Here is a 56,238-nt window from a genome sequence, read left to right on the forward strand (position 1 = left end):
CTGGGGTTACGACCGGGACAACCTGGACTGGAAGTCGCCCGACCTGCTGGTGCGGATGCTGGTCGACTCGGTCTCCAAGGACGGCAACCTGCTGCTGAACGTCGGCCCCACCGGGCGCGGCGAGTTCGACGAGCGGGCCCTGGCGACCCTGTCGGAGATCGGCCGCTGGACCCGCCGGCACGGCCGGTCGATCTACGGCGCCGGGCCGTCTGCGTTCACCCCGCCGCAGGACGGCCGCTACACCCAGCGCGGAGACCGGCTCTACCTGCACCTGTTCGGGTGGCCGTTCCGGCACGCGCACCTGCCCGGGCTCGCCGGCCGGATCAAGTACGCCCAGCTGCTGCACGACGCGTCGGAGGTGAAGTTCCGGGAGTACGCCCGGGAGGACACCGACAGCAACATCGGCGTGAAGGGCGTGCCCGAGGGGACGGTGACGCTGGAGCTTCCGGTGCAGCGGCCCGACCAGCTCGTCCCCGTGGTGGAGATCTTCCTCAAGTAGCCGCGCGCGGATCCCCGCATCCCATGACCCGCGCCACCAGGCGGGCGTGGGTCCCCGCCAGCCGCCCGCCTAGGCTGGCGGGATGCCGTCCCCGTACGTCGACCTGGACCGGCCGCCCCTTGCGGCGGCCGGTCTGCGGTCGGTGCTCGTGCGTCCCGGCCGGCTGGTCACCGACCTGCGGGTGGTTGCCGAGACCGGGTCCACCAACGCCGACGTCCGGGCGCTCGCCCTCTCCGGCGCGCCGGAAGGGACGCTGGTCGCCACCGACTACCAGAGCGCGGGCCGTGGGCGGCTCCTCCGTGAGTGGACCTCGCCGCCACGGTCCGGGCTGATGTTCTCGCTGCTGCTGCGTCCGGCCGAGGTGCCGCCCCGGCACTGGCCCTGGCTGCCGCTGCTCACCGGATGCGCCGTGGTCGAGGCAGTGGAGTCGGTGGCCGACGTCCGGCCCCGGTTGAAGTGGCCCAACGACGTACTCCTGGACGACCGCAAGCTGTGCGGCATCCTGCTCGAACGCGTGGAGACCCCCACCGGCCCGGCCGCCGTGGTCGGTGTCGGGCTGAACGTGAGTACGACCGCCGCCGAGCTTCCGGGGACCTACGCCACCTCGCTGCGCATGGCCGGCGCCGCCACCACCGACCGGGCCACCCTGCTGGTTGCGGTGGTCCGGACGCTGGAAGCGCTGTACTCCGCGTGGCGGGCCGGCGGCGACCACGGTGACGCCTTCCCGGGCGGGCTCCGGGCCGCCTACCTCGCCCGGTGTGCGACGGTGGGCCGGGACGTGCGGGTCCAGCTCGCGCCCGACCGCCGGCTCGAGGGGCGGGCGGTGGACGTGGACGAGGGGGGCCGGCTCGTGGTGCGTACCACCGACGGTGACCACGCGCTCGGCGCCGGTGACGTGGTGCACGTGCGCTGACCGGTATCGGTCGGGCATGATCGGAGGTCAGTACCCATTCGGGCGGTCCGGTGGGTCCTGGCCCGAGTTCGGCCAGTCCGACCGGCTGGACGGCCCGGCAGATCCGGCGCGCACTGGCAGGTCGGCGAGTGAGGAGCGGTGATGGGCATCCCGTCGAAGATGCTGGGCGACGGCGAGCAGGTCTACCTCAGCATGCGTACCCACTGGAAGATCATGATCGGCCCGGTCGTGTTGTTCTTCCTGACCCTCGGCGCGGCCCTGGTGCTGATCTCACTGGTGCCCGGAGGTGCCTACCAGCCGTACGTCCAGCTGTTCATCGTCGCCGCGGCCGTGGTGGGCGTACTCGTCTACGCCGTCTGGCCGGCGCTCACCTGGCTCTCCTCCACCTATGCCGTCACCGACCGGCGGCTGATCACCCGCACCGGCGTCATCACCCGCACCGGCCGCGACATCCCGCTCACCCGGATCAACGACGTGGCCAGCGAACGCGGCCTCACCGACCGGATCCTCGGCTGCGGCACCCTCGTCGTGTGGTCCGCGGGGGAGCAGGGCCGGGTCACCCTGCCCGACGTGCCGCACGTGGAGACGGTCCAGCGGACGCTGTCCGAACTCGTCTTCGCCCGCGAGGACGACGATGACGAGACCCCCACCCGCCGGCAGCGTTCGCGGTACGACGGCCCCCGGACCCGCACCGACTACGAGCCCTACTGACCGACACCCGGCCGGAGAGGGACTCGTCCTCGCACGGGCGCGGGCGACCCGCTCACTACTCGGCCCCGACCGCAGGACAGACCCTAGGCTTGCCGTCATGTCCTCGACGTCCAAGGGTGTCCAGGTCCGCCGGGTCGACGAAGCGGGCCAGGTGGCCGAGTTGTCCCTCGATCGTCCCGAGGCGCTGAACGCCGTGTCCACTGCCCAGGCCGAGGCGATCACCCGGGCGGCCACGTCGCTCGCGGCGGACCGGCGGGTCCGCGCGGTCGTACTCTCCAGCGCCTGCGAGAAGGCGTTCTGTGTCGGTGCCGACCTGAAGGAACGCAACACCTTCGACGACGAGGATCTCTGGCGCCAGCGGCCGGTGATCCGCCGGCTGTTCGGGAGCGTCCTGGACCTGCCGATGCCGGTGATCGCCGCGGTGCACCGGTACGCGCTGGGCGGCGGGTTCGAGCTGGCCCTGTCCTGCGACCTCATCGTCGCCGACGAGACCGCGGTGTTCGGGCTGCCGGAGGTGTCGGTCGGTCTGGTCCCCGGCGGCGGGGGCACCCAGCTGCTGGCCCGCCGGGTCGGCTGGTCCCGGGCGGGCGACCTGATCCTCACCGGCCGCCGGGTTGATGCCGCCGAGGCGGACCGGCTCGGCGTCGTGGACCGGCTGGTGCCCGCGGGGCGGGCGCGGCAGACGGCCGTCGACCTCGCCACCCAGATCGCCGCCAACTCACCCGTCGGTGTCCGACAGGCGAAGCAGGCGCTGCGCCTCGGCGCCGACTCCGACCTCGCCGCCGGCCTGGCGATCGAGGACGCCGCCTGGCGGGCCACCGCGTTCTCCCCGGACCGGAAGGAGGGCATCGCGGCGTTCAACGAGAAGCGTCCGCCGGTCTGGCCTGGGGAATGAGAGGGGCACCGGGGGAATGGGGACGGCATGAAGGTCTATCGGGGCTGGGGTACCTGGGCGGAGGCATCCCGCGTTCTGTCGCGTTACCTCCCGACCGGCACCACACCGCACCTTCGGCGAGCCGTCCGGTTCGCCGACCACTGGGGCGGCCGCCCCACCAGGTACGAGGTGGCGGAGTTGCTGGTCCGGGAGTTCGGTGTCACCGAACTCGGCATGCTCACCGCCGGGCTTCTGCACCACCTGTCGGAGGACTATCCCTGCACGATGGAGCACATCGAGGAACGCTTCGGTACGCGCGTCGCCGGACTCGTGGATTCCCCGATGGTGCGGCTGGCCGGGAGGTACGCCCTGGTGCAGCGGCTGCACACCTACCCGACGGTGGAGTCGCAGCGGGAGATCTACCACGAGACGTGTGAGCGGTTCATCCCGTTGGCGGTGGCCACCGAGCCGGTGTTCGACGAGTTGTTCTCCTCCTGGCAGCACGCGTACGCCTATCTGCGCCAGCCGGTGGACCACCTCGGCGCGGCGCAGCAGTTGGTGGCGGTGGTGCACCACGACCGGTTCGACCCCTCCGGTCAGCCCGCGGTGGAGCACACCCGCGCGGTGGCCCGCCTCACCCGCGACGGCGGTGGCACACCCGAACAGCAACTCGCGGGGCTTCTCCACGACTGCGTGGAGGACACCGAGCTCAGCCTGGCCCAGTTGGTCGACCTCGGTGTCCCCACCGACGTGGTGGACATGGTGGACGCGCTCACCCGCCGGCCGCGGGAATCGTACGAGGATCACCTCGACCGGCTGGTGGAGACCCCGGCCGCCATTCTGGTCAAACGGGCCGACATCCGGCACAACCTCAGCGCCGCGCGGCTGGCCCGCCTCGACGACGCCGCTCGGGAGGCCGCTCGCCGGCGGTACGCCTACGCGCTGGCGCTGCTCGACCGCGCGAGCGGACCCGGACCCACGTGGGTGCTGCCGAACCCCGGATCCCCTCCCGGCCCCGAGACGGCCGCCGACACCGCCCCGGACGCCCGTTGGCCGGCAGGGAACGCGGGGGTGCCCCGGCAGACCCGCGGCGAGCCGGACCCGGGTCCCGCCGACTCCGACGAGGCGGCCTCGATCGTCCCCGAGTCGGCGCCGGAGGCCTGAGCCGACTGGTGGCCGCCGACGGAGACGCCATCCGCGGCAGCGGCCTCGCCCCGTGCGCCACACTGGTGGGGGAGGTGGCCACGATGCAGGTGCCCAGCCGGGTCTGGTTGCGGGAGGTCGGTCCGCGCGACGGGCTGCAGAACGAACCGCCCGTCCCCACCGCGGGAAAGATCGAGCTGCTCGACGCGCTGTCGAAGACCGGCCTGAGCCGGATCGAGGCGGTCAGCTTCGTCCACCCGAAGGCCATTCCGCAGATGGGTGACGCGGCGGAGGTGTGGGCGGCCGCGGCGAAGAGTCCTCACGTCACCTACTCGGCGCTGGTGCCCAACCCGGTCGGTGCCCGGCGTGCGGTCGAGGCCGGCTTCACCGAGTTGGAGGTGGTGGTCTCCGCCTCCGACACCCACAACCGCGCGAACCTCAACCGCACCACGGCGGAGTCCCTCGCCGAACTCGGTCCGCTGATCGAGTACGCGCACGGCCGGGGCGCCCGGTGCCAGGTCATCGTCGCGACATCCTGGGGTTGCCCGTACGAAGGGGACATCCCGGTCGAGCAGACCGTCGGCGTGGCCCGCGCGGCGCTCGCGGCGGGCGCCGACTCACTGGCGTACGGCGACACCACCGGCATGGCCACCCCCACCCGGGTCGAGGATCTCGTGGGCCGCACCCGGGAGGCGTTCCCGGACACGTCCCTGGCCCTGCACTTCCACAACACCCGCGGCACCGGCCTGGCCAACCTGCTGACCGCGCTGCGGCTCGGTGTGACGGACTTCGACGCCAGCGTCGGCGGCCTGGGCGGTTGCCCGTACGCGCCGGGGGCGAGCGGCAACATCGCGACCGAGGAGGTCGTGCACATGCTGGCGGACATGGGCGTGGAGACCGGTGTCGACCTCGAATTGCTGCTCGACGTCGCCGCGACCGCCGAGCGGCTGGTCGGCCACCAGGTGCCGTCGCAGGTGCTGCGGGCCGGTCCGCGCAGTCGCACCGTCCCGACGCCGGCGAACCTCCGGCCCGGGGACTAGTACCGCGAGGCGGTAGCAGGCCTCCGCAGCAGGCGTCCGCAGCCTCAGTAGCCCTGGTACTGCGATTCCGGCGTGTTCGTAGGCGTCGGCGTCTGCGAGGGCACCGTGCCGAGTGTGGTCACCACCCACCAGGTGTACTTCCGGCCGTCGTAGTCGACCTGCGATCCGTTGCCGCCGACCGACCCGTCCACCCGGTCCGCGCTGTAGCGGTACAACGGCCTTCCGTCCAGCGTGAGCTGACGGGTCCGGTCGGGTCGCCGGACCACGCCGAACGTGCCGTTGACCCCGGCCACCTTGGCGGGCACGGTCACTCCCGCAGGGACGAGCACCGGCGGCCAGGCGCGAGCGCACGCGCCGACACACCGGATGCTGGTGGCGGTGTCCACGGTGTTCCGGTAGAGGGGGCGGCGGCCGGGGCCGACCACCACGTCGCTGACGCCGGACGCCCCGACCCCGTCCGCTTCCATCGTGCCGATCGAGGGCGCGGGAGTGGCGCTCGGCGAGGACGAGGGACTGTCCGACGAAGGCGTGGAACCCTGACACCCGCCGACGAGCGCCGAGGCGGTCACCGTCACCATCGCCGCCGCCGTGATCGCTGCGACCCTTTCCCAGGCCGGCGCGGACCGGGAGCGGCCACGCGCGGTGAGAGGCGTCGACCCCATCACGCAGACCCCCTGAAACCCGGGCGCTCCGTAGGCGGGGCCCGCCAGGTCGCGCCGCTGACGACCTACCCAGGCGTCCACCCGTGCTAACCGGGGCCACTGCCAGGTCCGGGAGGGACCGCCAGACCGGCCTCTGCGTGAGGCCGGATTTCTCCGCGAAAGGGGCGATTCGGGCATCCCTCCCGGCCCCGACGACCTGCGGGCAAACGCCCGGTCCCGCCCTGCTCGGGACGCTCCCACCCGGAACCGGCCCGTTGGACGCCGTCTGCTGGCGGGTGAGCGGAGACCCGCCGTGGTCACGGTCGTACGATCGGCCCCATGACACGAAGCGCGTCTGTGGTGGGCGAGCAGAGTGGGCGGCGCACCCTCAACCGGCCGCCGGGCGAGCCCGGCGCCGACAGCGAGCACATCGGCGTCAGCGGCGCCGTGATGAACGACCAATCCGGCCGGCACGGGCACCAGATCCTGCTCGCCGAGGACGACCCGGCGATCTCCGACCCGCTGGCCCGGGCACTGCGCCGGGAAGGGTACGAGGTGGAGGTCACCGGGGCGGGTGAGCCGGCGCTGGCGATCCTGTCCGGCGGCTCGTTCGACCTCGTGGTCCTCGATCTGGGCCTGCCCGACGTGGACGGTCTGGAGGTCTGCCGGCGGCTGCGGGTGGACGGCAACCGCGTCCCCGTTCTGGTGCTCACCGCCCGTGCCGACGAGGTGGACACGGTGGTCGGCCTGGACGCCGGAGCCGACGACTACGTGACGAAGCCCTTTCGCCTGGCGGAGCTGCTGGCCCGGGTACGCGCGCTGCTGCGGCGGGGCAAGCCGGAGGGCTGGTCGGACGGGCCCGCGGAGGAGGGCGCCGGGGTCCGCATCGACGCCGAGTCCCGCCGAGCCTGGCTCGCGGGGGAGGAACTCCACCTCACGGCGAAGGAGTTCGACCTGCTGCGCGTCCTGGTCCGCGAGACCGGCCGGGTGGTGACCCGGGACCAGCTGATGCGCGAGGTCTGGGAGACCACCTGGTGGTCGTCGACCAAGACGCTGGACATGCACATCTCCTGGCTGCGCAGGAAGCTGGGCGACGACGCGTCCGACCCGAAGTTCATCACCACGGTGCGCGGCGTCGGCTTCCGTTTCGAGCGCGGCTGAGCGGCTGAGCAGGGGCAGGGTCGGATGCGTCGCCGGTTGGTCGTCACCACGGTGGTGATCGCCGTGGTCACGGCCACGTTGTTCGCGTTGCCGATCGCCGCGTTCAGAGGGCACTACTTCGGTGCCGGCTGGACCGAACGTCTGACCCTGGTCGCCTTCGGGGCGATCGCGGTGCTGGTCGCGATCGGCATCGGGGTCTGGCAGGCACGGGGGATCTCCCGGTCGCTGGAGGAACTCGCCGACGCCGCCGAACGCCTGGGTTCGGGCGACCCGCGGCCGCACCGCCGCCGGTACGGCCTGCCCGAACTCGACCGGGTGGCCGGGGCGCTGGAGAAGAGCGCCATCCGGATCACCGACCTGCTGGCCGCCGAACGCCAACTCTCCCAGGACGCCTCACACCAGTTGCGCTCGCCGCTGACCGCGCTGTCCATGCGGCTGGAGGAGATCCTCGCCACCAAGGACCCCGCCGTGGTTCGCGAGGAGGCCGGCATCGCGCTCGGCCAGGTCGAACGCCTGTCCCACGTCGTCGACCGGCTGCTGTCGCAGAGCCGGGACACCCACGTCGCGCAGCGCACGCTGGTCGACGTCGACCACGTCGTACGGCAGCAGGTGGCCGAGTGGCGGCCGGCCTTCGACCGTGAAGGCCGGCGGATCGACGTGACCGGCGAGCCGGGCCTGACGGTGGACGCCACGCCCGGGACGCTGGGACACGTACTGGCGACGTTGCTGGAGAACGCCCTGCATCACGGCGGTGGCACGGTCGTGGTCCGCCGCCGCACGACCGGTCTGCCGCCCAGCGGCTCGGTGGTGGTCGAGGTGTCCGACGCCGGGCCCGGTGTACCCGCGCAGCTTGGTCAACGCGTCTTCGAGCGGGCGGTCAGCGGTCGCAGCGGCACCGGCCTGGGACTCGCCCTGGCCCGCGACCTCGCCGAAGCGGGCGGCGGTCGGCTGGAGATGATCTCCCGCCGCCCGGCGGTGTTCGCGGTCTTCCTTCCACGCGGGGACTCGGACCAGACCGGCAGGCAGACCGGAAAACAGGCCGGAAAGCAGACCGGAAAACAGGCCGGCGTTCAGACCGGCGAGGACAACCGCGGGTCGGGCTCGCCGTCCGCGTTCACCCCGACCGGTGCGCGGAAGACGAAGCGCCGGTAGGACCAGAACCTCATCAGCGTGCCCAGGCCGATCCCGACCAGGTTGGCGACCAGGTTGGACAGCGGGTCGTGCAGGCCGAGTACGTAGTTGGCGACCCCGAGGATCGCCAGGTTCACCACGAGCGCTGCGAAGTTCAGCAGGAAGAACAGAGCGTACTCATGGTGCACGGCCCGGCGCGGACGGTCCTTCCAGGTCCAGTGCCGGTTGCCGAAGTACGCCACCAGGGTGGCGAGGACCACCGAGATCGTCCGGGCCGTCAGCGGCTTGTGCTCCAGCGGGCCGTGGTGGTCCAGCCCGTAGCGCAGCAGGTTGAACCCGCCCAGGTCGACGACGAACGCGACCGCGCCGACCGCGCCGAACTTCGCGAGTTCCTCCGCGAGCCGGCGGACCCGGTACTGGAGCGCGTCGAGCGGTTTCACCCGGGGGAGCGTACCGGCACCACACCGGCCGCCCGGTCCGGGCACGCCCGGCGCCGCCCGGTAGCCTCGCGGACGTGTCCAACCTCGTGGGTGTCCCGACCGTAGGGATGATCGGCGGCGGCCAGTTGGCCCGGATGACGCACCAGGCCGGGATCGCGCTGGGGGTGACGTTCCGGGTGCTCGCGGAGGGCCCGGAGGTGTCCGCCGCCCAGGTTGCCCGGCACGTCACGGTCGGCGACTATCGCGACCTGCGTACCCTTCGGGAGTTCGCGGCCGGCTGCGACGCGGTGACCTTCGACCACGAGCATGTCCCCACCGAGCACCTGCACCAGCTGGTGGACTCCGGAGTGGCCGTACGCCCCGGACCGCACGCGTTGCTGTATGCGCAGGACAAGGGCGCGATGCGCGAACGCCTGACCGCCCTCGGCGTTCCCTGTCCCCGCCACGCCGCCCTCAAGGGGCTGTCGGACCTGGCGGACACCGCCGGCGAGCTCGGCGGCTGGCCGCTGGTGCTGAAGACGACCCGCGGCGGCTACGACGGCAAGGGTGTCTGGGTGGTCGAGGACCTGCGCGCCGCCGAGGAGACGGGCGTCTTCGACGCCGGCATCCCCGTCCTCGCCGAGGAACGCGTCGACTACGCCCGGGAGCTGTCCGCGCTCGTCGCGCGTTCCCCGTCCGGTCAGGCGATCGCCTACCCCGTGGTCGAGTCGGTGCAGCGCGACGGTATCTGCCACGAGGTGATCGCGCCCGCGCCAGGCCTGCCGGAGGAGCTCGCCGTCCGCGCCCAGGGGATCGCGCTGCGGATCGCGGGCGAGTTGGACGTGGTGGGCCTGCTCGCCGTGGAGCTGTTCGAGACCCGCGACGGCCGCATCCTCGTCAACGAGCTGGCCATGCGCCCGCACAACACCGGCCACTGGACCATCGACGGCGCGGTCACCAGCCAGTTCGAGAACCACCTGCGCGCCGTCCTCGACCTGCCGCTCGGCTCCCCGCAGGCCCGGGCCCGCTGGACGGTGATGGTCAACATCCTGGGCGGCGAGTACCCCGACATGCACCGGGGCCTGCTGCACTGCCAGGCCCGCGACCCCGCGCTTCGCGTACATCTGTACGGCAAGGAGGTGCGTCCGGGCCGCAAGATCGGCCACGTGACGACCTTCGGCGACGACCTGGACGACGTACGCGCGCGTGCGCAGCACGCGGCCGCCTATCTCACGGGAGAGATCGATGAGTGAGGGAACACCCGCGGACGTGACGTCCGGCCGGCAGGTACCGGCAGAGGGGGGACCCGTGGTCGGAGTCGTGATGGGCTCGGACTCCGACTGGCCCACGATGGAGGCGGCCACCAAGGCGCTGGAGGAGTTCGGGGTCCCCTACGAGGTGGACGTCGTCTCCGCGCACCGGATGGCGCGGGAGATGCTCGACTACGGCGAGCGGGCCGCCGACCGCGGGCTGCGGGTGCTGATCGCCGGCGCGGGCGGTGCCGCGCACCTGCCGGGGATGCTGGCCAGTGTGACGCCGCTGCCGGTGATCGGCGTACCGGTCGCGTTGAAGCACCTGGACGGGCTGGACTCCCTGCTGTCGATCGTGCAGATGCCCGGCGGGGTGCCGGTCGCCACCGTCGCTGTGGGCAACGCCCGCAACGCCGGGCTGCTCGCCGTGCGGATCCTGGCCGCCGGTGACCCGGACCTGCTGGAGCAGATGAAGGCGTTCCAGGCCGACCTCGCCGACCAGGCGCGGGCCAAGGGCGCGGCGCTGAAGTCCCGCCGCGGGCGCACCGTCGGCTTCCGCTGACCGGTGGTACGACGGCGGCGGCCGGCACGGGTCAGCTGTCGGTCAGGTCGTTCGCGGCGTCGCGCCCGGCGGCCGCGGTCCGCCGGAGGAAGTCCGTGATCAGTTCCAGTTCCTCGTCGCTGTAGCCGGCGCACAACTGGTCCATCGAGGCGTTCATCCCGGCGAGGTGTTGGTACAACTCCGCGTTGCGGGCGCGCAACGGCCGGACGAGTACGGCGCGGCGGTCGACCGCCGCCGGGTCGCGTTCGCGCACGACCCATCCCCCGCGCTGCAGGCGGTCGAGCACGCCCGTCATGGTGGCCGGGTGCAGACCCGCGCGCCGGGCGAGAACTCCCGGGGTGAGCGGGCCGAACCGGTTGAGGAGTTCCAGGCAGTCGTAGTCGACGTCCTTCAGTGCGACCTGGCCGCCGACGTGCCGGTTGAACACCGACAGCGCGCTGTTGAGCTCGCGCAAGGCGTCCTTGACAGCGTTCGCCAACTTCCGGTGGCGCCTCCGCGCGGCCGCGTCCTCCGAAGGTCGTACGGAACTCATATTGCATGCTCCTCAAACCAAGTAGTACGGTTTCCGTATTGTATTTGGTCTCGGCCCAGGAGCGTGCCCATGCACGTCGCGTACTTCGCGGTCACCCTCGCCGCCGTCGCCGCCACCGGCTTCTCGGGGATCGGTGCGCTGGTCCACTTCGCGCCGATCCTTCCCGGGATGGCCCGGGCCCGCGTGCCCGAGTCGTGGCTGACGTTCCCGATCGGCACCCTCAAGACCGCGGGCGCGGTCGGTCTGCTGGCCGGCCTGCTCGGCGTACCGGTGATCGGTACGGCAGCCGCGGCCGGGCTCGTGCTGTTCTTCGCCTGCGCGGTGCACACCCACCTGCTCGCCCGCGACTACTCGGCGCAGTTCGGACTGGCCAACGGCTTTCTCGTGCTGGTCGCCGCTGCGCTGGTGCTGGGACTGGCCGTCTCGTAGGGCTCTCCCTGTTGTACGTTCGAGCGGTCCGGCCGTCCCGGCACGCCGCCCGCCCCGACACCGCGGAGGACCTCCCATGGCACTGAGCTCGCTGGCCCCCGTGACGCTCGGGGAGGGCGTTCGTACCGACGGACCGGCCGAGGGACTGCTGGTCCGCGCCCACACGCTGCACCACGAGGGCACCGGCGTGACCGAGGCCTGGGTCGAGGTCACCAACGGCGGCGACCGCGACGTCGTGGTCGACCGGCTGGACTCGGTGACTCTCGACCTGCCCGAGCCGTCCGCGGGCGGTTACGAGCTGAGCTACTACACCAGCGGCTGGGGCCAGGAGTTCGGCCCTGTCGACGAGCCCCTGCGCACGCCGCGGGTGCTCGAGTCCCTGGCCGGGCGTTCCTCGGCCACCACCCACCCCTGGTGTGCGCTGCACGGCCCGGACGGGGTGGTCGTGGTGAGCGTCGCCTGGTCGGGCAACTGGATCCTGCGGTTCACCGAGGGCGCCGACGGCGGCGTACGCATCACCGGCGGACTGCACGACACCGGCTTCGCCAAGACGCTCGCCCCCGGCCAGAGCGTGCGCGGCCCCCGGGTGGTGGTGGCCACCGGCGCCGACCTCAACGACGCCTCGGTCCAGCTCGCGGAGGTGGGCCGGGTGCAGTGGTACCCACGCAACGAGTTCGCCGAGTCGCTGCCGCTGGAGTGGAACCACTGGTGGAGCTATGAGGACCACAGCATCGACGAGGACGTCTTCCGCGCCAACGCCGACGTGGCCGCCGAGCTCGGATTCGACATCTGCACGCTGGACGCCGGGTGGTTCGGGCCGTCCGACCCCGGCACGCACTGGGTCGACTACCGCGGCGACTGGCACCTGGTCAACGCCCGCCGGTTCCCGTCCGGGTTGCGGGCACTGGCCGATCACGTGCACGGCAAGGGGATGCGGTTCGGGCTGTGGTGTGAGATCGAGGCGCTCGGCCCGAAGGCCGCGCTGGGCAAGGAGCGGCCCGAGCTGGTGGCCCTGCGCGAGGGCGAGCCGCTGGGGTACGTCTGCCTCGGCAGCCCCACCGCCCAGGACTGGGCGTACGACACTCTCACCCGGCTGGTCGAGGAACACGGCGCCGACTGGATCAAGCTCGACTTCAACCTCGACCCCGGCCTCGGCTGTGACCGCACCGACCACGGTCACGGCGCCGGCGACGGCCTTTTCGAGCACTACACCGGCTACTACGCCGTGCTGGAGCGGGTGCGGGCCGAGCATCCGGAGGTGGTTCTGGAGAACTGCTCCTCCGGAGGGCTGCGCATCGACCTGGGCCTGGCCCGCCAGACCCACCTGACGTTCCTGAGCGACCCGGACTGGCCCGAGCACGGGCTGCAGCTGCTGTGGGGCGGGTCGACCATGCTGCACCCGTCCCGGATGCTGCACTGGGGCTGGTCGCAGTGGTGGAAGTCCGATCACCCGCACCAGAACTTCGAGCCGGCCGAGCCCGGGCTCACCGCCGACCAGCTCGACTACTACCGCCGGATCGCCATGGTCGGTGCTTACGGCCTGTCCTGGAAGCTTCCCGAGGCGCCCGAACCCGTGCGGGCGCGGCTGCGGGCGCTGCACGGGGAGTACCGCCGGACGATCGCGCCGTTCGTCGCCGAGGGGGAACTGCGCCGGCTCACCGGGCAGCCGCAGCGCTTCGGCGGCGGGCAGCGGTGGGCCGGGTTCCAGTACACCCTGCCGGTGCCCGCCGACGGTCCGGCCGACGTGACCGGCGACCTGACCGGCGAGGTGGCCGCGAGTGCGCCCGGGGAGGACTCCGGCGACCACCTGCTGCTGCTCTTCCGGCTGTCCGGCGGGGAGCCGACGCGCACGATCCGGCCGCTGGCGCTGGACCCGGAAGCGGAGTACGCCGTGGAGTGGACCGCCCCGGCCGGCGCCGGGCCCACGGCCACCTCTGGCGGCGCCGACACCACGGGCCTCGCCGGCGGCGCCGACACCACGGGCCTCGCCGGCGGCGGCGACCGGCGTACGGGCGCGGACCTGCTGGCGTCCGGCTGGACCGTGTCACTGCCCGAGGAGGGGTCGGCCGTGGTCGTCCTGCGCCGCGTCCGGGGCCAGGGGAGCGGCGGCCGATGACACCTCCGGCGGTCGAGGCGATCGACTTCTTCTACCTGTCGATGCCGCGGATCGAGGACATCGGCGACGGCAGCCAGGACATGCTGCTGGTCCGGGTGCGCGCTGGGGACCACACCGGCTGGGGCGAGTGCGAGGCGTCACCGTTGCCCACCATCGCCGGGCTGGTCTGCCCCATGTCGCACAGCGCGTGCAAGCCGGTCGCCGCGTCGGTGCTCGGGCAGCGGCTGGCCGACCCGGCCGACATCGCCCGGATCAGCCGGGACGTACGCGCCAACAGCCTCGATCTGCTGCAGGCGGCACACGTGCTGTCCGGCATCGAGATCGCGCTGTGGGACCTGCTCGGCCGCCGGTCGGAGGTGCCCGTCCACACGCTGCTCGGCTACCCGCGCGCGTACCCGAAGACGGCGTACGCCTCGGCGCTGTTCGGCGACACCCCGGCGGAGACCGAGGCGAAGGCGGCGAAGGTCCGTGCGGACGGTTTCCGGGCGGCGAAGTTCGGCTGGGGACCCTACGGGCGTGGCGACGTGGCCGCGGACGCCGAGCAGGTACGCGCCGCCCGTGCCGGCCTCGGCCCCGACCTGCACCTGCTGGTGGACGCGGGCACCGTCTGGGGCGAGGACGTCGAGGCCGCCACCGCCCGGCTGCCCGCGCTGGAGGAGTGCGACGTCACCTGGCTGGAGGAGCCGTTCGAGACCGGTGCACTGCGGGCGTACGCCGAACTCGCCCGGCGTTGCCGCGGTGTACGGCTCGCGGGCGGGGAGGGCGCGCATCACCCGCACCTCGCCCAGCACCTCGTCGACTACGGCGGGATCGGGTTCGTCCAGATCGACACCGGCCGGATCGGCGGCATCGGCCCGGCCCGCGAGGTCGCGGCGTACGCCGTCGAGGCCGGGGTGACGTTCGTCAACCACACCTTCACGTCGCCCCTGGCGCTGTCGGCGTCACTGCAGCCGTACGCCGGGCTCGCCGAGCACGTGCTGTGTGAGTTTCCGGTGGAGGCGTCGCCGCTGGCCCGGGCCGCGACGACCACGCCTATGGTGCCCGACGCCGACGGGCAGGTGTGCCTGCCGGACGCACCCGGGCTCGGCCTGGAGGTCAGCCCGGACGCCCTGCGGCCGTACCTCCGCGACGTGGAGATCACCGTCGACGGCACGACTCTCTACCGCACCCCCGACCTCACCACCTGATTCGTGGCTCCCCGCAACGTGCCCGGCTGCGTTGTCGCCGCCGCGCGTAGAACACCCCTACGCGACTCCTCCTCCGCCTTGCCGGCCACGCGCGGATGAGCCACGAACACTCTTGGGTCAGATCCTGATGTCGAGGTCGGGCTCGCCCAGGTCCTCGAGCTCGGTGACGAGGTAGGCGGCCGCCGTCGGCAGCTCCTCGTGGGCGACCCGGCGGCCGCGGAAGACCCACACCCGCGCGCCCGAACGGGACTCGGGCGGGTAGGAGCCCGGGTTGTCTCCGAAGACCTCCAGCCGCTGACCTCCGATGAGGCTGTTGGGGTTGTCCAGCAGCCAGTCCTGCAGGAGCCCGCGGGCGGTCTCCTTGGGGTCGCGGTCAGGAATCTGGGCGAGGTCACCGGTGTCGGTGATCCGCCACGCGTCACCAGTGTGCAGCGCGACTTCGTACGAGTAGTCGTCGGCCATGGTTCACACCCACCCTCGAAGCTTGGAGACGCTGACGCGGATCGGCACGCTGAACTCCTGCGCGAACGTCTCGTCGGTCATGCCCAGCGCCTCGATGCCCTCGGCGTACTTGCGGAAGTACCGCTCCGACTCCTCCTCGGTCGGCGGCTCCGCCGGAGCGCGGGCCTCGCCGGTCAGCACCACCACGTCGTTGCCCGCGCTGTTGCTGTCCAGGTGCAGGCCGACCCGGGGGTTGCGGGCGATGTGCCGCAGCTTCGGCTTGTCCGGCTGGCTGCGGATGAGAAGCTCACCGTCGGTCCACAGGAACCACACCAGGCTGGGCTGGGGCGTGCCGTCGGCACTCACGGTGGTGAGCCAGATGAGCCGGTCGCGTTCGAGACGCTCGGCGACGTGCGCGCCGAACGTCGTGGAGGTGTCGACCACCGTCATGAGGATCTCCCGTTCTTCCCGTCGCGACGGGAAAGCTCGACCGCCGCGCAGCGGTCCATCACCATGACCGTTCCGGTGGCCGTGGTGCGGTTGTAGGCTTCCTCGTCGAGGATGCCGAGCTGGAACCACACCGCCTTGGCGCCGATCGCGACCGCCTCGTCGGCGACGGCGCCGGCGAGCTCGGATCGTACGAACACATCGACGCAGTCGACCGGGAACGGGATGTCGGAGAGCTTGGCATAGCCCTGCTCGCCGTGCACGGTCTCCGCGCGCGGATGCACGGGGACGATGCGCTTGCCATGCTTCTGCAGGGTCTGGGCGACGCGGAAGGCGGCGCGTTCAGCGTTGGTGGACAGGCCGACGACGGCCCAGGTCTCACACTCGGCGAGGATCTCGTCGACGATCTGCGGATCGGTCCAGGGTTGCGTCACGATCCGATCATGCCCGGTCGCGGCGGCTACGGCACGCGACCTGACCGAACGACGTCGCGGCGAACGGGTCAGGAGCGGCCGAGGCCGCGGTAGTGCCACCCGGCCCGGCGCCAGGTCGGGCGGTCCAGGCAGTTCTGACCGTCGATCACGTTGCGGGTCGCGACCGTCTTCGCCAGCACGGCCGGGTCGAGCTCCCGGAACTCCTGCCAGGCGGTCAGGTGCAGGACGACGTGTGCGCCCTGGCAGGCGTCCATCACCGAATCGGCGTAGCGCAAGGTCGGGAACGACCGGCGGGCGTTGTCCATCGCCTTCGGGTCGTAGACACTCACCGCGGCGCCGTGCAGGTGGATCCGGCCGGCGACGTTGAGGGCGGGGGAGTCGCGGATGTCGTCGGTGTTGGGCTTGAACGCCGCACCGAGCACCGCTACCCGCTTGCCGATCCACTGGTTGCCGAGCACGTCGGCGGTCACGTCGACGACCTTCTGGCGCCGGCGCATGTTGATCGCGTCCACCTCGCGCAGGAAGGTCAGTGCCTCCTCCGCGCCGAGCTCGCCGGCTCGGGCCATGAAGGCGCGCAGGTCCTTGGGCAGGCAGCCGCCGCCGTAGCCGAGCCCGGCGTTGAGAAACTGCCGCCCGATCCTCTCGTCGTGGCCGAGCGCGTCGGCGAGCAGCGTCACGTCGGCGCCGGTGGTGTCGCACAGCTCGGCCATGGCGTTGATGTAGGAGATCTTGGTGGCCAGGAAGGAGTTGGCACCGACCTTGACCAGCTCGGCGGTGGCGTAGTCGCAGACGACGACCGGGGACCCCGCGTCGATGACCGGCGCGAACACCTCCCGCAGCACCTTCTCCGCGTACTCGGACCGGACGCCGAACACCAGTCGGTTGGGGCGCAGGGTGTCCTCGACGGCCAGGCCCTCACGGGTGAACTCCGGGCTCCAGGCCAGCTCGACGGGCGCCGCCGGCGCCAGCTCGGCGATCCGGTCGGCCAGCCGGCTCGCGGTGCCCACCGGGACGGTGGACTTGCCGACGATCAGCGCGGGCCGGGTCAGCAGCGGCACCAGGCTCTCGATGGCGGAGTCGACGTACGACATGTCCGCGGCGTACTCTCCGTCACGCTGCGGCGTTCCCACGCACAGGAAGTGCACGTCGCCGAACTCCGCCGCCTCCTCGTAGGAGGTGGTGAAGCGCAGCCGGCCGGACTCGACGTGCTTGCGCAGCAGCGGCTCCAGCTCGGGCTCGAAGAACGGCACGTGCCCGTCGTTGAGAGAGGCGACCTTCGCCGGCTCGAGGTCGACGCCGAGGACTTCGTAGCCCAGCTCGGCCATGCAGGCGGCATGGGTGGCGCCGAGGTAGCCGGTACCGAGAACGGTGATGCGATAGGACACGAGTCGAGCCTCCAGCGTGCGGACGTCCCGGCGATGGTCGGCAGGCTACCGTACCCCGCCCACATCGTCGGATGCGATTCGTAACGAACTCGTCGCACAGTGGTCTGACCCTGGTCGTCGACGACCGCGGAACACCGCGCGGGAGACTTGCGGAAGTGTGTGTTCCTTGCTGGTCGTCCCTGACCGCCGGGCGTATGTTACCTGGCAGTAGTGTCGCCGTCTGCAGGAATCGGATCGCGCCCGCACGCGACCGCCGAACACGGCCCGGCAGAGTCCCGCCCGGCGACCGCTCGAGGAGGTACCCGTGAACGACGTCCCGCTCTTCGCCCCCACCGACGAGCACGAGGCGGTACGCGCCGCCTGCCGGGATCTCTGCCGCGCCAAGGTGGCGCCGCACGCGGCCGACGTCGACCGGTCCGCGTCCTTCCCCCAGGCGGCCTACGACGCCCTGCGGGCCGCCGACTTCCACGCACCGCACATCCCGGAGACCTTCGGCGGCGTCGGCGCCGACGCGCTGGCCACCGCCATCGTGATCGAGGAGGTGGCCCGGGCCTGCGCGTCGAGCTCGCTGATCCCGGCGGTGAACAAGCTCGGGACGATGCCGCTGCTCCTCGCCGGGTCGGAGGAACTGAACAAGCGCTACCTCACCCCGGTCGCGGCAGGTGAGGCGATGTTCTCGTACTGCCTGTCCGAACCCGATGCCGGCAGCGACGCGGCGGCGATGCGCACCCGCGCGGTCCGTGACGGTGACGGCTGGCGGCTGAACGGCGTCAAGCGGTGGATCACCAACGCGGGCGTGTCCGACTACTACACCGTGTTCGCCAGCACCGAGCCCGACCGCGGCGCCCGCGGCATCTCCGCGTTCGTGGTGGAGAAGACCGACGCCGGGGTGAGCTTCGGCGCACCGGAGAAGAAGCTCGGCATCAAGGGCTCGCCCACGTGCGAGGTCTACCTCGACGACGTACGCCTGCCCGGGAGCCGGCTCGTCGGCGTCGAGGGGGAGGGGTTCAAACTGGCGCTGCGCACGCTGGACCACACCCGGGTGACCATCGCCGCGCAGGCCGTAGGGATCGCGCAGGGTGCGCTCGACTACGCGGTGGGCTACGTCAAGGACCGCCGGCAGTTCGGGCAGTCGATCGCGGACTTCCAGGGTGTGCAGTTCATGCTCGCCGACATGGCGACGAAGCTGGAGGCCGCCCGGCAGCTGACCTATGCCGCCGCCGCGCGCTCGGAGCGCTCCGACCCCGACCTGACGTTCTTCGGCGCCGCAGCCAAGTGCTTCGCCTCCGACATGGCGATGGAGGTGACCACCGACGCGGTGCAACTGCTCGGTGGCTACGGCTACGTGCAGGACTACCCCGTCGAGCGGATGATGCGCGACGCGAAGATCACCCAGATCTACGAGGGCACCAATCAGATCCAGCGGGTGGTGCTCGCCCGCCAGGTGCTGAAGTAGCGCACGGACTCGCTGGTCAGCGGTCCAGGCGGTCGAGGGCGCGGCGGCCGGACGACATCAGCCCCTCCGCCCAGACGACGTCCGGGCAGATCCAGCGTTCGGCGCACACCACGCACCGAGCCTGCCGCAGGTGCGGGACCGGCACCACCCGCCAGACCCACCGCACCGTGAGCCGGGACCGGTCGGGCCGGTGGTTGCGTTCGATCTCCCGGGCCAGCGCCTCGACCCACTCCGCGCCGTACTCGCTGGCGAGGGTGACCGAACGGATGAGGGAACGCGGGGACAACTGAGGTGTCCGCGGGGCCATGGGACGTCCTCCACGAGCAGCTTGGGCGAGCTCCCTCCGGGAATTCGGAGCGAGGTTCCCGAGCATGTCGGCGGGGGAGCGGACCAGGCGAGGGTCCACGGCGGACCTACGGAGGACGGGGCGAGGGCCGGTAGGGACCTCGCGGACTCGCCCGCGGGAGAGGCGGTCCCCGGGCGGTCAGTCGTGGGGGATCAGTCGTGGGGGATCAGTCGTGGGGGATCAGTCGTGGGGGATCAGGCTGGGCGGGATCGGTCCGCCGTCGCGGAGCGCATGGAAGAGGTTGAGCGCCCGCTGGCGGTCCCAGCGGACCGCGCTTCCGACCGGTGTGCTCACCGAGGTGCTGGAGACCGGCACGGTGAGCGTCGTACCGCTGCCGGACGACAGCGACCGCATCGCCAGCCCGAACCGCGCCATGTCGACCACCGTCGTGCCCTCGCCGACGGTCAGCGCGTCGCCCGCGGACAGCCCGACCCGGGTGTAGCGGATCGGGTTGACGATCGTGCCGGGGCTCGCGGTCTTCTTCACCACCGCGGACAGGAACTGCCGCTGACGCTCCACCCGGCCGAGGTCGCCCTTCGGGTCGAAGTAGCGGGCACGGACGTAGCCCAGGGCGTTCTTGCCGTCGAGATTCTGGCAGCCGGCCGGCAGGTCGATGTGCGCCTTCTCGTCCTTGATCGCCTTGGGCAGGCACATGTTGACGCCGCCGAGCCCCTCGACCACGCCGACGAAGCCACCGAAGCCGATCTCGACGTAGCTGTCCATCCGCAGGCCGGTGGCGTTCTCCACCGTCTCGGTGAGGAGCTTGGGGCCGCCGATGGAGAAGGCGGCGTTGATCTTGTTCCGGCCGTGTCCGGGGACCGGGACGTAGGAGTCGCGGGGCAGGGACACCAGCGTCGGCGAACCGGCGAGGCTCGGCACGTGCAGGATCATGATCGTGTCCGTGCGCTGACCGGCCGCGCGCCCGGTGCCCAGGGCGTTGCGCTGCTCGGCGGTGAGGCCCTGCCTGCTGTCGGAGCCGACCAGCAGGAAGTTGGTGCCCGAGCCGTTCGCGGGGCGTTCGGCGGCCGGTTCGTACGGCACCTTGGTGACCCGGCTCCAGGCGACGACGGGTACGCCGATCAGGATGATCAGCCAGGCGACGAGCAGGAAGAGGAGAACCCGCCGCAGCCGGATCCCGGACCTTCGGCGAGGTCGCCGGGGCTCGGGCAGCAGCCGGCCACCCGGGCCCCTGGCCGGTGGGGCGGCGCGGCCGCCACCGCGGGGACGACCGGACTGCTCCCGCGGGGTCGACCGGCCGCGGTCGTCGCGGGGATCGGAGTACTCGTCCCGATGGTCGTTGCCGTAGCCGTAGTCGTTGGAGTACTGGTCGCGACCTTCGCCGGCGTGTCCGGCGTACTCACCGCGGCCACCGCCGCGCTGTGAACCCGGCGGGGGACCCGGGGGGTACTGTCCCCGCTCGCGGTCAGGCCGGGAACGGGTGGGCATCGCCCTGGTGGCCTCCTCCGGCGGCGCCTCGCCCCGGCGGGCTCGGGAGCGGTTCTCGCGCGCGGATCGCTCCCGGCCGGCTCCGTCGTAGAGCCAGCCGTACTGTGCGGAATCGCGACCTGCGTCGTCGGGCTGACGCGGTCGTTGCGGGCGGCCGGCGTTCGGCATGGAGGCACCGTACCCGTTCGGCCTGGATCCGGCACATCCGGTCAGATGACGTCCGGCTCGGCGTGGCGATGATGATCACGTCACCCGATGTGTTGGTATGCCGCCATGACGGGGTGGGACCAGCGGCATGGGCCGCGCTCGGGGGATGTCCGCGGCCGGCCGAGCGCCGGGCGGCGTCCTCGTCCCTCCCGCACCCCCGCGTTCTCCCGCGACACCGCCTCGTCCCGCGACACCGCCTCGTCCGGCCGGTTGCGGCCGACGGTGACGCAAAGGTCGCCCGGAGGTGGTGCCGGCGGCCGCGACGACCCTCGCCGGAACGACCGTCGCCGGGACGACCTGCGGCGCGGTGCCCCACGGCGAGACCCCGAGAGCGGCCGGTGGTGCCGGCGGGCGGTCTGCCTGCTGATGATGACGCTGGTGGCGCCCGGCTCGGCGCAGTTGGTGGCGGGCAACCGTGCGGTGGGGAAGGTCGCGCTGCGGGTGGCGGTGGCCATACTCTCCGTCGCCGTACTGCTGGGACTGGTGGGACTGGTCTCCCTGCGCACCCTGGTGTCCCTGATCTCCAACCCCGACGTGCTCCGCTTCGGCCAGATCGTGCTGGTCCTCGTGGCCGTGGGCTGGCTGGCGCTGTTCGTGGACGCCTGGCGGCTCGGGCGCCCGCTCCGGATGCCGCAGAAGCTGCGGCTGACCTCGACCGTCACCATGGTGGCCGCGTCCGTACTCGCGGTGAGCCTGGTGCTCACCTCGGCCCACTACGTCGGGGTGGCCCGCACCTCCATCTCCCGGATCTTCGCGGGCACCACCGCGACCGACCCGACCGCCGGGCGGTACAACCTGCTGCTGCTCGGGGCCGACGCCGGCAAGGACCGGGTGGGCCTGCGCCCGGACAGCATCACGCTGGTGTCCATCGACGAGCGGACCGGCCGGGCCGCGATGTTCAGCTTTCCCCGCAACCTCCAGCGGGTGCCGTTCCCACCCGGCACGGTGATGCACAAGCAGTTCCCGAACGGCTTCGACTGCGGTGACGAGTGCCTGCTGAACGCCGTCTACACCTGGGCAACCGACCACAAGCAGCTGTTCCCCGGCGACTCGAACCCCGGCATCACCGCCACCGAGGACGCGATCCGGCAGTTGACCGGACTGCGGGTCAACTACTACGCACTGATCGACATGGGGGGCTTCGAGCAGCTGGTCGACGCGGTCGGTGGCGTACGGGTGAACGTCAGGGCCGACGTGCCGATCACCGGCCGGGACGGTGCACTGCGCGGCGTCATCAAGGCAGGCGACCAGCGACTGGATGGTTACCACGCGTTGTGGTACTCCCGGTCGCGGGCGACCACCAGCGACTACGACCGGATGGCCCGGCAGCGCTGTGTGATGGCCGCCATGTTGCACCAGCTGGACCCGTCCACCGTGCTGCTGAAGTTCCAGAAGATCGCCGAGGCCGGGGAGCAGATCGTCTCCACCGACATCCCCGCCAGCGAGCTGGACACCATGGTCGACCTCGCGCTGAAGGCGAAGAGGCAGAAGATCGTCTCGGTGCAGTTCGTGCCACCGCTGATCAAGACGGCGCGGCCGGACTTCTCGGTGATCAGGGAGAACGTGAGCGCCGCGATCGAGGCGTCCAGGGCAGCGGCCGGCCCCACTCCCACGGCGAAGTCCGCGGGGAAGCCCGGATCTGGCGCGGACCAGGGATCGGGTTCGGACGCCGGCGGTACGTCGGAGTCCGGCGGAAGCGGCGGCGGTACCAGCGGACGCGGTGGCGGCGGACGCGGTGGCGGCAGCGGCAGCGGCGGATCGGCAGACAACGGGACGCCGGCCGTGCACGAGCTCGGCGAGGTCTGCTCCGCGGGCTGAGCGCGGCGCGACCAAGGGGAGCGGGCAGGGGCGAGGTGGCGCCCCCGCCCCAGGACGGCCGTGGAACGACGGCTCGGTAAGTTGGTCCCCCGCCAGTCCGGCCCGGCGGCTTCGGCTGGACCGGCCGCCTCCCCCGCCCCTCGCCGTCTCCACCGTCTTCGTTCGAAAGGGCCGCCGTGACGGGAACACCCCAGCCCGTAACCGCCGACACCGACTGGCCGGGCGTCTCGGTGGTGATGCCGGTCCGCAACGAGGAGCGCCATCTGCGGACCTCCGTCGGACAGGTCCTGGCCCAGGACTACCCCGGCCGGCTGGAACTGGTGATCGCCGTCGCCCCGTCCCGTGACCGTACGCAGCAGATCGCCGAGGAGATCGTCGCCGCCGACCCCCGCGTCCGATTGGTGCAGAACCCCGTAGGCATCGCGCCGACCGGGCTGAACGCCGCGATCGGGCAGGCGCGGTACGAGGTCGTCGTACGCGTCGACGGACACGGCATCCTGTCGCCGGGCTACATCCGGCGTGCGGTCGAACTCCTCGCCGAGACCGGGGCGGACAACGTGGGCGGGGTGATGGCGGCCGAGGGCGAGCCCGGCTTCGAGGAGGCGGCCGCCAAGGCGTACGTCAGCCCGATCGGGCTCGGTGGCGCCCGCTTCCACGTCGGCGGCGAGGCCGGACCGGTCGACTCGGTTTACCTCGGTGTCTTCCGCCGGGAGACCCTCGAGCGGCTGGGCGGGTTCGACGACACGTTCGTCCGGGCGCAGGACTGGGAGCTCAACCACCGGATCCGCCAGGCGGGCGGAACGGTGTGGTTCAGCCCCGAGCTCCGGGTGACCTACCACCCTCGGTCAAGGCTGTCCGACCTGGTGCGGCAGTTCTACCTCACCGGCAAGTGGCGCCGCGCGATCGGCCGTACCCACCCCGGCACGTTCAACTACCGCTACCTCGCCCCGCCGCTGGCCGTCCTCGGTTGTGCGCTGGGACTCGTGGCCGGGCTGGTCGGCCTGCTCGCCGGCCTGCCGTGGCTGCTGCTCGGCTTCGTACTCCCCGCCGGCTACCTGCTCCTGGTGCTCGCCGCCTCCCTGGTGGAGGGGCGGGGGATGTCCCTGCGCGGCCGGCTGTGGCTGCCCGTGGTGGTGGCCACCATGCACCTGACGTGGGGGACCGGTTTCCTCGTGAGCCCGCGCTCGCTGGGCCGGCGTACGCCCGAGCCCGCGAGGACCTGAGGCGTTCCGAGGATCGGGGAGGGCCCGGGGAGTTGCGGGCTCGGACCCCCGGGTCAGTGGCTGGTGGCCGAGCTGTAGGCCTTGACGACCGACTCCGCGTCGCCGTCCATCTTGATCTGGCCCTTGTCCAGCCAGATCACCCGGCTGCAGGTCTCGGTCACGACGTCCAGGCTGTGGCTGACCAGGAACACCGAGCCGGCCTCGTCGCGCAGCTCGCGGATGCGTTGCTCGCTGCGCTTGCGGAACTCCGCGTCACCGGTGGCCAGCGCTTCGTCGATCATCAGCACGTCGTGGCTCTTCACCGCCGCGATCGCGAACCGGAGCCGCTGCTGCATGCCCGAGGAGTAGGTCTGCATGGGCAGGTCGATGAAGTCGCCGATGCCGGCGAACTCCACGATGTCGTCGTAGCGTTCTCTCGCCTGCTCGGGTGTGAGGCCCATGGCCAGGCAACCGAGGATGACGTTGCGTTCACCGCTCAGACCGGTCATCAGGGCGGCATTGACGCCGAGCAGGGTGGGCTGCCCGTCGGTGAACACCGCGCCCTGGGTGGGCGGCAGCAGGCCCGCGATGGCGCGGAGCAGGGTGCTCTTGCCGGACCCGTTGCGTCCGATCAGCCCGACGGACTCACCGCGGCGTACGGTGAACGTCACCCCGCGGATGGCCTTCACCTCGCGCAGGGCCGGAGAGTTCTGCCGCTTGAGGATCCGCTTGAACGCCGCGGGTGCGTTGCCCTTGCCCGCGGTCGCGCCGTAGACGCGGTAGGTGATGTGCAGGTCGTCCACGATCACGGTCGGCGGGGTGTCCCGCGAGGGGGGCTCGGGGCGCACGGCCCGGCCGTGAGCGTCGGTCAGGTCGCCGGTCAGATGCTCAGCCACGGCCGTACTTCTCCTCGGCTCCCCAGAAGTACCAGAACCCGACCACGAACCCGACGATCGCCCAGGCGACGGCGAGCTGCCAGGCGTGGTGCGGTGCGTCGTGGCGTTCGATGAACGCGTCCCGGACCAGCTCGATGTAGACCGAGGCCGGGTTGGCCATCATGATCTCTCTCATCGTGGGGTTGTGTACTCGCTGCGGGATCAGGAAGAACACGCCGGAGAAGTAGAGCCAGACGCGGGTGATGAACGGCAGCAGCTGGCTGATGTCCGGGACCGTGGCGCCGATCCGGGCCATGGTCAGGCTCAGCCCGATGTTGAACATCGTCTGCAGCGCCAGCGCGGGGACAACCAGCAGCCACGACCAGGTGAGTGGCTCGCCGGTAGCCAGCACGATCAGGCAGAGCACGACCATCGACACCAGCATCTGCTGCAGCTCGACGATCGTGGAGGAGAACGGCAGCGTCGCCCGCGGGAAGTGCAGCGCCCTGATCATGGCGAGGTTTCCGGAGATCGCGCGGGCCCCGGAGGTGACCGAACGCGTGCAGAACGACATCACGAAGACGCCGGTGACCAGGAACGCGGTGAAGTTGTCGATGTTGTGCTTGGTGTTGAACAGCACGCCGAAGATCAGGTAGTAGACCGCGGCGTTCATAAGCGGCGTGAGGACCTGCCAGAGCTGGCCGAGGCGGGCTCCGGAGTACATCGTCACGGTCCGCGAGGTCGCGAACGCGGTGATGAAGTGCCGTCGCTGCCACAGCTGCCGGACGTAGTCACCCAGCGGCGGACGAGCCGAACTGGGCGCCAGGCCGTACTGCGCGGCGAGTTCGGCCGGTGAGGCGGAGGTCGTGGTGGTGGTCACCGATGCCTCCCGGAATGCACCGAACGCATGCCGTCGAGATTACGACATGCCGGGCGGTCGGCCGGGTTCTCCCAGATCGTCATACCAGTGGAGGCCTTCCCAGGCGGGTCATGCGCCACACGGTGCGCCAGGCGATCGGTTTGCGCCTGCCGCACGGGGTGCGGAGGCCTTCCAGCAAGCCGGTCGACCAGGCGCTCAGCCCCGAGAGCGTACGCGTACGAGCCAGGGTCAGTGCCACCCAGGTGGCCAGATAGGCGACCGCGACCGGTTTGGGGAGGTTGCGTTTGGCCAGCCAGACGCGGTTGCGGGCGTTGAGCCGGAAGTACGTCTGGTGCCGGGTCGGCGACGTCGCCGGGTGGCAGAGCACGGAGTCGGCGTCGTAGCGGATCCGCCAGCCGGCGTCCAGGGCACGCCAGGCGAGGTCGGTCTCCTCGTGGGCGTAGAAGAACGCCGCCGGGAACGTTCCCACGTCGTCGAAGACCGCCTGCCGGATGGCCGCGGCGCCGCCCAGGAACGTCGTCACCTCCGACGACTCGCCCGGGTCGCCCACGCGCACCCGCGGCACGTGCCGGCGCTGGGTCACCCCGGACTCGGGGTCGACGATGCGGAACGACACGATGCCCAGCCGGGGGTCCGCGGCGAACAGTTCGCGCAGCCGCTCGGCCGTGGTCGGCCGGGGAAGCCACCCGTCGTCGTCGACGAACATCACGATGTCGGCGTTCGCCGCGGCCAGGCCGGCGTTGCGCCCGCCCGGAATGCCGGCGTTGGCCGGCAGGGTCACCACCTTGACACCGTCCGGCACTTCCGGGGCGGGCACTCCGTTGGCCACCACCACGATCTCGACCGGATCGCCGAGCTGGTCGGAGACGCTGCGGATCGCCCGGTGGAGCTCGGCCGGCCGGTCGCCCATGGTGAGGAAGACGGCGGCGATCCGCAGCGGCGCGTCCGGCGTACTGCTCACGAGAGCCGCCGGGACACCAGGATGCTCACCAGGTGCAGCACGACCTGGATGCCCGCGATCACCGCGACCGCGACCGTCAGCACGTGGGTGGCGAGGAGGTTGCCCAGCAGGGCGTCGGCGATCGCGGCCACCACGATCACCAGGGACAGCTCGATGGCCAGGATGAGCCGGTAGAACTTCAGGACGAGGGCCACCCGCCGGGCCTTGGCCAGCGCCGACCCGCGCGGCTCCACCGCGTCCTCGGTCACCGCCTCCTTGCCGCTGCGGGCACGGGCGATGTCGACCAGGTCGGTCTCGGCCTTGATCAGGACCGCTCCGAGGGCGGCGGCCAGGCCGAGGACGGCGTACCCGGTCGGGTGCACCTGCGCGGCCCGGAACCCCAGGCCGACGAGGACCGCCGCCTCGCACATGTAGTGGCCCACCCGGTCGAGGTAGACGCCGGTGATGCTGGTCCGCCCGGTGTAGCGGGCGACCTCGCCGTCGCTGCAGTCGAGCAGGAGGTAGAGCTGGACCAGCAGGGCGGCGAGGATCGCGCCCGGCAGGCCGGGGATCAGCAGCGCGAAGCCGGCCGCGACACCGGCCACGATCATCAGGCCGGTGAGCTGGTTGGGGGACAGGCCGGTGGCGAGGAACCCGCGGGTGGCGTACAGCGAGATCCGGCGCATGTAGAGCCGGCCCGCCCAGTGCTCGCCGCTGCGGCGTTCGAGCAGGCCCGGCGGTTGCGCCTTGGCGCGCAGCTCAGCGATCGTCGGCAGGTCGGTCATGAGTACGTCCGCTCTCCTCACCTTTCGCGGCTTTCACGCAGTTGCCGGGCGAACTCCCGCACGGCGGCCGCCACCCCTGCCTGGTCGAGGTCGCGGTGTTCCAGGATGGTGAACCTACCCGGGCGGGTCTGCGGCGCCCGGGCCACGGCCGCGGTGAACTCCTCCCAGGTGAAGCCCAGCCCGGCCGGGTCGACGGGGAGTCCGTGCCGCACCAGGCACCGGGTGATCAGTTCGCCACGGGCCCGGCCGTCGGGATCGTCCCACAGTGTGGACGCGAAGGCCGCGCCGACGCCGACCTGCTCACCGTGCGCGCCGGAGCGGGCCGGAAACAGCAGGTCGATGGCGTGGGAGATCTCGTGGCAGGCGCCGCTGCAGGGCCGGCTGGACCCCGCGACCACCATCGCGATGCCGGACAGCACCAGGCCCTCGGCGAGGACGCGGAGGAAGTCGTCGTCGGTCAGCGTCCCCGGGTGGTGCAGGACCGCCTCGGCGGCCGTGCGGGCCAGCGCCACCGCCAGCCCGTCCAGCGGCTCGCCGTGCACGTCGTGGGCGAGCTCCCAGTCGGCGATCGCGGACAGGTTGGAGGCCACCTCACCGATTCCGGCCCGGACCGAGCGGGCCGGCGCCCGGCGTACGACGTCCAGGTCGACCACCACCGCCAACGGCGCGGCGACCCCGTAGGAGCCGCGGCCGGCGTCGTTGTCCAGGATGCTGACCGGCGAGCCGATGCCGTCGTGGGCGAGGTTGGTGGCCACCGCGACCATGGGCAGGCCGACCCGGGCCGCGGCGAACTTCGTGGCGTCCAGCACCTTTCCGCCGCCGATCCCGACGATCGCGTCGTACGACCCGCCGCGGACGCGGGAGGCGAGGTCCAGCGCGGCGTCGACGGTGCCGTCTGACACGGGGAAGAAGTCGGCTTCGGTGAGGTAGGGGCGTACCTGGGCGGCCAGCGCCTCACCCGAGCGCGGCCCGACGGCGATGGCCACCCGGCCGGATGCCGAGATGCGCTGGTCGGCGAGCAGGCCGGCGAGGTCGGCGATGGCGCCCCGGCGTACGTCGACGACGACGGGTGTGGGGATCATGCGGGCGAGCAGTGGCACTAGCGCTCCAGCCCGGGCTCGGCCGTGGTGCCTGGGGCCGGGTCAGGGGTCGGGTCGGGGGCCGGGTCTGGGTCGGTGCCGGCGATGGCCGCCAGTACCTCGGCCGACCGGGCCAGGTCGGCGTGGTCGTCGATCTCGACCCACGGCAGGTCGCCGATCGGGGCGACGTCGACCCGGAAGCCCGCGTCGACGGCCGCCTGGTAACCGTCCTCGTAGTAGAGGGTGGGGTCCTTGCGCCACGTCTCCTCGAGCGCGGCGGTGAGCGGCTCGGCCGCTGCCGGCCCGATCAGGCTCACCCCGATGTACTCCCCGGTGGCGGACCCCGGGTCGAGCTCCTTGGTGATCCGGGTGACGCCGCGGTCGGGCGACCACACCACCTTCATCTCCTCCTCGGCCAGCGGCTTCACCGTGTCCAGGGCGAGCAGCAGGTCGGGGGCGGCACCGGCGCCGGGGCTCACCGCGGCGAGCAGGGCGTGTTCGACCTGGACCGGGTGCACCGTGTCTCCGTTCGCGAGCAGGCAGCCCTGCGGGAAGAGGTGACGCGCGCACCACAGCGAGTAGCAGTTGTTCCAGGTGGTGGCCCGGTCGTTGTGGATGAGGTCCAGGGTGACGCCGTGGGTGCGTTCGAGATGGTCGCGGCGCTCGTGGACGGCCTGCGCGGCATAGCCGACCACCACCGCCACGTCGGTCACCCCGACGCGGGCGAAGTTGGCGAGGATCGTGTCCAGTGGCGTGAGCGGGTAGTCGGCCTCCGCCCGGTGCTCGCCCGCCAGCGGCACCAGCGCCTTGGGGAGGGTGTCGGTGTACGGACGCAGTCGCCGGCCGGTGCCGGCGGCGAGGACCAGGCCGATCATCGGGCGGCTCCAGCGGTGGCTTCGGCGGCCGGTGCCCCGGTCGCGTCACGGTCACGGACCTGCGCCGCCGTGGCGGTGACGCTCTCGGCGACGAACACCACCGCGAGCGCGATCGCGAGGACGGTCAGCCCCACCTGGAACACCGTCGCGCCGCCGAGTGCGAGCAGCGCGATGACCAGCATCCGGCCGTCGTGCCCGCCGGTGACGACGGTGAGCCGGCGGCGGGGATGGGTGCCGTCCTCGCTCAGGCGGTAGATGGTGTCGTAGTGGTGGAACGCGCACGCAGCGACGTAGCCGAACGCCGCCGGCAGTGCGGCCGGGGCGAGGGCGGCGGCGAGGACGATCACCAGGGCGTACTCCGCGGCACGGAACGTCGGCGGGAGCACCCAGTCGGCCCAGCCGTTGAGCGGCTGCCGGCTGGCGAACCCCACGATCAGGACGTACCACAGCACGCCGAGCAGCACCCAGCCCACGCCGACGGCCGGGATCACCGCGAGGGAGAACGTCAGCGCCAGCAGGGCGACGAGCGCGGCCAGCGGTGCCGGCAGCGAGCGGCCCGGCAGGGAGGAGTGCACGATCCAGCCGAGCGGCCCGACGTCGACCAGCGCGCCCAGGGACAGCCCGGCCGACTTCGACCAGGGCCGGCGTACCCGGCGCAGGCTGCGCAGGAAACGGCCGAGGAAGGCGTACGCCGCGGCGATCACGCCGACCGCGAGCAGCACCACGAACACCACCTGCGGAGTGGTGAAGGCGACCAGCAGGCAGATCAGCGCCGACCGCTCGCCCTGGGGAAGGACGATCGCCCGGCGCAGCCAGACCTTCCAGCGGCTTCCGCTGATGCGCGCCTGCACCTGGTCGGCAAGCGCCGGCGCGTCCTCGGCGGGTCCGGCGCTGACCTGCTCGTACGCCGCGTGCATCTGGTGCCGGACGGTCTGGAACGCCATCGCCGCCGCCGCCAGCCACCAGATGTGCGGGTCGCCGTCACGGGCTGCCCCGATCGCCAGCCCGGCGAACAGGGCGTACTCCTTCACCCGGTCGAAGGTGAGGTCCATCCGGGCGCCGAGCCTGCTGAAGGAGACGGTGTAGCGGGCGAGGTCGCCGTCGATGCAGTCCAGCGAGAACGCCGCGTGGAACAGCAGCGCGCCCAGCACGTAGCCCGCCCTCGTGCCGGTGGCGACCGTCGCCGCGGCGCCGAGGGCGACGATCAGGGACAGGATCGTGACGTGGTTGGGGCCGAGCCCGAGCCGGGCGAACCACCGGGCGGCGTACCCGGAGTAGCTGCGGACGAAGAACGTCGTGAACGCGGTGTCCCCGGCCTTGACCGCGCTCTTCAGCCGGAACGCCTCCTCGTCGACGGCGCGGGCCCGCGCCTCCAGGGCCGCCCGCTCCTGCGGGGACTCGGCGATGCCGGCCACCAGCGGGGCGGGGTCGGTCCTCGCCACGGTGACGTTCGCGGCGAGCGCGTCGGCGACCCGGGCGATGTCCACGGGCGAGTCGTCCAGCGGCGAGGACTTCGGGGGCGCGGACGGCGGGGACGTGACGTCCGCGCGCGGCGCCGCCGTCGCTGCGGTCGTCGCGGTGACGGCGTTCAGGGCGTCGACCAGGTGGTGGCGGGCCGACGGTGCCACGGCGAGCGTTCCGGGCCCGGCGAGCACCTCCGGCCGCGAGTCGCACACGGCCCGTCGCAGTGCGTGCAGGTGGCCCACGAACCGGCTGTCGACGAGTGCGACCCGTCCGCGTGGCGCGGAGGCCACCGCCGCCGGCAGGTGTGCGAACGCGTCCACCTCGACCACGTCGTAACCCAGCGCACGCAGGTGGCGCGCGACGGGCAGGGGCCCCGGTCCGGCGGAGACGACGGGTCCGACGAGGAACGCGGTCGGCAGCGGGATCACCCCTGTCTGGTGGAGTCGGCTCATCCTAGAGCGTCGGCGTCGGCCGGCCGTAGTGCCCGCCAGTGCCCGTCTGTCCCCGTGGGTGCACGTGGGCGCGCGGGGGTGGACCGCCGCCGCCCACTGGTCGGCGGGCGCGTCCGGCTCCGGCCCGCCGCACCCACCGTGGGCGCGGCGCCCTGACGGTAGCCGCCCCGGCGGGTTCGCGCACCACCCACCACCGCTGCCGCTGGGACCGGTAGGGGGCAGTTCGGCGGCCGTTGCCGTCCGTACGGGCGGCAGGTGCAGATCGTTCCCGCAGGTCGCCGTGCACCGGACCACCGGCCGGCCGTTCATTGGAGGGAGATCATTAAAGGGAAAATTTGCACACGAAATCTGCAGAGTTACTGTCATCGCGTCGTGACAGTCCGTACGATCACCAGCACGAACCGAGATGGCAGGTGGTTGCCCGGGCCGGGCGGGCCGCCTCCGCGATCCATCGACACAAAGCGGGTCCCCGCAGACCTGCTGCGAAGGAGAGAAGAGGGAGGTCGATGTCGATGGCGACGTCATTCGTGACGTCGACGGCGGTGTCCCCGCACCGGAGCGAGGCACCGGTTTTCGTACCCGGCTACGGATGGGTGGAGTGGTCGAAGGAACTCCTCGACGCCCAGGCGAGGTATCTCCTGTTGCTCCACCAACCCGACCAGACCTGGACGAAGCTCCGCCTCGTGGGATCCCGCCGCGTGGACGGGCCGCGTTGCCTCTACTGCGCCCAGGAGTGGACCTGTGCCGAGGCCGCCTGGGCGAGTTCCCGGTTGTCCCCGTTCGGGCGCCTGTGGCGCCACCCGCGCGAACGCGGTGGCAGACACCGTGCACCCGGGCCGGCCAGGGTGAGCGGCGTCGGGACCGGCCGCCGCGTCATCTGGGACCACCCAGCCTGAACCCGCACCGTGAACCGTTTCACCGAGGCCCGCATCACCTGAGGACGGCGGGATCGTCCGGGTCGCCCGTGGGGGGCGAAGGGGGTGGCTCCGGGCGGTTCCCGATCATTCTCCGGCGCAGGACACCGCGCATCGGCGTACCTCGCCGACCTTCGCACTAGGGTGCAGCCATGACCTGGCTCGTCACCGGAGGCGCCGGCTTCATCGGCGCGCACGTCGTCCATGCTCTTCATGCCGCCGGAGAACAGATCGTGGTGCTCGACGATCTGTCCACCGGGGTGCCCGCCCGGATCGCCGACCTCGACGACGTTCCGCTCGTCCGGGGTTCGGTGCAGGCGACCAGCCTGGTTGCCAAACTGTTGCGGGAGTACGAGATCAGCGGTGTCGTGCACGTGGCCGCGAAGAAGCAGCCTGGGGAGTCGGTCGACAACCCGCTGCTCTACTACCGCGAGAACGTCGGCGGCCTCGAGTCGCTGCTGCGGGCGATGACCGACGTCGGCGTTGACGCGCTGGTCTTCTCCTCCAGCGCCTCCACCTACGGCGACCAGGAAACCGACGTCCTGACCGAGGACGCGACGTGCCGGCCGGTCTCTCCGTACGGCGAGACCAAGCTCGTCGGGGAGTGGATGATCGCGGACGTGGCCCGGAGCACCGGACTGCGGTACGTCTGCCTGCGCTACTTCAACGCCGCCGGTGCCGCCGCTCCCGAGCTCGCCGACACCGGCGCGTTCAACCTCATCCCGATGGTGTTCGAACGCCTGACCTCCGGCCTGCCGCCGAAGATCTTCGGCGACGACTACCCGACCCCGGACGGCACCACCATCCGCGACTACATCCACGTCGGCGACATCGCCTCGGCGCACGTCGCCGCGGCCCGGCACCTCACCGCGGGCCACGAGGTGCGCAAGGTCCTCAACGTAGGTACGGGCAGGGGATCGTCCACCCGCGAGATCGTGGAGACCATCCTCGACGTCTCCGGCCACACCGACCTCAAGCCCGAGGTGCTCGCCCGCCGGCCCGGAGACCCGGCGGTGTCGATCGCGGGCGCGGACCGGATCCGCGAGGTGCTCGGCTGGTCGGCCGAACACGACATGCGGTCCACGGTCGCGGCGGCCTGGCAAGGATGGCTGTTCCACCATCCGGAGGCCGGTCGCGAGAACGGGAAGGCGGCCGGGGGTGCGGAGGCAGGAGCCCGGGATGAGTGAGGCCGGTACGAGTGAAGCCGGTACGAGTGAGGCCGGTACGAGTGAGGCCGGTACGAGTGAGGCCGGTACGAGTGAGGCCGGTACGAGTGAGGCCGGTACGAGTGAGGCCGGTACGTGTGAGCAGGGCCGGGTCCTGTGGAGCCCGCCGGCCGACGTACTCGGCCGGACCAGGATCGGCGACTACCTGCGGTGGCTCGAACGCGAACGCTCGCTGCGGTTCGCCGACTACGCGTCCCTGTGGCGGTGGTCGGTGGACGACCTGCCGGCGTTCTGGGCCAGCGTGTGGGACTACTTCCAGGTGCGCGGCCGGCGCGGCGGCACCGTCCTCGCCGACGACGCCATGCCCGGTGCGCGGTGGTTCCCCGGCGCCCGGCTGAACTACGCCGAGCAGATGCTGGCCGACCTTCCCGCCGAGGGGCCGGTGGTGGTGGCGCGGTCGCAGACCCGGGAGCCGGTCGAGCTGACCGCGGCGCAGCTGAGGGCGGAGGTGGCCCGGGCGCGGGCCGGGCTCGCCCGGCTCGGCGTGGGGCCGGGCGACCGCGTCGCGGCGTACCTCCCGAACATCCCGGAGACCCTCGTCCTGCTGCTGGCCACCGCCAGCCTGGGCGCGGTGTTCTCCTCCTGCGCTCCGGAGTTCGGCACCCGCAGCGTGGTCGACCGGTGGAGCCAGATCGAGCCGAAGGTGCTGGTGGCGGTGGACGGCTACCGCTACGGCGCGAAGGACATCGACCGGACCGACGAGCTGGCCGCCGTCCGCGCGGCACTGCCTTCGCTGGAGCACGTGGTCGTGGTGCCCTACCTGTCCGAGGACGCGGCGCGGCGGATTCCGGAGGCGTCCGGCTGGGCGGATCTGCTGGCCGGGCCCGACCCGGGCGAGCCGGAGTTCGAGCCGGTGGCGTTCGACCATCCGCTGTACCTCCTGTACTCCTCGGGCACCACCGGGCTGCCCAAGCCCATCGTGCACGGGCACGGCGGCATCCTGCTCGAGCACCTGAAGACGCTCGCCCTCCACTTCGACCTGGGGCCGGGCGACCGGTTCTTCTGGTTCTCCACCACCGGCTGGATGATGTGGAACGTCGTGGTGTCCGGCCTGCTCGTCGGTGCCACCGTCGTCCTGGTCGACGGCAACCCCGCGCAGCCCGACCTCGGCTACCTGTGGCGGCTGGCCGACGAGTGTGGTGTGACGTTCTTCGGGACGAGCGCGCCGTTCCTGATGAGCTGCCGCCGGGCCGGGCTGCGTCCGGCCGAGGTGGCCGACCTGTCCCGGATCCGCGTCCTGGGGTCGACGGGCGCGCCGCTGCCGCCCGAGGGTTTCGGCTGGGTGTACGAGAACGTCAACCCCACCTTGCTGCTGCAGTCGTTCTCCGGCGGGACCGACCTGTGCACGGGGTTCGTGGGCGGCTCGCCGCTGCTTCCGGTGTACGCGGGCGAGCTGTCCTGCGCGTGCCTGGGCGCGGCGGTGGCGGCGTACGACCCGGCCGGCCACCCGGTCGTCGGGCAGCTGGGCGAGCTGGTGCTGGAGCGGCCGATGCCGTCCATGCCGGTGGGGTTCTGGGGCGACCAGGACGGCTCCCGCTACCGCGCCGCGTACTTCGCCGACTTCCCCGGTGTGTGGCGGCACGGCGACTGGGTGGAGATCACGCCGCGGGGCACCTGTGTGATCACCGGGCGCTCCGACGCGACCCTGAAGCGGGGCGGGGTACGCATGGGCACCGCGGAGTTCTACTCCGTGGTCGACGGGTTCCCCGAGATCGCCGACAGTCTGGTCGTCCACCTGGAAAACCCGCGGCCCGGCCGCGCAGGTGCGGACGCCTCCGGCGGGAGGGCCGCAGCGGACGCGGGTGAGGAGCTGCTGCTGTTCGTCGTCCTCGCCGAGGGGACCGACCTGGACGACGACCTTCGCCGCCGGCTGGCCGCCGACCTGCGCCGCCAGCTGTCTCCCCGGCACGTGCCGGACGAGATCGTCGCGGTGCGCGCGATCCCGCGGACGCTGTCCGGCAAGAAGCTGGAGGTGCCGGTCAAGCGGATCCTGGAGGGCCGGCCGGTGGAGGAGGCGGCGAGTACGGGTGCGTTGTCGGACCCGGGCGCCCTTGCGGCGTTCGAGGCGTACGCCCGGAACCGGCACGGGGCATCCGAGTAGCTCCCCGCTCTCGCGGCCGTGCGCCGATCGAATCCGTCACCGGCCGGCCGCGCGGAGCCGGGTGACGGTGACCTTCTCCACCTCACAGCGCCGGTCGACCTGGGCGAGGTCGGGGTTGCGGACCAGGATCACCGAGCCCCGCTGCGTCAGCGGGGCCAGCAGTGCGTCCAGGCAGCCGTACGGATCGGCCGGGTTGGCGTCGGTGAGCAGCCGCCCGCCCGGCTCCAGGCCGATCTCCGCAGCACGCCGCCCGGCGGCCGCGACGAGTTCCTCGCCGGTGAGGGTGGCGTCGGGGGCGACCAGGGCGGGAGAGTGCGGATCGACCGGGACGTACGCCGTGAACTGGTCGGCGTACCCCGGCACCTCCGCGCCGTAGTCCAGCACCCCCGCGGGCAGCGGCTCGGTGAACGGCCCGCCCAGCGGGCGCAGCGCGAGCGCCACCGTGTCCCCGGCACCGGCGGCGGGTCCGGTCGTCAGCTCGGCCAGCCGGTCCGGCCCGGTGACCACGAGGTCGGCGCCGGCTCCCTCGTCCACCGTGACGGTGAGCCCGGCCGACCACGCGGCGAGCATCCACACCGCGCCCTGCCAGTGCGGCGGCAGCATGATCGCCACCCGGCCGCCGGGGTCGACCCCCAGGCCGTCCTGGAGGAGGTTCGCGGTCTTGGCGACCCAGTTGTCCAACGTCGCGAGGGACAGCTCCACGCGTTCGCCGGTCGCGTCGTCGTAGAAGGTGAGGAACGGCGTCGCCGGGTCGGCCGCCAGGGCCGCGGCCAGCACGCGCGCGGGAGTGTTCGGAGTCGCCACCCGCCGAGCCTAGGGCATGGCCAGTGGAGGCCCGCGGATCATCTGCTGCCACGCTTCGCGACCAATCCGCCACGCCGGGGCGCGTGATCCGCCACGGTGGGCACGAGTCTCCCGTAGGCTCGCGGTCATGCGGTATGCGGTCATCAACGCGGGGGGCGCGGGCACAAGGTTGTGGCCGCTCTCGCGCGCAAGCTTCCCGAAGCAGCTGCTGAGCGTCCGGGGCGGCAAGAGCCTGCTCCGGCTCGCCTACGAGCGGCTGGAGGGCTTCGTCCCCGACGAGCGGATCTTCGTCTGCGCCGGCACCACGCACCAGCAGGTGATCATGGAGCACCTGCCGGAGCTTCCGGAGGAGAACTTCCTCGGTGAACCGGTCGCCCGCGACACCGCCAACGCGATCGGCCTGGCCTGCGCGGTGATCGTCGAGCGGGATCCGGACGCGGTGGCCGCGTTCGTCACGGCCGACCACGTGATCGAACCCGTGGAGTCCTTCCGCGAGGCGCTGGGCACCGCGTTCGCCACGGTCGAGGCCCACCCGCAGATGCTGGCGACGTTCGGCGTACCGCCCACGTCGGCACACACCGGTCTCGGTTACATCGAACGCGCCGAGCCGCTGCCGGACGCGCCCGGGAGCGCCGGTCCCGGCGGTGGGCCCGCGGTGTTCGGCGTCACGGCCTTCACCGAGAAGCCGGACGCGGCGACCGCGCAGGCCTACGTCGCCGGCGGCCGTCACCTCTGGAACTCCGGCATGTTCGTGTGGCGGGCCGACACCCTGCTCACCCAGCTTCACCGGCACCTGCCGGGCGCCTACGACGGCGTGACCCGGATCGCCAAGGCGTGGGACACCCCCGAACGCACGACCGTGGCGGAGAAGGCCTACGCCGAGCTGCCCAAGATCAGCATCGACTACGCCGTGATGGAGCCCGCGGCGCGAGGCGAGGACGAGGCCCGCGTCGTGGTGGTCCCGATGTCGGTCGACTGGATCGACGTCGGCGCCTGGCCGGCCCTGGCGCGCACGCTCGCCAACGACCCGGCCCACAACGCCAGCAACGCCGTCACGGTGCTGGTCGACTCCGAGGGCAACATCGTGGTCAGTGACGACCCCGAGCACCTGGTGGCGACCGTCGGACTGCGCGACACGATCGTCGTGCACACCCCGGACGTCACGATGGTGTGCCCGAAGAACGACGCCGAGCGGGTGAAGGACCTCGTGGCCCGGGTCCGCCAGACCCACGGCGACCGGTACGCCTGAGGCTGCCGGCCCGCGGCTCAGGGGCCCTGGGGCTCAGGAGAGTCGGTGGCGGGGAACTTCCTCATGAACCGCGCGATCGCCTGCCCACTCACCTTCGCCGCGTACTGACGTCGCCCTGCGGCCGTCGACCAGTGGGTGAAGGCGAGGTGCTTGCCGGCGGGAAAGGCGCCCTCGCCCCTCTTCCACGGGGCGACGACGAGCTTCCTGGCGTTGTCGAACTCGGTGGACTCGTACCGCCTGGCGATGTTGCGCAGGGCGGCCAACTGCGCGGGATCGTCCGCGATCGTGTCGTCGTACCACACGACAGTGTAGCCGTGTTCGAGATTGTGCACGAGCGTCTCGATGGCGGGGCGGTCCCTGGCGTCGTAGAACTTCCGCGAAAAGCTCGCCGGCTGCGCCCAGTGCGGTCCGGCGGACGGCGGAACCGTGCGGTAGGCGATCACCTCGCCGGTCGGCCGGTGGTCGTTGATGCCGGCGGAACTGTCGTTCTGTACGGCACTCAGCCCGGCCTGCGCGGCGGGCACCCCGAGCGCGGGGAAGGCCTTGGCGTCCCGGCGGTCCATCCAGTTCCCGACGGGTACCCAGGCCGCCGCGCCGACGACCACCAGGCCGACCAGTACGCAGACCGCGACAAGGGTGAGCCTCCTGCGACGCTCGGTGCGCTCGTGCTCCTCACGCGCCTGCTCGATCTGCAGCAGCCTCGTCGTGTCCTGCTTCTTCTTCGCCACGGCCGTCCCTCGCTCGTGCGCCCGGTCACGTGGCGCTCGGTTCGTCCTGGGAGTGTACGAAAGATCACCGGCGAAGCGACCGGACCTTCCGGTGCGGCCGGTACGCCGTCGAGGCCGGGCGTCCAGCAGACTGGACCCCATGTCCGCGCCGACCGTCGAACGCACCCGCACGGTGGTGACCGAAGCTCCGGTCGACCCGGTGGTGACGTTGCGCAGCCTGCGGCGCGGAGGCGGCGACCCCGTGCACCGCACCGCTCCCGACGGCTCGATCTGGCGCGGCACCCGGACCCCCGACGGCGTGGCCACCGTGGTGATCTCGGCCCGGCCCGCCGACGGTGCGATCGAGGGACGCGCGTGGGGGCCAGGCGCAGACTGGATCCTCGACCACCTGCCCGGGCTGGTGGGCGCGGAGGACGACCCGGCCGGCTTCGAGCCCGGCCTCGCGCTGCTGGAACGCCTGCACCGCCGGTTCGCCGGCTGGCGGGTGTGCCGTACCGGCCTGGTGATGGAGTCCCTGACGCCCGCGATCCTGGAACAGAAGGTCACCTCCACCGAGGCGTGGCGGTCCTGGCGCGAACTCGTGTGGCGGTTCGGTGAGCGGGCGCCCGGCCCGGCGCCGTTCCCGCTGTGGGTGCAGCCGGACGCCCGTACGCTCGCCGGCCTGCCGTCGTGGGAGTGGCACCGCGCGGGCGTCGGTCCGCAGCGGGCGCAGACCCTGGTCCGCTGCGCCCGGCTGGCCACCGCCCTGGAGCGTACGGTCGGGCTGGACTTCGCCGAGGTCGAACGCCGGCTGCGCAGCGTTCCGGGCGTAGGGGTGTGGACCGCGGCCGAGGTGATGCAGCGGGCGCACGGGAACGCCGACGCGGTGTCGGTGGGCGACTTCCACGTCGCCAAGTCGGTCGGCTGGGCACTCGCCGCCGAGCCGTACGACGACGAGACCATGCTGGCAGTGCTGGAACGCTGGCGCGGTCATCGGTACCGCGTCACCCGGCTGATCGAACTCGCCGGAATCACTGCACCGCGCCGCGGCCCGCGGTTCGCCCCGCGCGACTACCGAGCGTTCTGAGCGGCGCGCTCGGCAGCTTTCCGGGCACCGTTCTCGGCGGGGTTCTGCGCAGCGTTCCGGCCGGTGCCGATCGCCAGCGCCCCGACCGGTTCGGCGCCCGCGGGCAGTACATGGCGTACCGCTTCCCCGGCGGCCTCGGCAGGGACCCACTGGCAGGCCAGCCCCTCGACCACGCAGGAACGCACCAGTCGCTCGCGCAGTCCACCCGCACCGAGCAGGACGTCGGTGCGGCCGGCTTCACCGTCGGCACGGACATGGACGATGACCAGGACGGGCACCGAGGAGGGCAGGCCGAGCGCGTCCAGGATCGGTTTGAGAACCCGCGCCTCGGTCACCTCGACCGCACCCCACCGCCCGGGGGTCCCCGGCTCGGCCGTCATACCTGCGGGCTCAGCCGTGGTGTCGGCCAGGCCGGACAGCGCCCGGCGTACCTGGTCGGCGTCCACCGCCACGTCGGCGAGCGGCTCGGTGGCGACCGGGAGCCGAAGTGCCTCCCGCCTGGCTTCCCGTGCGCCGAGCCGGAACATGTCGTCCTCGGCGGACCGGACCAGCGCGCGCACGCCCGGCCCGTCCTCGTCGGTGACGAGCGCCGCGAGCCCGCGCACGACGGCCACCGGGACCTGTGCGCTCTTGCCCTTGACGAGTTCGGCCGCACCGGCGATCTCGTCCGCGTGCGCCGGGGCTGTGACGACGAGTTCGTTGCCGTACGCGTCGACCCGGCCGCGGTGCTCCTCGACCACGCGTACGCCGGCGGCGCCGATGGCGAGGTCGGTCTGGCCGAGCCGCCAGGGCCGGCCGAAGGTGTCGGTGACGACCACGCCGACCCGCACGCCGAGGCGTTCGGTCACCCCGCGACGGAGCCGGCGTGCGGACTCGTCGGAGTCCAGCGGGAGCAGCAGGAGGCGGCCGGGCTCGACGTTGGACGCGTCCACGCCGGCGGCGGCCATCACGAACCCGTGCCGGGTCTGGACGATCTGGGTGGGTCCGCGTTCGGCGACCACCCGGACGGTCTCGGAGCGGATCGCGGCGAACCGGTCGTCGCCCGCGACCACGCGGCCCTCGGACTTGCTGACGATCTTGCTGGACACCACCAGCACGTCGCCGTCGCGGACGTCGGTGGCGTGGTCGGCCACCAGCGCGGCGAGGTCGTCGCCCTCCCTGACCTCGGGGATCCCGAGGACGGGGATGACGAGGATCGAGCCGGTACGCGGGTCGTCGCTCACCGGCGAACCTCCTCGGCGAGTTCCAGGGCGACCCCGGCCATCGCGGCGGTGGTCGCGACGTCGGTCATCATCAACGGCACGGCGCGCGCGGCGATGCCCGCCTCCCGGATCCGGCCCACCGACTCGGCGTCGCGTTCGTCGACCAGCCACCCGTCCAGCAGCCCGCCGTCGCCGCGGGCACCGAAGTGCAGCGCGACACCGGCCGCGGAGGTGTCGACGCCGATGGACGGGAGAAGCTTGTCCGCCATCCCGCGTACCGGTGCGCCGCCCACGATCGGGGACAGCCCGACCACCGGCGCGGAGGCGGAGCGGACCGCGTCACGGACGCCGGGCACGGAGAGGATCGGCCCGACGCTCACCACCGGGTTGGACGGGGGCAGCAGGAGAAGGTCGGCGCCGGTGATCGCCTCGAGTACGCCGGGAGCGGGGGTCGCCTCACCGACGCCCTCGACGTCGACCGTGACCACGGGCAGGGACGCGTGGTGACGGACCCAGTACTCCTGGAAGTGCAGCCGGCGCCGGCCGTCGGGGGAGTCCGGGTCCTCCACGACGACGTGGGTCTCCACCCGGTCGTCGGTCATCGGGATGAGGCGTACCGGCAGCCGCCAGCGAGCGGTGAGCGCGGCGGTCGCCTCCGAGAGCGTCCGGCCCTCGGCCAGCATCGCCGTTCGGACCAGGTGGGTCCCGATGTCGCGGTCCCCGAGCCCGAACCACGACGGCACCGAGTCGTACGCCCGGATCTCCTCCAGGGCGTTCCAGGACTCGTCCGCGCGGCCCCAGCCCCGGGCCTCGTCGTTGCCGCCGCCCAGGGTGTACATGACCGTGTCCAGGTCGGGGGAGACGCGCAGGCCGTAGAGAGTGAGGTCGTCACCGGTGTTGCCGATGACCGTGACTTCGGCGTCGGGGGAGTGGGCGAGCAGGCCGCGCAGGAAGCGCGCTGCGCCGATCCCGCCGGCGAGAACCGTGATCCGCACGCCACCAGTGTGCCCCCTCCGCATGGCCGGGCTCTCGCCGCGTCTGTCCACAGGCCGGTCGGGACGGATCGGGCGATCTGCGCCATAGTGGTGCCGGTCGCCGGGGGGCCCGCCGCGACCAGCCGCCCAACGGATCGACTTTGGGCCCACCACGTGGGTCCCCACGTCGGGCCACCGTGTGGGAGGCTGCAGCCCGACATCACACCCAGATTTGGGGGTAGCACGTGGTTACCGAGACGACCAAGCCGCAGCGTGAGCTGTTCGCGTGGGTGCTGCTGGGCGCCGGCATCCTGGTCGGCCTGGTGGCGGTGTCGCGACTCGGCATCGACAGCGGCTCCGGCTTCGCGCTGACGGCGTTCGCCTACCAGGGCCGATTCGTACAGCCGGTGCTCGTGGCCCTCCTTGTGCTCGCGGTGGTCCTCGTGACCCACCTCGGCGAGCCCACGCCGAAGGCGCGCGTCATCACCCTGGTCGCGCTGGCGGTGCTGACGATCCTGACCCTGCTGGGGCTGGTGACCTGGCTCGGCGGGATGGCCGCCGACGTTCGCCTGCCCAGCGGCGTGGGCGCCTTCGGCATCGACGGCAAGCTGGCCACCGCGGTGCAGCAGCTCGCCTACCTCGCGATCGCCGGCGCCGCCCTCTTCTTCGTGTTCACCACGCTGAAGGCGCTGCCGCAGCCGGTGGGCAGCCTGGCCGACAGTCTGGGCGGCAGTCTGGGCGGCGGCAAGCGGGAGGGCCGCAAGGACAAGCGCGGGCAGGACAAGTCCGGTGGACTCCTCGGCCGGTTCGGCGGCGAGCAGCAGGGCAGCGGACACGACCAGCGTGACGAGCAGCAGCAGGGTCAGTACGCCCAGTCGGCGTACGCGCAGGGCGGCTACGACCAAGGCGGGTACGACCAGGGCGGGTACGACCAGGCCGGGTACTACGCCCAGGGCCAGGACCAGTACGCCCAGCAGGGCTACGACCAGTACGCCCAGCAGGGCTACGACCAGTACGGCGGACAGGGCTACGCCCAGCAGGGCCAGTACGGCGAGTACGCCCAGCAGGGCTACGACCAGTACGGCGGACAGGGCTACGCCCAGCAGGGCCAGTACGGCGAGTACGCCCAGCAGGGCCAGTACGACCAGCAGCCGTACGGCCGGCCCGACCAGGGTCACTACCCGCAGCCCGCTCAGTACGGTCAGCCCGACCAGGGCCAGCACGGCCAGCAGGGCTACGGCCAGCACGGCCAGTACGGCCAGGGTGAGTACGACCAGGGTCAGGACGACCAGCGGAATGCCTACGGTCAGCAGGGCCGGTACGACCAGCCGGGGCACGCCCCACAGGAGGGGCCGTTCGACCACGGCCGGCAGGAGCAGTACGGCCGGCCGGAGTACGGCCAGGGCGACGCCGGGCAGCAGTACGCCGCCTACTCCTCGTTCGGTCCGGACGCCGGCCGGGACTCCGGGGCGAACGAACACGGTGGGCCCTACCACAACCAGCCCGGCGACCGCGAGCCGCAGCACGACCAGGGCCGGCCCGACCACGATCGTCCCGCGGGCCGCGCTGCGCGGCGCGATCCGGACAGCACGCAGTTCTTCGGCCGCGACTACCCCGAGCCGGTCGACGCGCCGGATGCCCGGCCGTCCGAGCCAGCTGCCCCGGCGTCCGGGGCGGACGACGAGGACGACGACCACACCCGGGTCGTCCACATGGGAAACCTCGACGGGCCTGACAGTGAGCCGGGGCTGGACGAGGGCCGACCCGGCCAGGGCCGCGGTGACGAGGGCCGTGGTGACCAGGGCAGGGCTCGTGAGGAACAGCAGAGCTGGTGGTCGCAGCCGCCACGCTGAGGCGTGAAGCGCGAGGCGCCACCGCGGGCGAGACGATCGGGCCCGGCCAGAACCCAGCTTCTGGCCGGGCCCGATCGCGTTGTCGGCGATTCAGATCCCTTGTGTGGTTGGGATTCTCTCCCATACCGGCTCCGATCGCCTTGCCCCGTTGAGGTTTCCGCCATGCTCCGGGTGGCTATGTCCGCTTATAGCAGACCTCAAGTTGACGTAGCGGGATTTCCAGCATGTAATTTCAGCTGTGTCATTCCCGCCGTTCCGGGGAAGTACCAGAACGGTGTGACACGGAAGCACCGCTCGGAGTTTGGTGCGGGGACGGACGGCGACGTCGACCCGGTCTGCGCCGCGAGCAACCCGAGTAACTGGTCGGCAACGGGGATTTTTCTCACGGGGACGTGGGTCGAGGAGGCGAGGACCGTGGCAGAGCCCAGCCTGCTGCACGGCAGCGCCGAGGAAGAGCTCAGCTGGCAGGAACGCGCGCTGTGCGCGCAGACCGACCCGGAGGCGTTCTTTCCGGAAAAAGGTGGATCCACCCGCGAAGCGAAGCGGGTGTGCATGGTGTGCGAGGTCAGATCGGCGTGCCTGACCTATGCACTGGAACACGACGAACGCTTCGGTATCTGGGGCGGCCTCTCCGAGCGGGAGCGCCGTCGGATGAAGAAGCGCGCGGTCTGAGCGACAGATCCCGGGCCGCCTCGGCGCGGGACCGTGGGCCGGACGCCTGCGGTCCCGTGCTGTCCAACCCGGCGTCGGGGGGCTTCCCCGACGCGTCTGCCCTGAGGTGAGCGCCCGACCTGTCCCAGCCTGAGGCCGTTCGTCGGAAGCGTCGCGTAGTGTGTGGGCTTGCACCGAGCCCCCCACCTGTGAGGTTCCGCTTTCCGCATGAGCGAGCGTTCAGGAGCCGAGGCGTCGTCGCGCCCGATCGTCACCGCCGTCGTCGTGTCCCACAACGGCGCGCCGTGGCTGCATGAGCTGATCGCCGGGATCCAGGCCCAGACCCGCCCGCCGGACCGCGTGGTGACCGTCGACACCGGCAGCCTCGACGACTCCCGCGACCTGCTGGTAGGCAAGCTCGGCGGCCCGGTCATCGACGCCCCGGCACGGACCGGCTTCGGCGCCGCCGTCGACCGCGCGGTTCAGGCACTGCCTCCCGCCGAGCCGGGCGAGTGGCTGTGGCTGCTGCACGACGACTGCGCTCCCGATCCGGGCGCGCTGGAGGCGCTGCTGCGCCAGGCCGAGTCCGCTCCGGGAGCCGCGGTCCTCGGTCCCAAGCTGCGCGACTGGCCCAACGGCCGGCGGTTGCTCGAGGTCGGAGTGACCATCGCCGGCAGCGGAGCCCGCGAGACCGGCCTGGAGTTCGGCGAGTACGACCAGGGCCAGCACGACGGCGTACGCGAGGTCCTCGCGGTCAGCACCGCCGGCATGTTCGTCCGGCGCGACGTGTTCGAGCACCTCGGCGGCTTCGATCCCCAGCTGCGCCTCTTCCGTGACGACGTCGACTTCGGCTGGCGCGTCGTCCGCGCGGGCCACCAGGTGCTGACCTGCCCCGACGCGGTGGTGCACCACGCGGAGGCGGGTCACCGCCGGTACCGCCTACTGGACGCCGTGCCTCATCGGCCGCGGCTGACCGACCGCCGCAACGCGCTCTACACCCTCCTGGTCAACTCCGCGGCCTGGCGGGTTCCCTTCCTCCTCGTCCGGCTGGCCGTGGGCTCGCTGCTGCGGGTGCTCGGCCTGCTGGTCGCGAAGTGGCCCGACGCGGCGTACGACGAGTTCCGTGCTTTCGCCGGTGCCTACTCCCGGCCCGACCTGATCCTGCGGGCACGACGCCGACGGGCCCGGACGGCCCGGGTCGGCAGTGGCGCCGTCCGCCGGCTGCTTCCGCCCCCGTGGATCGGGCTGCAACACGCCTTCGACGGGCTGATGGCGCTGGTCTCGGCCCGCTCCGGCACGCACGTCGGCACCGGCCGGCGATCACGTCGGGTGATCGAGACCGGCCCGGTCGCGGAGGAAACCGAGGAACTCGACGACGACACCCCGGGCGTCTGGCGGTGGCTGGTCGCCCGCCCGGCGCTGCTGGTCGTGCTGGCGGTGACCGTGGTGACGCTGGTCGCGTGCCGCAACCTGCTCGGCGGCGGCGAGCTTGGCGGCGGAGCACTGCTGCCGGCCCCCGACGGCGCGGCCGACCTGTGGCGCCGGGCGTACGAAGGCTGGCACCCGGTCGAGCTCGGCAGCGGCCGGCCCGCGCCGCCGTACCTCACCGTCCTGGCCCTGGTCAGCTCGCTCCTCCTCGGCAAGGCCTGGCTGGCTGTCGACGTACTCCTGCTCGGTTCGGTGCCGCTGGCCGCGATCACCTGCTACCTCCTGATGCGGCCGGTGGTGGCGACCCGGCCGCTGCGCCTGTGGGCGACGGCGACGTACGCCCTGCTGCCGGTGGTGACCGGTGCGGTCGCGGCCGGCCGGATCGGCACGTGCGTGGCCATCGTGGTCCTGCCGCTGGTGGCGCTGGCGGTGCTGCGGACCTACGGACCGGGGGTCACCGTCGGCAGCTGGAGCGCCGCCTGGGCCGCCGGCCTGCTGCTCGCCGTCCTCACCGCGTTCGTCCCCCTCGGCTACGTCGCGGCGCTGCTGCTGGGGCTGGTGGCGATCGCGTTGCCCACGCTGCGCAAGCCCGGAAGCGTGGGCCGGATCGTGGTGGCGCTCGCGGTGCCGCCGCTGGCGCTGTTGCCCTGGCTTCCGGTCGTCGCCCGTGATCCCGGTGTCCTGCTGGGTGAGGCCGGGCTGGCGGTGCCGGGGCTGGCCGACTCGCACCTGGCTCCGCTGCGCCTGGCGTTCGGCAGCCCGGGCGGCCCCGGTGGGGCACCGGCGTGGATGTTCGGCCTGCTGTGCGTGGTGGCGCTGGTGGCGCTGCTGCGCCGTGACCGGGCACGTGGCGTCCTCGCGGCCTGGGGACTCAGCCTGGCCGGTCTCGCGCTCGGGCTGGTGCAGAGCAGGCTGACGGTCGTCACCGAGTGGGTGCCCGTCGGGGTCCCGGCCTGGCCCGGTCTGGCCTCGGTACTCATCCTGGCCGGCTGGATCCTCGCGATCGTGCACGGCGCCGACGGCGCCCGCCGCGTCTTCCGGCAGCGGAGCTTCTCCTGGCGTCAGCCGGGCATCGGCGTGGCCGTCGTGGTCGCGGTGACCGCTCCGGTGCTCGTCGCCGGGTGGTGGGTCATCCGGGGCGCGGACGGCCCGATCAACCGGGACGCCGGGCCCGCGGTCCCGGCATACATGCGGGCCGCGCAGAAGTCCGCCGCCCAACCACGGGCCCTGGTCGTCCAGGCCGACGCCGGCGCGGTTCGCTACGCACTGCTACGCGGTGCCGCCGCACGCCTCGGCGATGCCCAGACCGGTGCGCCCGTCCGCACGCTCGACCGCCTGGACACCACCGTCGGCGACCTGCTCGGTGATTCCCAGCGGGAGACCACCGCCGCCCGCCTGGCCGGCTACGACATCGGGTACGTCTACCTCCCGGCCCCCGCCGACGCGGCGTCGGCCGAGCGGCTGGACGCGACCCCCGGTCTCGTCCGGTCCAGCGCGCCGGACGGCGCGGCCGCGTGGAAGGTCGACCTGCCGGTCGGCCGGCTGCGGATCCTCGACCCACGGGGCGCGGCCGGGGCCGGCACCTCCTCGGGAGCCTCGTCGGCCGCGGTCGTCGGAGTCGACCCCGGCGGTGCCGCGGTCACGGTGCCGGACGGTCCGGCAGGCCGGTTGCTGGTGCTCGCCGAGGCCTACGACCGGTCGTGGCGGGCCAGCCTGGCCGGTGAGCACCTCAAGCCGGTGCGCCACGACGGGTGGGCGCAGGCGTTCGAGCTGCCCGCGAGCGGCGGCCGCCTGGTCCTCGACTCCACCCCGAAGCTGCACGGCGAACTCCTCGCGGTCCAGGGGTTCCTGGTGCTGGTGTTCCTGATCCTCGCGCTGCCCACCCGGCCGCGGCGGGATCCGCTGCCGATGGAGCCGGCGGGCGGCCGGCGCGTGGGCGGCTCGTTCGGCACCGACGGCAGGCCCGGCAGGCGCTCGGCCGCGGCCGGCGCACGATCCGGCGCGGCCTCGACGGGCGACACACTGACCGGCAGCACCCTGACCGGCAGCACCTCGACCGGCAGCACCTCGACCGGTCGAGGTGCTGCCGGTCGACCTCGTGAGGGGGTTCGAAACCGATGAGCAACCCCTTCGTCCGGCTCGGCGCCGTCGTGGTCGCCGCGGCCGTGCTGGTCGGCGGCGCGACCCTGGCCGGCCCGGCGCTGACCTCGGCCGACGAGCCGGCCCGGGCGTCCGGCCGGCCCACCCGCGTCCCCGTGGACCGCGCGACACTGGTGTGCCCGGAGTCCCGCTACGTGTCCTCGGAGAGCAGCGCCACCGACGTGGCCGCCGTGTCCGCGCCGGCGCGGATCGACGCACCCGGTGTGGGGGCGGAGGCTGCCCGGCGGGCCGAGGCCGCCCCCGGCCAGCTCGCCGTACTACCCCTCGGCTCGGCCAAGCCGCTGGCCTCGGTCGACCAGCGCGAACGCCTGGCCGCCTACTCCGTCCGCAAGGCCGACACTCCGCCGCTGCTGGTGAGCGCGCAGGGCGCGGTGGCCCCCGGAGCCGCTGCCGGCCAGCTCACCCGGTCCGGGTCGGGCCCGCTGCGTGGCCTGGCGGAGGCGCCGTGCACCCAGCCCGGCACGCAGTTCTGGTTCGTCGGCACCGGCAGCGCGCTGGGCCAGCACGGCCGCCTCTACCTCACCAACACCGACGAGGGCTCGGCCCAGGTGGACCTGCGCCTGTACGACGAGAAGGGACCGGTCGACGCCGACGCCGCCCGCGGGCTCACCGTGGCGCCGGGGCGGCAGACCGTCGTCGAACTCGACAAGCTGGCGCCCACCAGCAAGCGGCTCGCGGTCGCGGTCGTGGCCCAGCGCGGCCGGGTCGCGGCGGCACTGCGCAACGACGCGCAGAACGCCGACACCGCGATGGGTGTCGACTGGATCCCCTCGGCGACATCGCCGGCCAAGCAGGTCGTCGTGCCGGGCGTCGCCCCCGGTGACGGCGACCGCGTCCTCAGCGTGGTGGCCCCGGCAGACTCCACCGCCAGCGTGAACCTCTCCGTGCTCGGCCCCGACGGCACGTTCCGCCCGTCCGGGCTCGGCGACCTGGAGGTCAAGCCCGGCACGGTCGCGGAGATCCCCCTGCAGGACGCTCTCCGCAAGCAGGCGGGTGCGGTCCGGGTGGAGTCCGACGTGCCCGTCACCGCCTCGGTCCGAAGCGTGTTCGGCTCCGGCTCCAAGCCGCACGACGTGGCGTACTCCGCGGCGTCCTCTCCGCTCTCCGGCCCGGCCGTGGTGCCGTCCACCGACGCCGGCAAGGGCAGGTCTGCCAGCCTGCTGCTGTCCAGTCCCTCCCAGCAGGCGGTCAAGGCCTCCGTGCGGTTGTACTCCGACGACGGTCGCGAGGTGGGCTCGACGAAGGTGACGGTTCGGCCCGGCAGCACGGAGGAGACCAGGCTGGAGCCGAAGGAGGTCAGCCGCTACACCGTGGTGGTCACGCCCGACGGCGGCGGCCCGTTGTACGGGAGCAGGCTACGGGTCGAGGACGACCCGGACGGGCCGATGGCCTCGTCGTGGCCGCTGACGTCCGCCGAGGCGACGGTCGTACGCCCGGCTGCGCGGTCCGACATCGGCGCGGGGATCGGAGTCCGGGAGACCGTCGACCCGATGTTCCGGTAGCCGATCGCGCCGCCGCTTCGGCGGGGCCAAGGACAGGTACGCCTCGCCGCCTGCCGGCTATTCCTCGCCGTAGTCCGGGTCGACGTCGGCGGGCCCGAGCCCCAGCAGGTCCGCGACCTGTTCGACCACGACGTCGTGCACGAGTTCGGACAACTCCGACGTCCCGACCGCCCGGAGTTCGATCGGGCGGCGGTAGAGCACGATCCGGGCGGGTTCGTCGCGTTCGGACGACGCCAGCACCGCGCCGAGCGGGATGTCCACCAGCCCGTGGTCCCGGCGCGGGTCCGGAACGTCCTCGACCGCGAACTCCACGCCGTCCAGTTCGGTGGCGAACCGGCGTTCGAGCTCCTCGACCGCATCCAGGACGTACTCGTCGAACCGCTCGGCGCGGCTGCGGGCGATCGGCACGCCGCCCGGCGCCAGCGGACCGCGAACGGCGATCGGGCCGCGCATGCCCCGGCCGTGCCGGTCCCGGCGACGCGCGGGCCGTCCGTTGGGCCCGCCGGCCGCCGGAGCGGTGGACTCGGCCTGGGCAGCCGACAGCGGGGACCCGGGCGGGTCCGTGGGGGGTACCGATCGGCCGGCACCGGCGTCGTCTGGTGCCTCGGGTGCGCTCACGATCCGAGCTTAGGGCGTGTCCCGCGGACACGTCCCGGGGCGCGCACGCAGGCCCGGCTTGCCGTGGCACATGCCCGCCGGGACCCACTTCCGGTCCGGTACGGCGAAAGGTGACCGGAATGCCCGGTCCGGTACCGACCCGCAGGCGGCAACCGACCGCTTTGCCGGTCTGCGACAGGTATGAGCGTGTTAGGTGGTCTGCCGAGACGGCAGGCAGGTACCATCCCACCTCGTGGGCACGCTCAGGAAATGTTCTCGTACGGCGTGCTCGCGCCCTGCCGTGACGACGCTCACCTACGTCTACGCCGACTCCACGGCCGTGCTCGGGCCCCTCGCCACCTACGCAGAGCCGCACTGTTACGACCTGTGTTCCGAGCACGCCGAGCGCCTCACCGTTCCCCGCGGCTGGGAGGTCATCCGGCTCGCTCCCGACCCGGAGTCGTTGCGGCCCTCCGCCGACGATCTCGAGGCCCTGGCCAACGCCGTCCGCGAGGCGGCCCGCCCGCGTGACACCGCTCCGGAGCCGCCGGCCGAGGTGGGCCGGCGGGGCCACCTGCGTGTGCTGCGCAATCCCGACAACACCTGACCCGGCGTGAGGCGGCCCTGCCGGGTCGGTTCGCGCGCACGGTCGGCCGGGGACTTCGCAGCGTGATCGGCGTGCTACGCCTCCGGTGGCGGTTTGGGCAGTTATGGTGGCCAGGTGTCCGACCCGGAGAAGATTTTCAAGGCGTACGACATCCGCGGGGTCGTGCCCGACGACCTCGACGCCGACCTCGTACGCGCGATCGGCGAGGCCTACGTGGAGGTGCTCGACCGACCGGCCGCCGTGGTGGTCGGCCGTGACATGCGGGTGGCCTCACCAAAGCTGGCCGAGGCGTTCGCCGCGGGTGTGACCAGCCGCGGCTGCGATGTCGTCGACATCGGCCTGGCCTCCACCGACGAGCTGTACTTCGCCAGCGGGCACCTGGACCTGCCCGGCGCCATGTTCACCGCGAGCCACAACCCGCCGGACTACGGCGGGATCAAGCTGTGCCGGGCGGGTGCGGCGCCGGTCGGGCAGGAGACCGGGCTGGCCCGGCTGCGGTCGCTGGTGGAGCAGGGCCGGCAGGGTCACCAGGGCGCGGACCGCGACGTCGTACCGGCGGGGAAGGTCGAGCGCCGGGACCTCCTCTCCGCGTATGCCGGCCACCTGCGCGGGCTGGTCGACCTGTCCGGCATCCGGCGGCTCACGGTCGCGGTCGACGCGGGCAACGGCATGGCCGGGCTGACCGTGCCGGCGGTGTTCGAGGGGCTGCCGATCGACCTGGTGCCGATGTACTTCGAGCTGGACGGCACCTTCCCCAACCACGAGGCCAACCCGATCGAGCCGGCCAACCTGGTCGACCTGCAGGCGAAGGTGCGCGAGGTGGGTGCCGACATCGGCCTGGCGTTCGACGGCGACGCCGACCGCTGCTGGGTGATCGACGAGAACGCCCGATCGGTCTCGCCCTCGGCGATCACCGCCCTGATCGCCGTGCGCGAGCTGGCCCGGGAGCCCGGCGCGGCCGTCATTCACAACCTGATCACGTCCCGGGCGGTGCCGCAGATCATCCACGAACACGGCGGCAGACCGGTGCGCGAACGCGTCGGCCACTCCTTCATCAAGGCCACGATGGCGCGCACGGGTGCGGTCTTCGGCGGCGAGCACTCCGCGCACTTCTACTTCCGGGACTTCTGGCGCGCCGACTCTGGGCTGCTCGCCGCGCTGCACACGCTTGCCGCGCTGGGGGAGCAGGACCAACCGCTGTCGAAGCTCCTCGAGGAGTACGACCGGTACGCTGCCTCCGGCGAGATCAACAGCCGGGTCGACGACCAGGCTGCCACGATGGCGCGGGTGAAGGCCGCCTACGCCGATCGGGTGGGCGTGACCGTCGACGAGTTGGATGGGCTTACGGTTGAGCACGCCGACTGGTGGTTCAACCTCCGCCCGTCCAACACCGAGCCGGTGCTCCGGCTCAACGCGGAGGCGGCCGACCAGGCGACGATGGAACGCCTGCGCGACGAGGTCCTCGGCCTCGTCCGCGGCACCGTGAACGCGTGAGGCCGCACCACCGAAGGCCGATCGCCCGAAGACGAAGAGCGGCCGTGCCGGAACGCGGCACCCGAAGGGACCACAGGTGAATCTCAACCCCGCGCTGCTGGAGATCCTGGCCTGCCCGGCCTGTCGTTCCCCGCTGCACCCCGACGACGCCGCTTCGGAACTGGTGTGCACCAACGCCGCCTGCGGGCTGGCCTTCCCCGTGCGTGACGACATCCCGGTGCTGCTGGTCGACGAGGCCCGCCGGCCAGACGCCGGCGCGAGCGGGTCCGCAGGTGAGTCCGGTTCGGACGCCGGCCCCACCGACGGGAACTCCCCGACGGCCACCGACGCTTGAACCACCGTGAGCGCCGAACACTTCGACGACGGCCTCCTCGACGACGAGGCCGTGCTGGCCCGTGCCGACACCGCGCTGCGTGAGCTGGCCGAGGCCGGCGCCCGGGTCCGCCGGGAGGCCGAGGCCGCCAAGGGCGTCGAGGAGGGTCTCCGGGGCGCCGGCCGCCCGCGTGCCGTGGTCGCCGTCGGTGCCGACGCTCGCCTGCTGCGGGCGGTGCTGGAGCCGTGGTGCCCGGTGCCGTTCGTCGCCTGGCCCGGCCCGGGGCTACCCGGCTGGGTGGGTGCGCTTGACCTCGTGGTGGTGCTCGCTCCCCGCGGCGGTGACGCCGAGACTGCCTCTGCGGTGCACGATGCCGTACGTCGGGGGAGCACGGTCATCCTGGCCTGTCCGCGCGAGTCGGCGCTGGCCGAGGCGGGGCAGGGCCGCGACACCACGCTGATCCCCGCGCAGACCGGCGACCCGCTGGCCCTGGCGGTCGTCGTACTTCAGCTTCTGCACGTGGTCGAGCTGGGCCCGGAGGTGTCGGCGGAGTCGGTGGCCCTGGCGCTGGACGAGGTGGCGTCGCGCTGCTCGCCGCACGCCGACCTGGCCGCCAATCCCGCCAAGGACCTTGCCCTCGTACTCGCCGACGCGCTGCCGCTCATCTGGGGCGGTTCGGTACTCGCGGCCCGCGCCGCCCGCCGGGTGGTGGAGACCCTGCGCCGGGCCTCCAACCGGCCGGCGCTGGCGGCCGACGCCGACCACCTGATGCCGGTCCTGGAGGGCGCGGCGCCACGGGACCTGTTCGCCGACCCGTTCAGCGACCCGTTCGCCGAAGGGGGCACGGCCGCGCTGCGCCCGGCGCTGTTCGTCCTCGACGACGGAGCCGAACAGCCCTCGATCCGGGAGGCTCGGGGCCGGCTGCTCGCCGCGGCCGAGTCCCGCGGTCTGCACGTACGCACCCTGCGCTGGAACGAAGGACCGGAGGTGGCGAGGTACGCCGCCCTCCAGTCGCTCGGCACCTACGCCGCCGTCTATCTCGCGGTCGGCCTGGGCCGCTACTCCCCATCCACCTGAGCCGGCCAGGCACCTTTCCCGACCGGCCACTACCTGAGGACGTCATGCATCTGCTCGACAACCCGATCCGTCCGTACGCCTGGGGTTCGCCGACCGCGATTCCCGCCATGCTCGGCGTCAAGCCGACAGGTGAGCCACAGGCCGAGTTGTGGATGGGCGCGCACCCCGGGTCGCCGTCCGGTCTGGTCGGGAAGGAGCAGACCCTCCTCGACCTGATCAGTGCCGACCCGGAGGGCGAGCTGGGTTCGCCCTGCGTACGCGAGTTCGGGCCGCGGCTGCCGTTCCTGCTCAAGGTGCTGGCGGCGGAGAACCCCCTGTCCCTGCAGGCGCACCCCGACCCCGAACAGGCGAAGGCAGGCTTCGAGCGCGAGAACGCCGACGGCGTCCCGCTGTCGGCGCCGCACCGCAACTACAAGGACGGCGACGCCAAGCCCGAGCTGATCTGCGCGCTCACCGACTTCGAGGCGCTGGTCGGGTTCCGGCCGCCGGCGGAGACGCTGGAGGTGGTCGGCGAGTTCGGCGTCTCCGAGCTCGAGCCCCTCCTGGCCCAGCTGCGAGAACAGCCCGACGAGGAGGGGATGCGGGCGGCGTTCACCATGCTGATGACGGCACCGGCCGACCGCCAGCGGGCGGTGGTCGACGCGGTGGTGGCTGCCTGCGCGGGCCGCTCCGGGCCGGCCGCCGATCTGGCCTGCCGGCTGGGGGAGAAGTATCCCGGTGACCCCGGGGTGGTGGCCGCGCTGCTGCTCAACCACGTCCGGCTCGCCCCCGGTGAGGCGCTGTACCTCCCGGCGGGCAACCTGCACGCGTACGTCCATGGTGTCGGCGTGGAGATCCTCGCCAACTCCGACAACGTCCTGCGGGGCGGGCTGACCAGCAAGCACATCGACCTTCCCGAGCTGCTGCGGATCCTCGACTTCACGCCCCGGCCGGCGGAGATCCTCACGGCCGACGACGAGGGCCGCTACGCCACGCCGGCCAGCGAGTTCCGGCTGTCCCGGCACGTGGTCACCGGTGGTACGGAAGTCACCCTGGACCCCGCCGGCCCGCAGATCCTGCTGTGCGTCGAGGGGACGGTGGCCGCCCGGGGAGAGACCGGCAAGGTCGACCTCACGCCGGGCCGGTCGGCGTGGGCCGGCGCCGCCGAGGGCACGGTCACCCTGGCCGGGGACGGCGTCGTGTTCCGGGCCACCGCGGGCATCGGCTGACGGCGGACCGGCTCAGCGGATCGCTCCCGGGCAGGGCAGGATAGGGACCTCTCCCACCGGCCGACGCCCGACAGGAATCGTTCATGAGCGCAGAAGGCGGCTCCAAGGCCGTGATCGCGGCCCTGCTGGCCAACCTCGGGATCGCGGTCACGAAGTTCCTGGCGTTCCTGCTGACCCTGTCCTCGTCGATGCTCGCGGAGTCGATCCACTCCGTCGCCGACTCCGGCAACCAACTGCTGTTGCTGCTCGGCAAGAGACAGGCGCGGCGCGGTGCCTCCCCACTGCACCCGTTCGGGCACGGCCGGGAGCGCTACATCTACGGCTTCATCGTCGCGGTCGTGCTGTTCTCCGTGGGCGGGTTGTTCGCGCTGTACGAGGGCTGGCACAAGATCCAGGACCCGCACGGCATCGAGAGCTGGAAGTGGGTGCCGGTCGCCGTCCTCGTGGCCGCCCTGGCGATGGAGGGGCTGTCCTTCCGTACGGCCGTCCGCGAGGCCAACCAGGTCCGCGGCGACGTGAACTGGCCCGGCTTCATCCGCCGCGCCCGCAGCCCCGAGCTCCCGGTGATCCTGCTGGAGGACTCCGCGGCGCTGGTCGGCCTGTTCTTCGCGCTGGTCGGCGTACTGCTCACCCTGGCCACCGGCAACGGCGTGTGGGACGGCCTCGGGTCGATCGCGATCGGCCTGCTCCTGGTGTGCGTGGCGATCGTGCTGGCCGCGGAGATGAAGAGCCTGCTGGTCGGTGAGTCCGCGACCCGCGAGGACGTACGCCGGATCGAGGAGGCGCTCGCGGCCGAGCCGCTGGTCGACCGGATCATCCACATGAAGACGATGCACCTCGGCCCGGACGAGTTGCTGGTGGCGGCCAAGATCGCGGTCACCCCCACCGACTCCGCGGCCGAGGTCGCCCATGCGATCGACGCGGCCGAGGTGCGGATCCGGGACGCGGTGCCGATCGCCCGGCTGATCTACCTCGAACCCGACCTGGACCGCAGGCTGCAGCGCGAGGGCAGGACCGAGCCGCGGCGTTGATCAGCGCGGCCTGGGCCGGGGCGGCTGGAGAACACCGCTGCGGCCGAGCCAACGCAGGGCGCGTTCCTTGTCGATCTCGGCCGCCCGGGCCGCCGGCGTGGGCAGTCGGCCGAGGCGTTCGCCCAGCTCCCGCACGGCGGCGCCGACGGCCGGCTCGGAGAAGGCGCGCAGCGCGAACGCCACCGCGAGCGGGGTGACGTCGTACTTCTCCTCCAGCTGGGCGGCCAGCGCGATCGTGCGCAGGTCCTCCTCGGTGTACTGCCGGTGGCCGGGCCGGCTCCCGCGGGCGTGACCGCTGGACCGGTCCGGCGGCCGGGGTCGGCTCTGGTTCTGGCCCCGCGGCTGGACGGGGGTGAAGTCGGCGCCGTCCTGCCTCGGCCGCCACCACGAGTCGGTCCGGCCGCGGGGGACCAGTCCCAGTCGTTCGCGGTAGCGCAGCATCCGGGGGGACATTCCGAGGGCCTGGGCCGCCTGGCTGATCCGCATGACGCTCATTCTGACAAACTTGTGTCAAGAACGCGCGTCGCGCCTGCGAGGAAGCGGCAAGGCCCCATAGGCTCGCCGAACTGGGTTCCATCCGATACGGAGGTGCAAAACGCCCATGACGTTCGACTTCAAGGTCAAGGATCTGGGTCTGGCTGAGTTCGGCCGCAAGGAGATCCGCCTGGCCGAACACGAGATGCCCGGCCTGATGGCGCTGCGGGAGGAGTACTCCGCCGCCCAGCCGCTCGCCGGCGCCAAGATCATGGGCTCGCTGCACATGACGGTGCAGACGGCGGTGCTCATCGAGACGCTGACCGCCCTCGGCGCGCAGGTGCGCTGGGTGAGCTGCAACATCTTCTCCACCCAGGACCACGCGGCGGCCGCGGTGGTCGTCGGGCCGAACGGCACTCCCGAGGAGCCGCAGGGCGTC

Annotated in this window: 54 protein-coding genes (2 of these 54 running past the window's edge); 32 read left to right on the plus strand and 22 right to left on the minus strand. The window is 72.5% G+C overall.

Annotated elements, in window-relative coordinates; genetic code table 11:
* The 6 genes from BLU27_RS14280 to BLU27_RS14305 form a co-directional block, all read left to right on the plus strand.
* On the plus strand, positions 1-499 hold the 3' end of the coding sequence (locus BLU27_RS14280) for an alpha-L-fucosidase (RefSeq protein ID WP_092654071.1). Its footprint begins 785 nt before the window's first position; only the last 499 of its 1,284 coding nucleotides appear in the window; the start codon falls outside the window, past its left edge; it ends in the stop codon at positions 497-499.
* An 82-nt stretch (positions 500-581) separates the two neighbouring features.
* Positions 582-1,412, plus strand: coding sequence for a biotin--[acetyl-CoA-carboxylase] ligase (locus tag BLU27_RS14285; RefSeq protein WP_092654073.1), 831 nt, complete (start codon positions 582-584; stop codon positions 1,410-1,412).
* Between the two features lie 141 nt (positions 1,413-1,553).
* Positions 1,554-2,123: a PH domain-containing protein gene (locus BLU27_RS14290; protein ID WP_092654075.1), complete on the plus strand. Its 570-nt coding sequence runs from the start codon at positions 1,554-1,556 to the stop codon at positions 2,121-2,123.
* A gap of 97 nt (positions 2,124-2,220) precedes the next feature.
* Positions 2,221-3,018 (plus strand): enoyl-CoA hydratase/isomerase family protein, encoded by a 798-nt coding sequence (locus BLU27_RS14295; protein WP_092654077.1) that lies wholly within the window; start codon positions 2,221-2,223, stop codon positions 3,016-3,018.
* A 27-nt stretch (positions 3,019-3,045) separates the two neighbouring features.
* Positions 3,046-4,161, plus strand: a complete 1,116-nt coding sequence (locus tag BLU27_RS14300; protein WP_092654079.1) for an HD domain-containing protein — start codon at positions 3,046-3,048, stop codon at positions 4,159-4,161.
* Between the two features lie 8 nt (positions 4,162-4,169).
* On the plus strand, positions 4,170-5,180 hold the full coding sequence (locus tag BLU27_RS14305; RefSeq protein WP_241827967.1) for a hydroxymethylglutaryl-CoA lyase: 1,011 nt from the start codon (positions 4,170-4,172) through the stop codon (positions 5,178-5,180).
* Positions 5,181-5,224: 44 nt separating this feature from the next.
* On the opposite strand, the gene BLU27_RS14310 is transcribed toward BLU27_RS14305, so the two are convergent.
* On the minus strand, positions 5,225-5,842 hold the full coding sequence (locus tag BLU27_RS14310; RefSeq protein WP_092654081.1) for a COG4315 family predicted lipoprotein: 618 nt from the start codon (positions 5,840-5,842) through the stop codon (positions 5,225-5,227).
* A 318-nt stretch (positions 5,843-6,160) separates the two neighbouring features.
* Here BLU27_RS14310 and BLU27_RS14315 point away from each other — a divergent pair, with 318 nt between their 5' ends.
* Both BLU27_RS14315 and BLU27_RS14320 read left to right on the plus strand, forming a co-directional pair.
* Entirely contained in the window at positions 6,161-6,982 is an 822-nt protein-coding gene (locus BLU27_RS14315; RefSeq protein WP_241827968.1) for a response regulator transcription factor, read from the plus strand.
* A 24-nt stretch (positions 6,983-7,006) separates the two neighbouring features.
* A complete protein-coding gene (locus BLU27_RS14320) occupies positions 7,007-8,134 on the plus strand; it encodes a HAMP domain-containing sensor histidine kinase (RefSeq protein WP_197681835.1) in 1,128 nt (375 codons plus the stop codon).
* On the opposite strand, the gene BLU27_RS14325 is transcribed toward BLU27_RS14320, so the two are convergent.
* Complete coding sequence (locus BLU27_RS14325; protein ID WP_092654083.1) at positions 8,053-8,553, minus strand: GtrA family protein; 501 nt, start codon at positions 8,551-8,553, stop codon at positions 8,053-8,055. The genes BLU27_RS14320 and BLU27_RS14325 overlap by 82 nt on opposite strands.
* A gap of 107 nt (positions 8,554-8,660) precedes the next feature.
* Here BLU27_RS14325 and BLU27_RS14330 point away from each other — a divergent pair, with 107 nt between their 5' ends.
* Together BLU27_RS14330 and purE are read left to right on the plus strand one after the other, a co-directional pair.
* Entirely contained in the window at positions 8,661-9,785 is a 1,125-nt protein-coding gene (locus BLU27_RS14330; RefSeq protein ID WP_241828016.1) for a 5-(carboxyamino)imidazole ribonucleotide synthase, read from the plus strand.
* On the plus strand, positions 9,778-10,344 hold the full coding sequence (purE, locus tag BLU27_RS14335) for a 5-(carboxyamino)imidazole ribonucleotide mutase (RefSeq protein WP_092654085.1): 567 nt from the start codon (positions 9,778-9,780) through the stop codon (positions 10,342-10,344). Before BLU27_RS14330 ends, purE begins: the two co-directional genes overlap by 8 nt.
* Positions 10,345-10,375: 31 nt before the next feature.
* On the opposite strand, the gene BLU27_RS14340 is transcribed toward purE, so the two are convergent.
* The gene (locus BLU27_RS14340; RefSeq protein WP_092654087.1) at positions 10,376-10,876 is read right to left on the minus strand and encodes a MarR family transcriptional regulator; all 501 of its coding nucleotides are present in this window, start codon (positions 10,874-10,876) and stop codon (positions 10,376-10,378) included.
* A gap of 69 nt (positions 10,877-10,945) precedes the next feature.
* On the opposite strand from BLU27_RS14340, the gene BLU27_RS14345 reads away from it, so the two are divergent.
* The 3 genes from BLU27_RS14345 (at position 10,946) to BLU27_RS14355 (ending at position 14,608) form a co-directional block, all read left to right on the plus strand.
* Positions 10,946-11,305: a DoxX family protein gene (locus BLU27_RS14345; RefSeq protein ID WP_092654089.1), complete on the plus strand. Its 360-nt coding sequence runs from the start codon at positions 10,946-10,948 to the stop codon at positions 11,303-11,305.
* A gap of 76 nt (positions 11,306-11,381) precedes the next feature.
* Positions 11,382-13,421, plus strand: coding sequence for an alpha-galactosidase (locus BLU27_RS14350; protein WP_092654091.1), 2,040 nt, complete (start codon positions 11,382-11,384; stop codon positions 13,419-13,421).
* Positions 13,418-14,608 (plus strand): mandelate racemase/muconate lactonizing enzyme family protein, encoded by a 1,191-nt coding sequence (locus BLU27_RS14355; protein ID WP_092654093.1) that lies wholly within the window; start codon positions 13,418-13,420, stop codon positions 14,606-14,608. The genes BLU27_RS14350 and BLU27_RS14355 overlap by 4 nt, the downstream gene beginning before the upstream one ends.
* Positions 14,609-14,725: 117 nt before the next feature.
* On the opposite strand, the gene BLU27_RS14360 is transcribed toward BLU27_RS14355, so the two are convergent.
* The 4 genes from BLU27_RS14360 to BLU27_RS14375 form a co-directional block, all read right to left on the minus strand.
* Entirely contained in the window at positions 14,726-15,070 is a 345-nt protein-coding gene (locus BLU27_RS14360) for a hypothetical protein (protein ID WP_092654095.1), read from the minus strand.
* A gap of 3 nt (positions 15,071-15,073) precedes the next feature.
* A complete protein-coding gene (locus BLU27_RS14365) occupies positions 15,074-15,499 on the minus strand; it encodes a TIGR03667 family PPOX class F420-dependent oxidoreductase (RefSeq protein ID WP_092654097.1) in 426 nt (141 codons plus the stop codon).
* Positions 15,496-15,930, minus strand: coding sequence for a CoA-binding protein (locus BLU27_RS14370; protein WP_092654099.1), 435 nt, complete (start codon positions 15,928-15,930; stop codon positions 15,496-15,498). Before BLU27_RS14370 ends, BLU27_RS14365 begins: the two co-directional genes overlap by 4 nt.
* Positions 15,931-15,998: 68 nt before the next feature.
* On the minus strand, positions 15,999-17,315 hold the full coding sequence (locus BLU27_RS14375; RefSeq protein ID WP_092654101.1) for a UDP-glucose dehydrogenase family protein: 1,317 nt from the start codon (positions 17,313-17,315) through the stop codon (positions 15,999-16,001).
* Positions 17,316-17,619: 304 nt separating this feature from the next.
* Here BLU27_RS14375 and BLU27_RS14380 point away from each other — a divergent pair, with 304 nt between their 5' ends.
* Positions 17,620-18,771 (plus strand): acyl-CoA dehydrogenase family protein, encoded by a 1,152-nt coding sequence (locus tag BLU27_RS14380; RefSeq protein WP_092654103.1) that lies wholly within the window; start codon positions 17,620-17,622, stop codon positions 18,769-18,771.
* A 16-nt stretch (positions 18,772-18,787) separates the two neighbouring features.
* Here the strand turns inward: BLU27_RS14380 and BLU27_RS14385 are convergent, their stop codons facing one another.
* A complete protein-coding gene (locus BLU27_RS14385) occupies positions 18,788-19,078 on the minus strand; it encodes a hypothetical protein (RefSeq protein ID WP_092654105.1) in 291 nt (96 codons plus the stop codon).
* A 219-nt stretch (positions 19,079-19,297) separates the two neighbouring features.
* A complete protein-coding gene (locus tag BLU27_RS14390) occupies positions 19,298-20,731 on the minus strand; it encodes an LCP family protein (RefSeq protein WP_197681836.1) in 1,434 nt (477 codons plus the stop codon).
* Positions 20,732-20,836: 105 nt separating this feature from the next.
* Here BLU27_RS14390 and BLU27_RS14395 point away from each other — a divergent pair, with 105 nt between their 5' ends.
* Together BLU27_RS14395 and BLU27_RS14400 are read left to right on the plus strand one after the other, a co-directional pair.
* Positions 20,837-22,588, plus strand: coding sequence for an LCP family protein (locus tag BLU27_RS14395; RefSeq protein ID WP_241827969.1), 1,752 nt, complete (start codon positions 20,837-20,839; stop codon positions 22,586-22,588).
* A gap of 176 nt (positions 22,589-22,764) precedes the next feature.
* On the plus strand, positions 22,765-23,811 hold the full coding sequence (locus BLU27_RS14400; protein ID WP_277869298.1) for a glycosyltransferase family 2 protein: 1,047 nt from the start codon (positions 22,765-22,767) through the stop codon (positions 23,809-23,811).
* Positions 23,812-23,864: 53 nt separating this feature from the next.
* On the opposite strand, the gene BLU27_RS14405 is transcribed toward BLU27_RS14400, so the two are convergent.
* The 7 genes from BLU27_RS14405 to BLU27_RS14435 all read right to left on the minus strand — a co-directional run bounded on the left by BLU27_RS14405 (position 23,865) and on the right by BLU27_RS14435 (position 31,140).
* Complete coding sequence (locus tag BLU27_RS14405) at positions 23,865-24,686, minus strand: ABC transporter ATP-binding protein (RefSeq protein ID WP_241827970.1); 822 nt, start codon at positions 24,684-24,686, stop codon at positions 23,865-23,867.
* The gene (locus BLU27_RS14410; protein WP_092654107.1) at positions 24,679-25,545 is read right to left on the minus strand and encodes an ABC transporter permease; all 867 of its coding nucleotides are present in this window, start codon (positions 25,543-25,545) and stop codon (positions 24,679-24,681) included. The genes BLU27_RS14405 and BLU27_RS14410 overlap by 8 nt, the downstream gene beginning before the upstream one ends.
* Before the next feature lie 79 nt (positions 25,546-25,624).
* Complete coding sequence (locus tag BLU27_RS14415; RefSeq protein WP_241827971.1) at positions 25,625-26,506, minus strand: glycosyltransferase family 2 protein; 882 nt, start codon at positions 26,504-26,506, stop codon at positions 25,625-25,627.
* The gene (locus BLU27_RS14420; RefSeq protein ID WP_092654109.1) at positions 26,503-27,270 is read right to left on the minus strand and encodes a CDP-alcohol phosphatidyltransferase family protein; all 768 of its coding nucleotides are present in this window, start codon (positions 27,268-27,270) and stop codon (positions 26,503-26,505) included. Before BLU27_RS14420 ends, BLU27_RS14415 begins: the two co-directional genes overlap by 4 nt.
* Before the next feature lie 17 nt (positions 27,271-27,287).
* Positions 27,288-28,352 (minus strand): iron-containing alcohol dehydrogenase family protein, encoded by a 1,065-nt coding sequence (locus BLU27_RS14425; RefSeq protein ID WP_197681837.1) that lies wholly within the window; start codon positions 28,350-28,352, stop codon positions 27,288-27,290.
* 17 nt (positions 28,353-28,369) lie between these two features.
* Entirely contained in the window at positions 28,370-29,224 is an 855-nt protein-coding gene (locus BLU27_RS14430) for a phosphocholine cytidylyltransferase family protein (RefSeq protein ID WP_092654113.1), read from the minus strand.
* The gene (locus BLU27_RS14435; RefSeq protein WP_157728528.1) at positions 29,221-31,140 is read right to left on the minus strand and encodes a DUF5941 domain-containing protein; all 1,920 of its coding nucleotides are present in this window, start codon (positions 31,138-31,140) and stop codon (positions 29,221-29,223) included. Before BLU27_RS14435 ends, BLU27_RS14430 begins: the two co-directional genes overlap by 4 nt.
* Positions 31,141-31,652: 512 nt before the next feature.
* Here BLU27_RS14435 and BLU27_RS14440 point away from each other — a divergent pair.
* The 3 genes from BLU27_RS14440 to BLU27_RS14450 all read left to right on the plus strand — a co-directional run bounded on the left by BLU27_RS14440 (position 31,653) and on the right by BLU27_RS14450 (position 35,381).
* Positions 31,653-32,036: a hypothetical protein gene (locus BLU27_RS14440; protein ID WP_157728529.1), complete on the plus strand. Its 384-nt coding sequence runs from the start codon at positions 31,653-31,655 to the stop codon at positions 32,034-32,036.
* 170 nt (positions 32,037-32,206) lie between these two features.
* On the plus strand, positions 32,207-33,241 hold the full coding sequence (gene galE / locus BLU27_RS14445; RefSeq protein ID WP_092654119.1) for a UDP-glucose 4-epimerase GalE: 1,035 nt from the start codon (positions 32,207-32,209) through the stop codon (positions 33,239-33,241).
* Positions 33,234-35,381 (plus strand): acetoacetate--CoA ligase, encoded by a 2,148-nt coding sequence (locus BLU27_RS14450; protein ID WP_197681838.1) that lies wholly within the window; start codon positions 33,234-33,236, stop codon positions 35,379-35,381. The genes galE and BLU27_RS14450 overlap by 8 nt, the downstream gene beginning before the upstream one ends.
* 36 nt (positions 35,382-35,417) lie before the next feature.
* Here BLU27_RS14450 and BLU27_RS14455 read toward each other — a convergent pair whose 3' ends face one another.
* Positions 35,418-36,185 carry a TIGR03089 family protein gene (locus tag BLU27_RS14455; protein ID WP_092654121.1) on the minus strand — a complete coding sequence of 256 codons (768 nt, stop codon included), beginning with the start codon at positions 36,183-36,185 and terminating at the stop codon, positions 35,418-35,420.
* A 127-nt stretch (positions 36,186-36,312) separates the two neighbouring features.
* On the opposite strand from BLU27_RS14455, the gene BLU27_RS14460 reads away from it, so the two are divergent.
* Entirely contained in the window at positions 36,313-37,434 is a 1,122-nt protein-coding gene (locus BLU27_RS14460) for a mannose-1-phosphate guanylyltransferase (protein WP_092654123.1), read from the plus strand.
* Between the two features lie 17 nt (positions 37,435-37,451).
* Here BLU27_RS14460 and BLU27_RS14465 read toward each other — a convergent pair whose 3' ends face one another.
* Positions 37,452-38,162 carry a DUF3105 domain-containing protein gene (locus BLU27_RS14465; RefSeq protein ID WP_157728530.1) on the minus strand — a complete coding sequence of 237 codons (711 nt, stop codon included), beginning with the start codon at positions 38,160-38,162 and terminating at the stop codon, positions 37,452-37,454.
* A 139-nt stretch (positions 38,163-38,301) separates the two neighbouring features.
* Here BLU27_RS14465 and BLU27_RS14470 point away from each other — a divergent pair, with 139 nt between their 5' ends.
* Complete coding sequence (locus BLU27_RS14470) at positions 38,302-39,228, plus strand: DNA-3-methyladenine glycosylase family protein (RefSeq protein ID WP_092654127.1); 927 nt, start codon at positions 38,302-38,304, stop codon at positions 39,226-39,228.
* On the opposite strand, the gene BLU27_RS14475 is transcribed toward BLU27_RS14470, so the two are convergent.
* Entirely contained in the window at positions 39,213-40,451 is a 1,239-nt protein-coding gene (locus tag BLU27_RS14475; RefSeq protein ID WP_172804950.1) for a coenzyme F420-0:L-glutamate ligase, read from the minus strand. The two genes, BLU27_RS14470 and BLU27_RS14475, sit on opposite strands and share 16 nt — an antisense overlap.
* A complete protein-coding gene (gene cofD / locus BLU27_RS14480) occupies positions 40,448-41,425 on the minus strand; it encodes a 2-phospho-L-lactate transferase (RefSeq protein WP_092654129.1) in 978 nt (325 codons plus the stop codon). The genes BLU27_RS14475 and cofD overlap by 4 nt, the downstream gene beginning before the upstream one ends.
* Before the next feature lie 224 nt (positions 41,426-41,649).
* On the opposite strand from cofD, the gene BLU27_RS14485 reads away from it, so the two are divergent.
* The 4 genes from BLU27_RS14485 (at position 41,650) to BLU27_RS14500 (ending at position 48,998) form a co-directional block, all read left to right on the plus strand.
* Positions 41,650-43,257: a hypothetical protein gene (locus BLU27_RS14485; protein WP_092654131.1), complete on the plus strand. Its 1,608-nt coding sequence runs from the start codon at positions 41,650-41,652 to the stop codon at positions 43,255-43,257.
* A 414-nt stretch (positions 43,258-43,671) separates the two neighbouring features.
* Complete coding sequence (locus BLU27_RS14490; RefSeq protein WP_092657708.1) at positions 43,672-43,929, plus strand: WhiB family transcriptional regulator; 258 nt, start codon at positions 43,672-43,674, stop codon at positions 43,927-43,929.
* A gap of 207 nt (positions 43,930-44,136) precedes the next feature.
* Complete coding sequence (locus BLU27_RS14495) at positions 44,137-47,457, plus strand: glycosyltransferase family 2 protein (RefSeq protein WP_092654133.1); 3,321 nt, start codon at positions 44,137-44,139, stop codon at positions 47,455-47,457.
* Positions 47,454-48,998, plus strand: a complete 1,545-nt coding sequence (locus BLU27_RS14500; RefSeq protein WP_092654134.1) for a DUF5719 family protein — start codon at positions 47,454-47,456, stop codon at positions 48,996-48,998. Before BLU27_RS14495 ends, BLU27_RS14500 begins: the two co-directional genes overlap by 4 nt.
* Positions 48,999-49,055: 57 nt before the next feature.
* On the opposite strand, the gene BLU27_RS14505 is transcribed toward BLU27_RS14500, so the two are convergent.
* Complete coding sequence (locus BLU27_RS14505; protein ID WP_241827972.1) at positions 49,056-49,616, minus strand: metallopeptidase family protein; 561 nt, start codon at positions 49,614-49,616, stop codon at positions 49,056-49,058.
* 232 nt (positions 49,617-49,848) lie between these two features.
* On the opposite strand from BLU27_RS14505, the gene BLU27_RS14510 reads away from it, so the two are divergent.
* From BLU27_RS14510 to BLU27_RS14535, 6 genes are all read left to right on the plus strand, one after another.
* Entirely contained in the window at positions 49,849-50,202 is a 354-nt protein-coding gene (locus BLU27_RS14510; RefSeq protein ID WP_197681839.1) for a DUF3499 domain-containing protein, read from the plus strand.
* A 114-nt stretch (positions 50,203-50,316) separates the two neighbouring features.
* A complete protein-coding gene (locus tag BLU27_RS14515; protein ID WP_092654138.1) occupies positions 50,317-51,696 on the plus strand; it encodes a phosphomannomutase/phosphoglucomutase in 1,380 nt (459 codons plus the stop codon).
* A gap of 76 nt (positions 51,697-51,772) precedes the next feature.
* On the plus strand, positions 51,773-52,030 hold the full coding sequence (locus tag BLU27_RS30435; protein ID WP_092654140.1) for a Trm112 family protein: 258 nt from the start codon (positions 51,773-51,775) through the stop codon (positions 52,028-52,030).
* A 6-nt stretch (positions 52,031-52,036) separates the two neighbouring features.
* Positions 52,037-53,086 carry an SIS domain-containing protein gene (locus BLU27_RS14525; protein WP_092654142.1) on the plus strand — a complete coding sequence of 350 codons (1,050 nt, stop codon included), beginning with the start codon at positions 52,037-52,039 and terminating at the stop codon, positions 53,084-53,086.
* Between the two features lie 44 nt (positions 53,087-53,130).
* A complete protein-coding gene (manA, locus tag BLU27_RS14530; protein WP_092654144.1) occupies positions 53,131-54,294 on the plus strand; it encodes a mannose-6-phosphate isomerase, class I in 1,164 nt (387 codons plus the stop codon).
* 83 nt (positions 54,295-54,377) lie between these two features.
* On the plus strand, positions 54,378-55,325 hold the full coding sequence (locus BLU27_RS14535; protein WP_092654146.1) for a cation diffusion facilitator family transporter: 948 nt from the start codon (positions 54,378-54,380) through the stop codon (positions 55,323-55,325).
* Here BLU27_RS14535 and BLU27_RS30440 read toward each other — a convergent pair whose 3' ends face one another.
* Positions 55,326-55,811: a MerR family transcriptional regulator gene (locus BLU27_RS30440; RefSeq protein WP_157728531.1), complete on the minus strand. Its 486-nt coding sequence runs from the start codon at positions 55,809-55,811 to the stop codon at positions 55,326-55,328. It lies immediately after the preceding gene.
* 115 nt (positions 55,812-55,926) lie between these two features.
* On the opposite strand from BLU27_RS30440, the gene ahcY reads away from it, so the two are divergent.
* Positions 55,927-56,238 carry the start of an adenosylhomocysteinase gene (gene ahcY, locus BLU27_RS14545; protein WP_092654150.1) on the plus strand. The gene runs 1,137 nt beyond the window's last position, so only the first 312 of its 1,449 coding nucleotides appear in the window; it begins with the start codon at positions 55,927-55,929; its stop codon lies beyond the right edge, outside the window.

Origin of the sequence: Actinopolymorpha singaporensis (assembly GCF_900104745.1) — a bacterium.
Classification (GTDB): domain Bacteria; phylum Actinomycetota; class Actinomycetes; order Propionibacteriales; family Actinopolymorphaceae; genus Actinopolymorpha; species Actinopolymorpha singaporensis.

Bases quoted from the DNA above. Each gene is read 5' to 3' on its own strand.
- BLU27_RS14495 (WP_092654133.1), top strand. From the start codon at position 44,137: ATGAGCGAGCGTTCAGGAGCCGAGGCGTCGTCGCGCCCGATCGTCACC.
- BLU27_RS14420 (WP_092654109.1), bottom strand. From the start codon at position 27,270: ATGACCGACCTGCCGACGATCGCTGAGCTGCGCGCCAAGGCGCAACCG.
- BLU27_RS14295 (WP_092654077.1), top strand. From the start codon at position 2,221: ATGTCCTCGACGTCCAAGGGTGTCCAGGTCCGCCGGGTCGACGAAGCG.
- BLU27_RS14310 (WP_092654081.1), bottom strand. From the start codon at position 5,842: ATGGGGTCGACGCCTCTCACCGCGCGTGGCCGCTCCCGGTCCGCGCCG.
- BLU27_RS14390 (WP_197681836.1), bottom strand. From the start codon at position 20,731: ATGCCGAACGCCGGCCGCCCGCAACGACCGCGTCAGCCCGACGACGCA.
- BLU27_RS14430 (WP_092654113.1), bottom strand. From the start codon at position 29,224: ATGATCGGCCTGGTCCTCGCCGCCGGCACCGGCCGGCGACTGCGTCCG.
- BLU27_RS14470 (WP_092654127.1), top strand. From the start codon at position 38,302: ATGTCCGCGCCGACCGTCGAACGCACCCGCACGGTGGTGACCGAAGCT.
- manA (WP_092654144.1), top strand. From the start codon at position 53,131: ATGCATCTGCTCGACAACCCGATCCGTCCGTACGCCTGGGGTTCGCCG.
- BLU27_RS14285 (WP_092654073.1), top strand. From the start codon at position 582: ATGCCGTCCCCGTACGTCGACCTGGACCGGCCGCCCCTTGCGGCGGCC.
- BLU27_RS14350 (WP_092654091.1), top strand. From the start codon at position 11,382: ATGGCACTGAGCTCGCTGGCCCCCGTGACGCTCGGGGAGGGCGTTCGT.
- BLU27_RS14535 (WP_092654146.1), top strand. From the start codon at position 54,378: ATGAGCGCAGAAGGCGGCTCCAAGGCCGTGATCGCGGCCCTGCTGGCC.
- BLU27_RS14425 (WP_197681837.1), bottom strand. From the start codon at position 28,352: ATGATCCCCACACCCGTCGTCGTCGACGTACGCCGGGGCGCCATCGCC.
- BLU27_RS14300 (WP_092654079.1), top strand. From the start codon at position 3,046: ATGAAGGTCTATCGGGGCTGGGGTACCTGGGCGGAGGCATCCCGCGTT.
- BLU27_RS14460 (WP_092654123.1), top strand. From the start codon at position 36,313: ATGCGGTATGCGGTCATCAACGCGGGGGGCGCGGGCACAAGGTTGTGG.
- BLU27_RS14315 (WP_241827968.1), top strand. From the start codon at position 6,161: ATGACACGAAGCGCGTCTGTGGTGGGCGAGCAGAGTGGGCGGCGCACC.
- BLU27_RS14365 (WP_092654097.1), bottom strand. From the start codon at position 15,499: ATGACGGTGGTCGACACCTCCACGACGTTCGGCGCGCACGTCGCCGAG.
- BLU27_RS14435 (WP_157728528.1), bottom strand. From the start codon at position 31,140: ATGAGCCGACTCCACCAGACAGGGGTGATCCCGCTGCCGACCGCGTTC.
- BLU27_RS30440 (WP_157728531.1), bottom strand. From the start codon at position 55,811: ATGCGGATCAGCCAGGCGGCCCAGGCCCTCGGAATGTCCCCCCGGATG.
- BLU27_RS14290 (WP_092654075.1), top strand. From the start codon at position 1,554: ATGGGCATCCCGTCGAAGATGCTGGGCGACGGCGAGCAGGTCTACCTC.
- BLU27_RS14330 (WP_241828016.1), top strand. From the start codon at position 8,661: ATGATCGGCGGCGGCCAGTTGGCCCGGATGACGCACCAGGCCGGGATC.
- BLU27_RS14360 (WP_092654095.1), bottom strand. From the start codon at position 15,070: ATGGCCGACGACTACTCGTACGAAGTCGCGCTGCACACTGGTGACGCG.
- BLU27_RS14340 (WP_092654087.1), bottom strand. From the start codon at position 10,876: ATGAGTTCCGTACGACCTTCGGAGGACGCGGCCGCGCGGAGGCGCCAC.
- BLU27_RS14440 (WP_157728529.1), top strand. From the start codon at position 31,653: ATGGCGACGTCATTCGTGACGTCGACGGCGGTGTCCCCGCACCGGAGC.
- galE (WP_092654119.1), top strand. From the start codon at position 32,207: ATGACCTGGCTCGTCACCGGAGGCGCCGGCTTCATCGGCGCGCACGTC.
- BLU27_RS14500 (WP_092654134.1), top strand. From the start codon at position 47,454: ATGAGCAACCCCTTCGTCCGGCTCGGCGCCGTCGTGGTCGCCGCGGCC.
- BLU27_RS14320 (WP_197681835.1), top strand. From the start codon at position 7,007: ATGCGTCGCCGGTTGGTCGTCACCACGGTGGTGATCGCCGTGGTCACG.
- purE (WP_092654085.1), top strand. From the start codon at position 9,778: ATGAGTGAGGGAACACCCGCGGACGTGACGTCCGGCCGGCAGGTACCG.
- BLU27_RS14355 (WP_092654093.1), top strand. From the start codon at position 13,418: ATGACACCTCCGGCGGTCGAGGCGATCGACTTCTTCTACCTGTCGATG.
- BLU27_RS14345 (WP_092654089.1), top strand. From the start codon at position 10,946: ATGCACGTCGCGTACTTCGCGGTCACCCTCGCCGCCGTCGCCGCCACC.
- BLU27_RS14385 (WP_092654105.1), bottom strand. From the start codon at position 19,078: ATGGCCCCGCGGACACCTCAGTTGTCCCCGCGTTCCCTCATCCGTTCG.
- BLU27_RS14395 (WP_241827969.1), top strand. From the start codon at position 20,837: ATGACGGGGTGGGACCAGCGGCATGGGCCGCGCTCGGGGGATGTCCGC.
- BLU27_RS14450 (WP_197681838.1), top strand. From the start codon at position 33,234: ATGAGTGAGGCCGGTACGAGTGAAGCCGGTACGAGTGAGGCCGGTACG.